Source organism: Streptomyces sp. NPDC058289 (genome assembly GCF_042880975.1).
GTDB lineage: Bacteria > Actinomycetota > Actinomycetes > Streptomycetales > Streptomycetaceae > Streptomyces > Streptomyces stoeckheimensis.
Genome location: NZ_JBHVYI010000002.1, coordinates 112,836 through 169,209, shown reverse-complemented (window position 1 = coordinate 169,209; position 56,374 = coordinate 112,836). Strand labels below are relative to the sequence as shown.

The following is a 56,374-nucleotide window of genomic DNA, read 5'->3' as shown; positions in this document are numbered from 1 at the left end:
GTCCTGGTTCGGGATGATCGATTACCAGGTGACCCACGCCCTGCGGGTGATCGGCGAAGCCCGGCGACGCCGGGCCACGGAAGCGGTCATCCGCCCGGAGAAGCACGACGGCTCCTTCCGCAGGAACCTGCGCCGCATGCGCAACACCGTGTTCCTCGACCCGAGTTGCCGGGGCACCCACAGCTACTACCTCGACGAGCACGGCGACGCGCCGGCCGTCCGCCCCGCCTCCACCTACGAAGCGGCCTGGCGGGCCCGCCACTTCGACCTGGACGACTACAGCTACGAACGATGATCCTGCGGCCGCCCGGCCGCAGGAGGAACCCATGCCTGGGAGGCAGTTGTGACGCGTTTGAGCGAGGTGCGCGGGAGGGACCGCGCACTGTGCTTCCTGTACGGGGCGTCCGCCCTGATCGGTCTGATCGTCATGGGATGGATGGCCGTCGCGTTCGTCGTGCAGAACGCCGACGCCGGTGCGCTGGGGGTCGTGGAGAACTTCCTCCGTGACTCGACGACCAATCTCGCGACCCAGTTCGTCTACATGGACCTGGTGCTCACCTGGGCGGCCGTCGGCGCATACATGATCGTGGAGAGCCGGCGGTTCGGCATTCGGCACGTGTGGGCGTACATCGTCGGGGCCCCGGCCATCGCGCTGATCGTGACCTACGGCCTGTTCATGCTCGTCCGCCAGTTGAAGATCGCGGCCCTGCGCGAAGCAGAGGGGACGCCCGCCGGAGGCGAAGGGTCCATCGCGGCCGAAGAGTTCACCGATCGGTCCGCTCTGCGGCCCCTGTCGACGACGGCCTCGCAATGAGTGACGGGATGGCCCGCAAAGTCGCCCTGGTGACCGGAGCGGCCGGCGGCATCGGTTCGGCCGTGGTGCGCCTGCTCGCCGAGCAGGGCACGGTGGTGGCCGCCGTGGACCTGGACAACGGGCAGCTCTGGGAAACGGTCGAGAAGCTGGCCGCCGAAGGCCTGCCCGTACGGGGCCACCCGGCGGACGTGACGTCGAGTGCCGACGTCGAAGCCGTGATCGAGGCGGTGGAGGAGCAACTGGGGCCCATCGACTACCTGGTGAACGCCGCAGGCGTGCTCCGCCTCGGCGAGGTCACGGACCTGAGCGACCAGGAGTGGTACCTCACCTTCGCGGTCAACGCGAACGGGGTCTTCTTCGTGTCCCGCGCGGTGGTCAGCCGCATGGTGTCGCGCCGCAGGGGTTCTATCGTCACCGTCGCGTCGAACGCCGCGGGCACCGCCCGCTCGCACATGGCCGCCTACGCCGCGTCCAAGGCGGCGGCGGTCGCCTTCACCAAGTGCATGGGCCTGGAGGTCGCCCGGTACGGCGTCCGCTGCAACGTGGTCGCCCCCGGTTCGACGGACACCCACATGCTGCACGGCATGCACGCCGACGGCAGCGCGGTCGCCGCCTCCGTGGCGGGGGACCCGGGCGCCTACCGGACCGGCATACCGCTGGGAAAGGTGGCGAGCCCGGAGGACGTCGCCCACGCCATCCGCTTCCTGCTGTCGGACGAGGCCGGGCACATCACCCTGCAGGGCCTGACCGTCGACGGCGGGGCCACCCTCGGGGTGTAGCCCGTGCAGCCGCGCCCTCCGCCGGCCCCGCCCTCCGTCGTACACGCGCTCCGCCACGGGCGCGGCCCACGCCCGCGCCCGGGTCCGCTCCGTCCACCGACCGCATCCCGAAAGGACCGATCACCGCATGGCAGGCCTACCTCCCATCGATCCCTACCCGATGCCCCTGCCCGGCGAGTTCCCTCCCGCGGCGGTCGGCTGGCGGGTGGACCCGCGGCGCGCCGTGCTGCTCGTCCACGACATGCAGGAGTACTTCCTCCGGCCGTTCGAGCGGGGAACCTCCCCCCGCGACCCCCTCGTGAGCAACGCGATCCTGCTGCGCGGGCGCTGCGCCGAACTCGGCATCCCCGTCGCCTACACGGCCCAGCCCGGCGGGATGAACCTCGTGGAGCGGGGCCTGCTCGCGGACTTCTGGGGCCCCGGGATGCGCCCGTCGCCCGAACACCGTCAGGTCGTCGCGGGGCTCGAACCGGCTGCGGACGACTGGGTGTTCACCAAATGGCGCTACAGCGCCTTCTTCAACTCGGACCTGCTGGAACGGATGCGGTCCGATGGCCGCGACCAGCTCGTCATCTGCGGGGTCTACGCGCACGTGGGGGTCCTGATGACGGCGGTGGACGCGTTCACCCGCGACATCCAGCCGTTCCTCGTGGGCGACGCCGTCGCCGACTTCTCCGCCTCCTACCACCGGCTCGCGCTGGAGTACGCGGCCGAGCGGTGCGCGGCCGTCGTCACCACGGCCTCCGTGTGCGAGGCGCTGGCCGCCGTACCGGCAGGGGAACGGCGGTGACCGGGACCGTCCGGGCCGCGGCCGGGCCGGGCGCTGCCATGGCCCCGGACCTCCTCGCCCGGGTACTGGACGGCTCCGCGGGGGCCTTCGCCCTGTTGTACCGCCCGGAGAGCACGGCCCCGGGCACCCTGGAAGTGCTGCTGGGCGACACGGCCGCCTGCGCCACCCTGGCGGACCTCCCGCTCACGGACCCCGCGGCCCCCGCGGCGGATCCCGCGGCCCCGGCCGGCGGGGGCGAGGTGCTCGCCCTGGTGCCGTACCGGCAGATCACCGAGCGCGGGTTCGCCGCCCTCGACGACGGCGAGCCGCTCATCGCGCTGACCGTCACCGAACGGCAGGACTTGCCGCTCGCCGCGGCCCTGCGCCGGCTGCCCGACGATCCCGTCAAGGTCGAATCCGAGGAGTTCGACCTCTCGGACGAGGCGTACGCGGACATCGTGCGCCGGGTGGTCGCCGACGAGATCGGCGCCGGCGAAGGCGCGAACTTCGTGATCAAGCGGACGTTCACGGCCTGGCTGCCGGACTGCTCGGTCGTCGGCGCCCTGTCCTTCTTCCGCCGCCTCCTCGAACGGGAGGCAGGGGCCTACTGGACCTTCCTCGTGCACACCGGCGACCGGATGCTCATCGGCGCCACCCCCGAGCGCCACATCAGCGTCCGGGGCGGCACCGCGGTGATGAACCCCATCAGCGGCACGTACTGCTACCCCCCGGGCGGCCCCACGCTCGACGGCGTCCTGTCCTTCCTGACGGACCGGAAGGAAGCCGACGAGCTGTACATGGTCGTCGACGAGGAGCTGAAGATGATGTCCCGCCTCTGCCGGTCCGGCGGGCGGCTCATCGGCCCCTACCTCAAGGAGATGACCCGGCTCGCGCACACCGAGTACCTCATCGAGGGCAGCACCGACCTGGACGTCCGCGACGTCCTCCGGGAGACCCTGTTCGCCCCGACGGTGACCGGCGCACCGCTGGAGAACGCCGCCCGGGTGATCAGCCGCCACGAAACCACCGGACGCGGCTACTACAGCGGCGTCGCCGCGCTCATCGGGAGGGACCCCTCGGGCGCCCGGAGCCTCGACTCCGCCATCCTGATCCGGACGGCCGACATCGCCGTGGACGGCCGACTGCGCATCGGCGTCGGTGCCACGCTGGTGCGCCACTCCGATCCCGAAGCCGAAGCGCGCGAGACCCGGGCCAAGGCCGCCGGGCTGCTCGCGGCCCTGGCCGGCCCCGCCCCCAGCCGCTTCGCCGCCCATCCCGAGGTCCGCGCAGCGCTCGCCCTGCGCAACGAGACCGTCGCCGGGTTCTGGCTGGACGACCCGGGCGGCAGGAACGGGGCCACCGCCGAACTGGCGGGACGCCGGGTCCTCGTGGTGGACGCAGAGGACACCTTCACGGCGATGCTTGCCCAGCTGATCCGTTCCCTCGGCGCGGAGGTCACCGTACGGCGGTTCGACGAGCCGTACGACACCGCGGCGCACGACCTGGTGGTCCTGGGCCCCGGACCGGGCGACCCCGGCGACCTCGCGCATCCGAAGATCGCTCACCTCAGGGCCGAAGTCTCCCGGCTGCTCGCGCGGGAGCAGCCCTTCCTCGGGGTGTGCCTGAGCCATCAGGTGCTGAGCGGGTTCCTCGGCCTCGCGCTGGTCCGCCGCGAGGCCCCGAACCAGGGGGTGCAGCGCGAGATCGACCTGCTGGGAGGGCGCGAACGGGTCGGCTTCTACAACACGTTCGCCGCCCGGGCCGAGGCCGACGTCCTCGATCATCCCGACCACGGCCGGGTGACGGTGAGCCGGGACCGGGACACCGGAGAGGTGCACGCCCTGGAGGGCCGGAACTTCGCCTCCGTGCAGTTCCACGCGGAGTCCGTCCTGACCCAGGAGGGCCGGCGGATCCTCGGCTCGCTGCTCAGCGGGATGCTGCGGCCATGAACGCCAAGGAGTGCACGATGCACGCACTGGTCGCCGGAGGGGGCATAGGCGGTCTCGCCGCGGCCCTGTCCCTGGCACGGCAGGGGTACCGGGTCACGGTCCTGGAGCGCGCCGGCGCCTTCACCGAGCTCGGCGCGGGCATCCAGCTCGCCCCGAACGCCTTCGACGCCCTGGACCGGTTGGGCGTGGGCCGAAGAGTGCGCGAGCGGGCGGTGTACATCGCCGAACTCCGGTTCATGGACGGGGTCACCGGCGAGAACGTCGCCACCGTTCCCGTCACCGAGCGCTACCGCCGCCGGTTCGCGAACCCGTACGCGGTGGTGCACCGCGTCGACCTCTACCAGCCGCTGCTCGCGGCCTGTGGTGCGGCGGACGGCATCGAGCTGGTGTCCGGCGCCACCGTGCGCTCGTACGCGCAGGACCCCTCGGGAGTCACCGTGTCCACTGCGGAAGGCCGGACCTTCTCGGGAGACCTGCTCGTCGGGGCCGACGGCATCCGGTCGGCGATCCGCGACCAGCTCGTCGGCGACGGCGACCCCCGGATCTGCGGGCACACCATCTACCGCTCGGTGATACCGCTGCGGAAGGTCCCCGAGGACCTGCGGTGGAACGCGGTGACGCTGTGGGCGGCGCCCGGGTGGCACTTCGTCCACTACGTCATCGGGGGCGGCAAGTACCTGAACCTCGCCGCGACCATCGACGACGGCGCCAGCACGGCCGTGTCGGGCCGGCCCGCGCCCCGGGACCACGTACGGGACCGTTTCGGGGAAGTGCGCGGGCCGGCCCGCAGGCTCCTCGAACTGGGCGAGGAGTGGCGCGAGTGGGTGCTGTGCGACCGCGATCCCGTGGACGTGTGGACCGACGGGCGGGTGACCCTGCTGGGCGACGCGGCCCATCCGATGCTCCAGTACGCCGCCCAGGGCGCGTGCCAGAGCTTGGAGGACGCCGTGGTGCTCGGCGAGGTCCTCGGCGGGGCTGCCTTCGGTGACGTACCCGAGCGCCTGGAGAAATACAACGCCGAACGGCGTCGGCGCACCGCACGCATCCAGCTCCTGGCCAGGGAGATGGGGGAACAGCTCTACCACCCCGCCGGGGAGGCCGCGCGCGTGCGCAACGCGATGCTGCGGTCCATGGGCGAGGACGACCTGTACCAGCACATGGCCTGGCTGCACGGTGCCCGGCCCCTCTGGGAGGAGACACCATGAACCGTCTGGATGTGAAGCCGAGGATCCGCGTTGACGTACCCGGCCTGCTGGAGCGGGGGCGCACCCTGTCCGCGCCCGTGCTGCGCAAGGCCGTCGAACGGCTCGCGGCGCCCATGGACACCATCGCCGCCTACCACTTCGGCTGGATCGACGCCGCGGGCAACCCGTCGGACGGAGACGGCGGCAAAGCCCTCCGGTCCGCCCTCGCACTGATCTCCGCCGAAGCCGCCGGCGCCCCGCCGGAAGCGGGAGTGACCGGGGCGGTCGCGGTCGAGCTCGTGCACAACTTCTCGCTGCTGCACGACGACTTCATGGACGGCGACGAGCAGCGCCGCCACCGCGACACGGTCTGGAAGGTGCACGGCCCGGCCCAGGCGATCCTGGTCGGGGACGCGCTGCTGGCGCTGGCCAGTGAGGTGCTGCTGGACCTCGGCACCGTCGAGGCGAGCCGCGCAACCCGCCGGCTGAACACCGCGACCCGCAAGCTGATCGACGGGCAGGCCCAGGACATGTCCTTCGAGCAGCGCGACCGGGCGACGGTCGCCGAATGCCTGGAGATGGAGGGCAACAAGACGGGCGCGCTGCTCGCGTGTGCCATCTCCATAGGCGCCGTGCTCAACGGCGCCGACGACGCGACCGCCGACGCCCTGGAGCGCTACGGGTACCACCTCGGCCTCGCCTTCCAGGCCGTCGACGACCTGCTCGGCATCTGGGGCACCCCGGAGCAGACCGGCAAGCAGGCGTGGAGCGACCTCAAGCAGCGCAAGAAGTCGCTGCCGGTGTGCGCGGCGCTCGAGGCCGGCGGGCCGGCCGCGGAGCGCCTCGCCGCACTGCTCGCCGCCGACGCGGGGGCCGCCGGGACCGTACGGGCGGAGGTCTTCGACGAAGCGGAGTTCGCGCTCCGGGCCGCCCTGATCGAGGAGGCCGGGGGCCGCGCGTGGACCTCTGCCGAGGCGAGGCGGCAGTACGACACGGCCCTTGCCGCCCTCGACGCGGTCCATCTGCCCGAAGAGGTCCGCGAACAGCTCACCGCCCTCGCCGACTTCGTCGTAGTGCGGCGGCACTGACGGGGCCGGCGCCGTCACATCGCGGCGCCCAGGGCCAGGAACCCGCAGATCAGCACGAAGAGGATGCCGAGCAACGGCCAGACGAAGCGCAGGTACTTGTCGTAGCCGACCTTGGCCAGCGCGACACCGCCGATGGTGACGGCGGTGGTGGGAACCCAGAGGTTCATCCAGCCGCTCGCCGACTGCCAGGCCGTCACCATCAGCGCGCGGGAGACGCCCGCGAAGTCGGCGAGCGGGGCCAGGATCGGCATGGTGAGCGTGGCGTGCCCGGAGGTGGAGGGGATCAGGAAGGCGAGCGGGAGGTTCACGAGGAAGACGATGATCGCGAAGATCCCGGACGAAGTCCCCTTCACCACGCCCTCGATGGAGTGCAGCACGGTGTCGGTGATCTTCGAGTTGTTCATGATGACCGTGACCCCGCGCGCCAGCATGATGACCAGGGCGGGCGAGATGAAGTCGGCGGCGCCCTGGATGATCGTGGAGCTGAGCTTGGCCTCGCCCATCCGGGCGACCAGACCGATCAGCACGGCCGCACAGATGAACAGGGCCGCCAACTGTGCGAAGGACCAGCCCAGTTCCCAGCCGTACGGGGTCGCGTCCGCCTTGCCGGTGAGCGCGCTCGACCAGGGCACCACCGAGAAGATCATGAAGGCGAAGACGAGGACCAGCAGGACCAGCACGGTCTTGTGCAGCCGGGTCAGCTCCGGTTCTGTGCCCTCGGGGTATTCGGCGCCGGTGGCCTTCTGCTCCCGGTCCCCGGGCAGGAAACCGCAGATCGACTTGGAGGGGTCCTTCTGGACCCGCCGCGCGTACCGGATCACGTAGAGCACGGTCACGGTGGTCAGCACGATCCACATCAGGAAGCGCAGCCCGATCCCGTCGCCGAGCGAGATGTCGGCCGCCGAGGAGGCCACACCGGTCGCGAACGGGTTCACCGTCGAGCAGAGCACGCCGACGCCCGCGCCGAGGATGCTGGCGCCGACCGCGACCAGCCGGTCGTAGCCGAGGGCCAGCATCATCGGCACCAGCAGCCCGTAGAACCCGAGGGTCTCCTCGGCGAAGCCCTCCACGGTGCCCAGGATGGAGAAGACCACCATCACGGCGGCGATCAGCAGCGCCCCGCGGTCGCGCAGCCGGTGGGCGAGGCGGGCGATGCCGCGGTCGAGGGCCCCGGTGGCGAACACGACGGTGATGAAGGCGCCGATCGCGAGCACGAAGAGGAACACGCCCGCGCTGCCGTACAGATCACCGCTGAAGGTGGGCCCGACCTCGCCGGTCTTGGGGTCCTGGAGGCCGTAGAGCCCGTTGACGGGGGAGAGGAACAGGTCGTTCAGGCGATCGGTGAAGCTCTGGGTGCCGTCGACCCGGTGGTAGGTGCCGGCGACGGGCGAGCCGCTGTCGTTGCGGTCGTACTCGCCCGCCGGGACGAGGAAGGCCAGCAGCCAGATCCCGACCGTGACGATGGCCAGGATGGTCAGCGCGCTGGGGAAGGAGAACTTCCGCGCGGGCGCCGGACCCTCGGGCGGAGCCGGCGTGGCCGGAGGCGGAGGCGGGGCCGGGGGCGGCGGGGTCGCGGTGGTCACCGGGCGCCTCCGGACGGGTCCTTGGCGGAGGCGCCCGCACGGGCCGCGCCGAAGTCCGCCGCGTACTCCCGGACGAAGGCGGCCATCGCCACCACCGTGTTGCGCACCTCGGACAGCAGCACCCGCTCGTTCGGCGCGTGCAGATTGCACATGCTGTCCTGCGCGCCGAACAGCAGCACCTCAGCGCCCGGAGCCGCCCTCGCGAGGCCGTTCACCAGCGGGATGGAGCCGCCCGTGGCCACGTACGAGGCCTCCGTGCCCCAGGCCTCCTTCAGCGCGGTCAGCGCCGCCCGGTACGCCGGCCCGCCCGTCCGCGCCTCGAAGCCGGGACCGGTGTCGCCCGGGGTGACGGTGAGCGGGATGCCGAAGGGGCGCTGCGCGCGCAGGTGCTTCACGAGCGCGGTCCGGGCCTCCTTCGCGTTCTGGAGCGGATGGAAGCGCAGGTTCAGCTTGGCCCGCGCGTACGGGACCACGGCGGAGGCGGCGCCCGCCACGTCCGGGGCGTCCAGCCCGATGACGGTGACGGCGGGCCCGCTCCAGAGCCGCTCGCCGAGCGAGCCGGTGCCGATCAGCGGCAGCCCGTCCCGGACGGAGGCCAGCTCGCGGAACTCCTTCTCGGTGTAGGTCGTTCCCTCCCAGGGATCGCGGCGCAGCCCGGGCACCGCCACGTCTCCGTGCTCGTCGTGCAGGGTGGCCAGCGCCCGGAGCAGCACCAGCAGGGCGTCGGGAGCGGCTCCGCCGAACTCCCCGCTGTGCCGCGCCTCCGCGAGGGTGCGGACCTCCACCATGACCTCACAGGCCCCGCGCAGACCGGTGGTCAGGGTCGGGGTGCCGGGCCGCAGGTTGCCGAGGTCGGCGATGACCATCGCGTCGCAGGCGAACCGCTCCGGATCGGTGGGCGGGTAGTCGTCGAAGGGGCTGCCGTACTCCTCCTGCCCCTCGATCACCAGCTTGATCCCGACGGGCGGCCGTCCGCCGTAGACGCGGAGCATGCCCAGGTGCGCGATCACGTTCGACTTGTCGTCGGCGATGCCGCGGGCCCGCAGGGCGCCGGGGACCTCGGGGACGGGGGTCGGCTCGAAGGGCGGGGAGCGCCACAGGGTCGGGTTGCCGGCGGGCTGGACGTCGTAGTGCCCGTACAGCAGGACGGTCGGGGAGTCCGGGTGCGGGGGCGGAATCTCGCCGTAGACGACCGGGGCGGTGTCGGGGAGGTCGATCCGCTCGATGAGGGGGACGCCCGCCTCGCACAGCAGGGAGACGATCAGGTCGTGCGCCTCCAGGACCGGCTCCGCCGGGTATCCGGGGAAGGCGACCGAGGGGATCGACGCGAGCCGTTCCAGGTCGGCCCGGAGGCCGTCCATCAGGGCGTCGACCTGTGCTTCGAGGGTCTGCGAGCCGTCCGCGTCCACCTGCCACCGTCCCTGTGCTCCCCGGGGCGACCCCGCTGAGCTGCGGGATCGGGTTCTCCGATCATCGGCGGGGGGAGGGGGTCGCGCCGTGACGGAGTGGGCCGGACGGGTGAACGTCGGCCGCGGGTGCAGTGGTGCGCGAGGGCGTGCCGGGGTGGTGCGCGCGGGCACGCCTGCCGGTGCGGGGGCGGTGCGGCGCCGGTGCGGGCCCGGGGTGGGCCGGGAGCCGGCCGGACCCGCCGTGGCCCGAAGTGGGCTGCCGAGGGCCGATCTTGACCTGTCTGCCGCGTATCGAAGCACCGCCGTGATCGTTTCTTCAGGCGTAGTCCTCATCCCTGCTGCGGAATCGGGAGAACGCGCGGTGACCGCTTGGCAGTACTTCGCCGGGGCCGGCCTGGTGGCGGCGCTCTGCCCGCTGCACGGTCACGTGGCGGTCGCCGGAGACGGCCACGGGCGCGGCGCCCGGGTCGACCTGTGTGTTCCCGCCGGGTCGCAGCCGAGGCCGCCCGTGCCGCCCGCGGCATCTGCGTCGGCTCCGGCTCCGGCCGTCCGGCCGTCCGCCCGTGTGCTGCTGCCCGGCCCGGCCGCGCCGACGGTGCGCCACCCGGGGCTGGGGCCGCTCGCTCCCGCGCCGGCCGGCGCGGCGGCGGAGCCCGGCCCGGGGCCGACGGCGCAGGCAAGGCCTGCGGCGGCGCAGCCGCGGGCGGCCGCGGCGGAGGAGGCCGGGGTCGCGGAGGCCGCTCCGGGCGGAGCGGTGGCTCCGCACCGGGTCGCAGCGGGGGTCGGGGCGGCGGGGCGCTTCCACGTGCGCCCGTACCACTCCGCGGCCCTGGCGCGGCGCGGCCCGGACGGCATGTCCACCCTGATGCTCATGGTCGTCGTCACGACCCCGGCGGTGCTCGCGGCCGTCGCGCTGCGGCCCCGTTCCCGGAGCCGCGGCTAGCCACGCCCCCACGTTCAGTCCGCTCATTTCGACCTACGGAGAACCCTCGTGTCCGAATGGCTGGTCCTGGCCATCGCCATGGCGCTCGTCTGCGCCCTCGTCCTCGCCTTCACCGCGATCCGGCACCGCCGGGTCGCCGACGACGAGGACACCAGCGAAACCCCCGACGTCCTCGAGTACATGGTGATGATGGTCGGCGTGGTCTACGCGATCGTGCTCGGACTGGCCATCGCGGGCGTCTGGGAGGCGCGCGGCGCCGCCGAGGACAGCGTGCGCCGCGAGGCCCAGTCCCTGTACGAGGTCACCCAGCGGGCCGACGTCTACCCGGCCGCGGTGCGCGACCGGATCCGCGGCGAGGTCAACGCGTACGTGTCCCACACCGTCAGCGTGGACTGGCCGCGGCTGACCTCCGGGGCCCCGGTGTCCACGGAGGGCGGCGAACTGCTCGGCAAACTGCGCAGCGACGTCACCCACCAGAGCCCGGGCAACGAGCTGCAGGCCCAGGCCTACCAGCCGCTGCTGGACCACATCGCGGCCGCCGACGACGCCCGCCACGAGCGGACGCAGAGCGACGAGTCCACCCTGCCGGGGGTGGTCTGGCTGGGGCTGGTCGCGGGCGGGCTGGTCACCGTCGGGCTGATCTTCACCCTGCAGATCCGGCGTTCGGGGCGGGAGCTGCTGCTCGCGGGCATGTTCAGCGCGCTGATCGTGTTCCTGCTGTTCATGGTGTGGAGCTTCGACGCGCCCTTCGGGCGGGACGGGATCGACTCGGCGGCGCCGTTCCAGGACCTGTTCCCGTCGCTGACCCTGGCCGCGGGGAGCTGATCAGCGGGAGCCGATCAGCGGCCCCGCCGCCCGGGGGCTCAGCTCCCCGACAGGGACGACTGCCGTCGGCATTCGGCCACCACCCGGGAGTTGCGCAGCGCGTGCGAGATCCGCACGAGGTCGCGGGGACCGTCGGCGGGCGGCGGGGCCCCCTCGTCGCTGGCCCCGATGACCCGCCCCTCGGGGTCGGCCGCCCGGGCGCGCACGGCGGCCGCGACCATGGCCGCGTCGGCGACGGCCCGCGCGGTCTCCTCGTCGGCGCCGGCGGCGAAGGCCCGCGCGAGGGCGTCGTCCCGGTGGGACTGGTCGAAGTACGGGCCGAGGTGCAGGAAGCCGTCGTGGATGTCCGACTCGCGCTGGATCATCCGCAGCTCCACGGCGGACCACCAGGCCATCCGTACGCTGGGGGCGCCCTTGGGGCCGCAGGCGCGCAGCTCGCGCCAGAGCGTGCCCAGCCGCCGGTACGTGGACCAGTACTGCCAGCTGTCGGACAGCCGCTGGAACACCAGGGGGAGGACGAAGCCGATGGCGCTGACGTTGGCTCCGATGGAGGCGACGGGCGGTGCCACCGAGGTGCTCAGCCAGTCCAGGTCGTGGCCGGTCCAGCGGGCGACGACGGCGGTCATCTTGGTGGCGTCGTAGCAGAGGTTGAAGACGTACCCGATGACGATGATCACGAGGCCGACGCGGAGCCAGCCGCGCACCTGTAGGGACCAGCGCCAGCACATCGCGACCATCACGATGGCGGCCACGTTGTGGGCCACCAGGTAGAGGGCGATCATCTCCCGGGTGAAGGGGGTGTTGGCGTAGTAGGTGTCGAAGTCCCGCAGCCGCTCGACCGGGCTGTCACCGAGGACGAACAGCACCATCAGCGCCACGATCACCACGGAGTAGCCGAGGATCCAGGTGCGCGAGACGCGCCGGGTCTCCTCCGGTGGGCCGCCGCGCCAGTTGACGATGAGCACGAGGCAGGCGGCGCTGAAGGCGGTGATCAGGCAGTAGACGAACGGGGCGGAGAAGTTGGGTACGCCTGTCCAGCGGTTGACCGCCGCGATCGTGGGCGGGGCGGCGAAGGTGAAGACTGCGCCGGCCAAGGTGAGCAGGGCGCAGACCGACCGTAGGAGCGGATCGCGCCAGTTTTTCCGTAGCGTCGGCAGTTTGAAGGCGAGTGCGATCGCCATCGCGGCTGCCGGCGTGTAGTAGTCCTGGCCTTTCAATGGTCGTTCCTGTGCCCCCGGTATCCGAGCGCGGCCTCGATGCGGCCGGCCAGTTGGTCCCGCTGTGCCGGTGCCCGGTGGCTGGCGGATCCGGCCAGCCAGGTCCGGCAGCGGCTGCCCAGCAGCAGACCGAAGGTTTCCGCTTCGGTCTCCTCCTGGACGTCGGCGCGGGTGCGCGCGGCGACGCGCCGCACGGTCTCGCCGATGTCGGCCTCGTCCGTCAGCAGCCGGGCGGCGACGGCGGCGCCGTCGACGTGGTGGCTGCAGTGGCCGGCCTTCATGTGCCACAGCTCGTGCCCGAGGATCACCAGTTGGTGGTCGGGTGCGGTGCGTTCCTCGATGACCACCAGATCGCGGTCCGCCATGTCGAGCCACAGACCGCTGGCCGTTCCCGGCGGGAACGAGGCCATCCGGAAATCCACCCGGCGGCCGCGGTGCTTGCTCATGCCCTCGCAGAGGGCGGCGTAGAGGTCCACGGGCTCCACGGGCGCCGTCAGGCTGATGCCTGCCACCAGCTCCCCGCACAACCGCCGCTGCTCTCTGCCTATGCTCACCGTTCTCCCCGTCGGCGCGGATCCGGATCAGGACTCAAGGATCAGACCCAGACTTTCGACTGGGTCAGGATTCGTTCGGTTTGACGCTTTCGAGGAGCATGTCCAGCCATTCGGTCACCTTGTCCCGGTGCTTGTCGCTGGGCAGTTGAGCGGCTCTCCAGGCGATGCCCCGTACGCCGTGGTTCTGGAGAAGTCTTGCCAGCGGATCGCCCGCCGAAGCGGCCGGAGCGGGTGCGGTTTCCCGGGCACGGCCCGCGAAGTCCTGGAGCAGCTGTTGCTCGGTGCGCTGGAGGGCGTCCGTGAGCGCGTCCGCGTCATGGGCGGTGAGGAATCCGGCGTGCACCCCGAAGAAGCGCTGGATCGCGTCACAGTGTTCCATGGTCGGCCGCCGGTCGCCGTTGATCAGGGCCCCGGCCTGCTGGCGCGACATGGCGGCGCCGTCGGCGATCTCCTGCTGCGTGTAGCGGCGGCCGTTGGGCTTGACGCGGGTGCGCCGCAGGAGGTCGAGGCGCTGGAGGAACCGGGTCTGGAGATCGGGCTCGCCGGCGGGCCGGCCGTCCAGCAGGCTCCGCACCACGTCGGCCGGGACGCCCGAGGCCTCGGAGAGGCGGCGCAGGTCGAAGACCTGGTTCCGGTCGCGGCCCAGCTTGCCCGCGAGTTCTGCGACCCGCGTGACGGTGGCTGCCAGGAGCGTGTTGGCCACCGCGACGGGAGCCGGGAAGCCGTCTGTCACCAGTGGTTCTCCTAGATCGCGCGAGGTCGGGGTACGGGCACGTGGTCGGCCTCTGGAATCTATCCGGTCTCGGTCCGTACGGCTAGAACGTGCCACATCTGTGGCGGGAACGAGCTGCCGAGAGGCTGGAATTGCCACAATAGTTGACACTCGAATGAAGTCGGTAGCAGGATCGCCACACGGAAATGAAGATCCAGACCGTAAGGAAGAGGGGGGAGCTCTCGGTGCCACATCTCGCAGCGGTGGGCCCGTCCGATGGCCTCACCCACATCGGTGGGGAGCGCCTCGCGGGCGAGGAGTCCGCACGCGGCGCCGTGCGGTCGGAGCGACGCAAGGAGATTTTGCGCCAGCGCCGGGAGGAACTGGGGCTGAGCCAGGAAGACCTGGCGGCGCGGCTGCGCATCAGCGTGCGCGCCTACGGGAACTGGGAACGCGGCCTGGTCAAGGAGTGGACGGACCGCAAGCTGCTCGCCCTGGCCGAAGCCCTGGAAATGAGCGAGCGGCAGTGCTTCTGGCTCTTCCGCATCATGGTCGACCGTGACCCGCCGCCCACCTGGCGCGCGGCCGAGGACAGCCGGCTGCCGGACGATCCGGCGCAGCGCGACTACCTGTGCGACTACGCGGCCCTCATGGAGGCCGTGCCCTACCCGAGTTTCCTGGTGGACCACCGCTGGGACGTGGCCCTGACCAACTCGGCGTTCGACCGGCTCTTCCAGTCGGTGCGCCCGCATCCGACCGCCCTGCCGGACGACAACTTCCTGCGCTTCGTGCTGTTCCACCCGGACGCCGCGGCCGTGCTGGAGGACCACGAACCGGCCTGGTGCGTACCGCTGCTGGCCCGGTTCGCGACCGCGCTGGCCGCCGCCCCCGACGACGAGGGGCTGCGCAGCATCCGTCAGGAGGTGGCCCGTGACCCGTTCATGGAGGCCGCCTACCGGTACGGAGTGCCGCACTGGCTGACGACCCACGGGTCCGAGGCCGCCGAACAGGACGGCGCCGTGCGCAGCGTGCGCCACCCGGACCCGGGCTGGGGCCCGGTGCGCTGCCGGATGGTGGCGGAATCCGGCCCGATGCTCGACGGCATGGGACTGACCCGGATGACGCTGGTCCTCTCCACGCCGCAGGGCCTGGCGGCGGGTCCGCTGCCGGGCGGCCCGGGCGCGCAGCAGCACCGGCCGCCGCGGCTGAGGGCCGTGCCGTCGCCGCTGGACTGATCCGGCGGGGGAGACTGGTGCCACGACACCCTGGCACCGGAGCACTGCGAAAGGCGGTAAGGGCGTGCGGCTGACGATCCTCGGCGGAGGCGGATTCCGGGTACCGCTCGTCTACGGTGCCCTGCTCGGCGATCACGCCGAGGGCAGGGTGTCGCACGTGACCCTGTACGACGAGGACTCCGGCCGGCTCCGTGCCATGGCACGGGTCCTTGCGGACCAGGCCGCCGGGATCGCGGATGCCCCGGCCGTCACGGCCACCACCGATCTCGACGATGCCCTGCGCGGCGCCGACTTCGTGTTTTCGGCCATTCGCGTCGGAGGGCTGGAGGGGCGGGCCGCCGACGAGCGGATCGCCCTGGCCGAGGGAGTGCTGGGCCAGGAGACGGTGGGCGCGGGCGGAATCGCCTACGGCCTGCGGACGGTGCCGGTGGCCCGCGAGATCGCGCGCAGGGTGGCCCGTACCGCCCCCGGGGCCTGGGTGATCAACTTCACCAATCCTGCCGGGGTGGTCACGGAGGCCATGGCCGAGGAACTCGGGGACCGGGTCATCGGCATCTGCGATTCGCCGGTCGGCCTCGGGCGGCGGATCGCCCGGCTGCTCGGTGCCCGGCCGGAGGAGGCCTGGATCGACTACGTCGGCCTCAACCACCTGGGCTGGGTGCGCGGGCTGCGGATCGGCGGGCGTGACGAGCTTCCGCGGCTGCTGGCCGACGCGCAGGCGCTGGAGTCCTTCGAGGAGGGCCGGCTGTTCGGCGCCGAGTGGCTGCGCTCGCTCGGCGCGATCCCGAACGAGTACCTGCACTACTACTACTTCAACCGTGACACGGTACGGGCCTACCAGGAGGCCAAGCAGACGCGCGGGGCGTTCCTGCGCGACCAGCAGCGCGGGTTCTACGCCGAGGCGGGGCGGCCGGATCCGGCGCCCGGGGCGGCGCTGGCCGCCTGGGACCGGACCAGGGCCGAGCGCGAAGCCACGTACATGGCCGAGAACCGCGAGGTCGCGGGGGTCGGCGAGCGCGAGGAGAGCGACCTGGAGTCGGGCGGGTACGAGAAGGTGGCCCTCGCCCTGATGCGCGCCATCGCCCGGGACGAGCGCGCCACCCTGATCCTGAACGTCCGCAACCGCGGGACCCTGTCGGTGCTCGACGCCGAGGCCGTCATCGAGGTGCCCTGCCTGGTCGACGCCAACGGGGCCCACCCGGTCGCCGTCGATCCGCTGCCGCTGCACGCGGTGGGCCTGGTGACCTCGGTCAAGGCTGCCGAGCGGGAGGTCCTCGCCGCGGCGGCGAGCGGATCGCGGGCGGACGCGGTCAAGGCCTTCGCGCTGCATCCGCTGGTGGACTCGGTCGGGGTGGCGCGGCGGCTGGTGACCGGGTACGCGGCGGAGCATCCGGGGTTGGGCTACCTGCGCTGACACCCCGTTCACCTGCACCGACGGCCCTCGCGCCCCGCCCGGCGCCCGGGTCGGCGGCACCTCCCCGGATGGGCTAGCGCCGCATGCGGCCGGGCGGGGGCGCTGTGAGAGTGCGAGGTGTGACCACAGCCGAAGGTGCAGCCCCCGCCCCGTCCGCCGCGGCACCGCCCGTCCTCGACCGGCGCTCGCGCAACATCGTGTTCGGCACGATCATGCTCGGCGTGCTGCTGGCGGCCCTGGACCAGACCATCGTGGGCACGGCGCTGCCGACGATCGTGGCGGACCTCGGCGGCGGGGACCACATGTCCTGGGTCGTGACCTCGTACCTGCTCACCGAGACGGTCGCGACCGTGCTCGTCGGCAAGTTCGGCGACCTCTTCGGCCGGAAACTGGTCTTCCAGGTCTCCGCCATCGTCTTCATCACCGGCTCGTTCCTGTGCGGCCTCGCGAGCAACATGACCCTGCTCATCGTGTGGCGCGGCATCCAGGGCATCGGCGCCGGCGGGCTGATGGTCACCGCGATGGCACTCATCGCCGATGTGGTCCCCCTGCGCGAACGCGGGAAGTACCAGGGCGCGATCGGCGCCGTCTTCGGCGTCGCGACGGTGATCGGGCCACTGCTCGGCGGACTCTTCACCGACCACCTGACCTGGCGCTGGGCGTTCTACGTCAACGTGCCGATCGCGATCCTGGTCGTGGTGGCGGCCGCGAAGACGATCCCCTCCGTACGCGCCGTCGGCAAGCCGGTCATCGACTACCTGGGCATCGCGATGGTCGCGATCGGCGCGAGCGCGCTGATCCTGGCCACGAGCCTGGGCGGGAACGAGTACGCCTGGAGCTCGCCGCTCATCGTCGGGCTCTTCGTCGGCGGTGTCGTGGCACTGGCGCTGTTCTGCCTGGTGGAGGTGCGCGCCGCACAGCCGATGCTGCCGATGCGGCTGTTCCGCAACCCCGTCTTCTCGGTCTGCTCCGTCCTCAGTTTCGTCGTCGGCTTCGCGATGCTCGGCGCGATGACCTTCCTGCCCACGTACCTGCAGTACGTGGACGGGAACTCGGCCACCGTCTCGGGCGTACGGACGCTGCCGCTGGTCATCGGCCTGCTGATCGCGTCGGTCTTCAGCGGGAACGTCACGAGCAAGACCGGGCACTACCGGATCTTCCCGATCGTCGGCAGCGCCGTGATGGGCCTCGGGCTCTACCTGCTGTCGCGGATGGGACCGGAGTCCGGCGCCTGGTTGGAATCCCTGTACATGTTCGTCCTCGGCACCGGCATCGGCCTGTGCATGCAGGTGCTGACCATCGCCGTGCAGAACACCGTGGACTACGCCGACCTCGGCACCGCGACCTCGGGCGTCACCTTCTTCCGTACGCTCGGCAGCGCCTTCGGGACCGCCGTCTTCGGCACGATCTACGCCAACACCCTGAAGCCCGCGCTGGCGAAGGGGGTGGAGGAGGCCGCGCGCGCCACCGGACAGGACCCGCAGCAGCTGGGCGTCGCGGCGCAGAGCCCGCAGGGCGTGCACGGCCTGGATCCGGCGGCGGCCGGGCCGGTCATCAACGCGTACGCGGACACCCTGCACACGGTGTTCCTGTGGACCGTGCCGGTGGCGGTGGTCGGATTCGTCGTCGCGCTGTTCCTCAAGCAGGTCAAACTGCGCGACAGCGCACGGGCGGGTTCCACGGACATGGGCGACGGCTTCGGCTCGCCCGCCACGGCCTCCGGCGACTCGGCGAAGCTGCTGGAACTGGCGGTCGGCAAGCTGGTGCGGAGCATGGGGCCGGAGACGGCGCGCGGGATCGTGAACTCCTCGGACACCCGGCTGGACATGGCGGGCGCGTGGGCGGTGATGCAGGTGGACCTGATGACCCGCACCGTCGGTTACGCGAGCCTGGGACTCATCGCCTCGCGCCGGCACCTGCCCCCGGAGGTACTGCTGCCGGTCTTCGAACGGATGGTGGACGAGGGCTACATGACGCGCCAGAACGGCTTCTACACGCAGACCCCGGCGGGGGAGCGGGAAGCGGGCGTCATCTCGGACGCGTGGGCCACGTGGCTCGGCGACCAGCTGGAGAAGGACCGGGGCCGACCGCGCAGCGCGGAGCTGCGGGCCGCGGCGGACGCGATCGCCAAGCGCCTGCTGGCGGAGGACCTCGGGGACGGGAACTTCGCCCCGCGCGCGATGGCGAGGCGGCTGTAGCGCGGACCGGGGAACTCCCCGGCGGGCGTGGACGTCTGGTGGGGAAACGGGTTCTACGGGTTCTACGGGTGTGGGGGTGCCGGGATGCGGATCACGCTGGCTGAAGAGATCATGCTGCTGTCGCTGGACGACGAGTCCGGGTCGGTCAAGCAGCGGCAGTCGGTGGGATGGGCCGTGGCGGGCGCCCTTCTGCTCGAACTGGTGCTCGCGGAGCGGGTGCGGGTCTCGGGCAAGTATCTGGAGCTGGTGGACGCCCCGCCCACGGGGGAGGAACTGCTCGACGGCCGGATCGAGTCGATACGGGCCTGGATGCGCGGCCGGAGCAAGCGCCGGGTCGGCGAGTGGCTGACGAAGGACCAGGCCAAGGCCGTCGGCGCGGTCGTGGAGCGGCTGAGCGGGCGCGGGGTGGTCGTGGAGGAGCGGCGCAAGGCGCTCGGGGTGTTCCCGGTGCGGCGCTACCCGGAGGCCGACGGCACGATCGAGCGCGAACTGCGCGAGCGGCTCGCCGCCGCGGTCTCCAAGGGCGCGGAAGCGGACGAGCGCACCGCGAGCCTCATCACGGTGATCCACGCCGCCGGCCTGCACGGCCTGGCCTTCCCGGGAGCCCCGCGCAAGGAGATCACCGCACGCACGGCGGCGATAGCCGACGGGCAGTGGGCGGCCGAGAGCATCCGCACCGCGATCCGTGACATGCAGATGGCGATGGCCGTGATCTCCGTGGCCACGGTGGTGAGCGTGAGCTGACGCCGGCCGCCGCGCCGGGCCGGACGGCCGGGATACCTACGGAATCAGGCCCGAATCGGACCCGAATCCACCCCGTACGGGGTGGACAGCGGGTACTTGTAGTACGTGTGCGATCGCCCGGGCGCGTCCCCGGGCGTACCGATGGGCAGGTCGCCGAAGGCGGCCCTGTACCGCTGGGCCACGGCGCGGCGCCGGTCGGTCCAGCCGACTGCCGGAATGATCGCCGGAGAGTTCCACGCGCGCCGCGTGCTCGGCCGAACGAGGAGTTGATCAACTGGACATCACACCGCCGCTGATCCGTTCGAAGCGTACGCGCCGTCGACGCCGACGGGATGTGGACACCGGTGCGCGGTCGGCCGTCAGCGGGGCCCCGGATCGTCCGCCGGGCCCGATGCGGCGGTGGTCGGATAGTCGTACGACGGTACGTGCGGCAGGTGCGGCGTCAGGTCGGGCCGCCAGGCGCGCAGGGCCGCCGCGGACGGGGCGTAGAGGGCCGCCGGGAACTCGGCCGGGGCGAACCAGGACCAGCGGGCGATCTTGTGGGGCTCGGTGACCGTGGCGGTGCCCTCGGCCGCCGAGGTGACGGCCGCGGCCGTCAGCCGGGTCATGTCGGAGTCGGCGTCGAGCAGGATGGAAACGATCCGGATCCCCTCGGGGGCGGCCCGCAGCGCGGTCTCCTCGGCCAGTTCACGGGCGGCCGCCTGCTCGAAGCCCTCCCCGGGGTCGACCTTGCCGCCGGGCAGTTCCCAGCGCCCGTCGTGCGCCTGGCCGAGCAGCACCCGGCCGTCGGGGGCGACCACGACCACGCCGACTCCGACGACGGCATGGGGGCGGGGGACGGCGCGTGCGGTGGGTTCGCCGGGTTCCGTGCTCATGGGCGTCCTTCGGTGGATCGGTGGATCGATGGCTCGGTGGGCCGGGGCGGCGCGCGGAGCGGCCCGGCTGTGACCTTACGTCCCGGCCGGCCGTGCGGGTTTCGGCCGGGCGCCGCCCGCGCAGGCTTCTCGCGGTCCGATCGTCGTACGGCGCATCGGTTCGTCGACTCACCGGTCGACCGCTTCATCGGTCCGATCGGATCAAGGGGGCTCCATGGCACACGTGCTGGTCGTCGGCGGGGGCACTGCGGTGAGGCCGGCTTCGAGGAGGGTGCTGCCGACCCGGTGGCAGGAGCGGTCGGGGCGCCGTCGCCGACCCCGGCTCCGCGGGAGGTGAAGACCTCGCTGCCACAGCCGCTGAGCGTCGCCACGGCGAGTTCACTCCGGTGCACGGCTCCCGCTCCGCCCGGCCGCGCAACGGGCCTCAGGTCGTCTTCGGGCTCAGGACCTCCGCGAGGTCGTAGCCGACGACCTCCTCCAACTGGGCGTACGTACAGCTCCGCGGCTCCCGGTCCGGCCGCATGCGGCGGAACTGCGCGGTGTGCCGGAACCGGTCGCCCTCCATGTGGTCGTAGGCCACCTCGCAGACCCACTCGGGGCGCAGCGGTACCCAGGACAGGTCCTTCTTCCCGGTCCAGCGGCTCTGCGCTCCGGGCAACCGGGCACTCTCGTGGGCGGACTCCTCGGCCCATGCGGCCCACGGGTGCCCCGTGGGGTCGGGCATCCGGAGCGGTTCGAGCTCGTCGATCAGCTCGGCGCGGCGCTTCATCGGGAAGGCGGCGCAGACGCCCACGTGCTGGAGCGTGCCGTGGGCGTCGTACAGCCCCAGAAGCAGCGATCCGACAATCGGACCGCTCTTGTGGAAACGGAAACCCGCGATGACGACATCGGCCGTACGCTCGTGCTTGATCTTGAACATGAGGCGGGCGTCGGGCCGGTAGGGGAGATCGAGGGGTTTGGCGACGACCCCGTCGAGCCCGGCGCCCTCGAACCGATCGAACCACTCCCGTGCGAGCGCGGGGTCGGTGGTCGCGGGCGCGAGGTGTACGGGGGGCCGGGCGGTGGAGAGCATGCGGGTCAGGGCGGCGCGGCGGTCGGCGAGCGGCGTGTCGAGGAGGGCCTCGTCGCCCAGCGCGAGCAGGTCGAAGGCCACGAACGAGGCCGGGGTCGTCTCGGCGAGCAGTTTCACCCGGGAGGCGGCGGGATGGATCCGCTCACTGAGCCGGTCGAAATCGAGGCGCGCGCCCTGGATGACGACGATCTCGCCGTCGACGACGCAGCGGTCGGGCAGATTCGCCTTCAGAGCCGCCACCAGTTCGGGAAAGTACCTGGTCAGGCTCTTGCCGGTGCGGCTGCCGAGCTCGATCTCGTCCCCGTCCCGGTGGACGATCGCGCGGAAGCCGTCCCACTTGGCCTCGTACTGCATGCCCGGGGGGATCGTGGACACGGATTTGGCGAGCATCGGCTTCACGGGTGGCATGACCGGCAGATCCATGTCTCCGATTCTGGGGCGGTACGCCCGGACCCGCTCGGTGTGCGGGGCCGGGCGGGTCCGCCTACCGTGGCGCACATGGGTGCAGCGGGCAAAGCGATCGAGCTGGAGGTGGGCGGCCGGGCCGTCCGGCTGTCCAGCCCGGACAAGGTGTACTTTCCCGAGCGCGGCCTCACCAAGGGGGACGTGGCCGCCTACTACCTCGCGGTCGCGGACGGGATCACCCGCGCCCTGCGCAACCGGCCCACGACCCTGGAGCGGTTCCCGGACGGGGTGGAGGGCGAGTCCTTCTTCCAGAAGCGGGCCCCGAAGAACCTGCCCGACTGGATCCCCACCGCCCACATCGCCTTCCCGAGCGGACGCACCGCCGACGAGATCTGCCCGACCGAGCCGGCCGCCGTCCTGTGGGCCGCCAACCTGGGTTGTCTCACCTTCCACCCCTGGCCGGTCCGTCGGGACGACACCGACCGTCCCGACGAGCTGCGCATCGACCTGGACCCGCAGCCGGGCACCGACTATCACCACGCGGTCGCCGTCGCCCATGAACTGCGCGTACTGCTGGAGGAGTTGGGCCTGCGCGGCTGGCCCAAGACCTCGGGTGGCCGCGGCCTGCACGTGTTCGTGCCGATCGCACCGCGCTGGACCTTCACGGAGGTCCGCAGGTGCGCCATCGCGATCGGCCGGGACCTGGAGCGCCGGATGCCGGGCAAGGTCACCACCGCCTGGTGGAAGGAAGAGCGCGGCGAGCGGATCTTCGTCGACTACAACCAGACGGCGCGCGACCGCACCATCGCCTCCGCGTACTCCATTCGTCCGCGCCCGCACGCCCCCGTCTCCGCGCCGCTGCGCTGGGACGAGCTGGACGAGGCGGAGCCGCGCGATTTCGACATCGTGACGATGCCGGCCCGTTTCGCGGAACTGGGAGACCTGCACGCGGACATGGACGAGCACGCCTTCGCCCTGGACGCCGCGCTGGAACTGGCCGACCGCCACGAACGCGACCACGGCCTCGGTGACATGCCGTACCCCCCGGACTACCCGAAGATGCCGGGCGAGCCCAAGCGCGTCCAGCCGAGCCGCGCGAAGCACGAGGACTGAACCGAGTTCCACGGAACCCCGAGAGCGCTCCTCAACCTTCTGTACTGGTCCCGGTTTCCTTCCCGGTCAGTCAGACTCTGGACTGCGCATGACGCAGCCGGGACTCAGGGGAGGTAGACCGTGGAGGCGATACGCAGGGCTGTCACGCGAGATCACCTGGCAGGCGTCGCGCGTGCGGCTCTGGGCACCGGGCGTCGCCTCGTGGGCGTCTCGCGGCTCCGGGGTGGAAGCAAGAAGGGCGTGTACCGCCTCGCCCTCGACGACGACTCGACCGCCATCGTCTACATCTGGGACGACGCCGAGAACTACTGGCCCACCGCACAGGCCGACGGGGCCGAGCATCACGCGGACCTGTTCTCTCCGGCCTCCGGCATCGAGCTGTTCGAGGCCGCCCACCGGCAGCTGGACGCCCTGGGGATCCGCACGCCCCGGATTCGCCTGGCCGACCGCACCAGGAGCCACTACCCGGCGGACGTCGCCGTGGTCGAGGACGTGCCCGGGGAGAATCTGGAAACGCTGCTCCGCCAAGACCCTCGCAGCGCGGGAACGACCATGGCGCGACTCGCCGAGGCACTCGGGGCGATGCAGCGGCACCAGGGTCCACGTTTCGGAAAGGTCGCCCTGATCGACAAGGGCGGCACGTCCGAGGGCAGCTCGTGCGAGCAGGTCGTCCTCGACCGTGCACTCGAGGACCTCGTCGAAGCCGCTTCGCGCGACATGCGGATCACACGCTCCCGCGACCGCCTGGAGAACGTGCTGCGCACACTGGCCACCGCCGTGCGCCCGCGCGCACGGCACGGGCTCACTCACGGGGAACTCGGGCCGGACCACGTGCTCGTGGACCGGGACGGGCATCCGGTCCTCATCGACATCGAGGGACTGATGTTCTTCGACATCGAGTGGGAGCACGTGTTCCTGCGACTGCGCTTCGGCGAGCACTACCACTGGTTGGACCGCGGCGACCTCGACGAACAGCGCCTGACGTTCTACATGCTGGCGATGCGCCTGTCCCTCGTTGCCGGTCCGCTGCGGCTCCTCGACGGTGACTTCCCCGACCGTGACTTCATGATCGGCATCGTGGAGCACAATCTTCGAGAGGCGCTCGCCTTCCTGCCTTCGGAGTCGGTTTAGGTCCGTGGAAGGCGGCGCAGGGCGGCGGTGAAGGCGGAGTCGCGGTGTGCGTCGAACTCCTCCTGCGTGAAGACCGGGGTGGTGACGTCGACCGGGATGCCCGGACCGTCGAAGGTCTTCCCGGTACGGGTGAGGAACTGCTCGTTGGGCAGGCCGAGTTCCCAGCCGTTGGGGAGGGTGCGGCCGAGCACGTCGGAGAAGACCCCCTGGGTCGGCTCGCCGATGCGCACCGTCCGGCCGGGGCGCTCCAGGAGGGCCTGGGTGAAGGTCTCGCCCGCGCTCACGGTGGAGCCGCCGGTGAGCACGGCGACCGGTCCGGTGTAGCGGGGGCCCCGCGCGGGCTGGACGTACAGGGGTTGCGGGCGGGTGAACCGGGTCGCGTCGTCGGGGTCGTTGCGCACGCGCTTGGCGTAGGCGAAGTACGGGCGGTCCGTGAGCCGGGCGGCCAGGCGCAGGCCGAGCTCGTCGGAGCCGCCGCCGTTGATGCGCAGGTCGATGACCAGGCCGCGCAGGCGGGCGGTGCGCTCGGCGGTGAAGACGCTCTCCAGGACACGATCGAGCTCGGCGCTCTCGGAGGCGAAGTCACCGCTCTCGGTGTAGCCGCCGAAGCCGGAGAGGCGCAGGTAGCCGCGGCCGTCGGGCAGGTCGGCGTAGGAGATGCGTCCCTGGGCGAACTCCTGCGGGGCTCGTCCGTTGAGGTCCACCTCCTGGATGTACGCCTTGACGCGGGTCTCGAGTTCGAGGGTCGGCATCACGGTGCCCGGGCGCACCTCGCCGAAGAACCGGTCGTCGCCGCCGAAGAGGTGGACGTGTGCGTCGTGCAGCGGGGCGAGCATCTCCTTGAAGACGGCGAAGAGTTCGTCCTCGGTGGTGCCGGCGTGTACGCGAGGGCGGTGGCTCTCGCGCACTGCGTTCCAGTCGACGCCCTTGGCGGCGAAGAAGGGGTAGTTCTCCGCGAAGGTCTGCCAGAACACGTCGAAGGTGGCGACCGGGTCCGCGGCGGGGCCGGGCTCCTGGGCCCCGCGGCACCGCTCGGGCAGGGAGGCGAGGCGGCGGGCCGCGCGGTCGCCGACCGAGCCCTCGACGTGCACCGATCCGGGGCGCACGGTCAGCACCTCGCCGTCCTCGGTGGCGTAGCGGAAGGCTGCGGAGCTCCCGCTGTCCGGTACCCGCCGCGCGCTCGAGCCGGGCAGACAGCTGATCCCGGTGACCTGGTACTCCTGGAGCCGTCCGGACTCCACGCGGAGCACGGTGCCGTAGCCGTCGAGCCGCCAGATCCCGACCGGCCCGACCGGCCCGGCGGGTGAGCGGCCCGCGGTGGCGGTGGCGGCCGCGGCGGGACCGGCTGTGGCGACCACGAGGGCGAGGAGCAGCGCCGCCGCGGCCGCGCGCCGGTGAGTGCCCGTGCGCGTACCTGTCCCCGTGCCGGTCCGTGTGTCTGTGCCCGTGCGTGTGCGTGTGCGTGTGCCGGTCATCGTGCTGTCCCCGTTCGCCGCCGAAGTCCCTTGACCCGTCACAGGATCCGCGCCGGCCGTGGGGCGGGGACATCCGGCCGCCCACCCGATCCGGGGTGGGGCTACCCCCCGAATCCGGTCGGCCGACCGGCGAGGGTGGGTCATCAAAGTCCTTGATGGCGACCGCAGTTCGCCTGGTCGGTGGATCAACGTGGACTACCTTCGGTGGCGAGGGCAGCCGCACAGGAAGAGGGTTCGCGTGATCCACTCATAACAACACGAACGATCGTGCTAATATCTCTTCACCACCCTGACCCGCCAGCGCCGTCTGGCCACTCTGAGGAGATCCGGAGAACCGGGCATGCACCCCATGGCTTCACTCCTGAGCACCACCCTCAACATCACCGCCCGGGTCGCCCCGGGCCCCGTCGGGCGGGTGGCGTTCGCGCTGTTCGTGCGGCCGCTCGGCCGGCCGAAGGTGAAGCCGGGCGAAGCCGAGGTCATGGCCCGGGCCGTGACCGGGCGGCTCGTCGTGGACGGGATACCCGTGACCACGTACCGCTGGGGCGACGGCGACCGGCCGGTTCTCATCGTGCACGGCTGGACCTCGCGCGCCTCGCGCTTCGCCGGGTTCGTCGAGGCGCTGCTGGCCGAGGGCCGGACCGTGGTCTCCTTCGACGCACCCGGTCACGGCACGTCCGGCGGCCGGGCCACCACCATCCTCCGGCAGCGCGAGATCATCCGCCGACTGCGGGCGCAGTACGGGGAGTTCTCGGCCGTCCTGGCCCACTCCTTCGGGGTGGTGTCCACCTTCTTCGCCCTGCGGGACGGGATCCGCGCCGACCGGATCGTCGGTATCGGCGCCATCGCCGACTTCGACTTCCTCGCCGCGCGGTTCCGCGCGATGCTGGGCGTGAACCAGGCCGTCGAGGACGCCATGCGGCGTCACATCCAGCGCCGGCTCTTCCCGGCCGAGCCCGACGTCTGGCCCCGCTTCGACGCGTGCCACCGCCCCGAGGAGGTCCCCTCGGAGATCCTGCTCGTGCACGACGCGGACGACGACACCGCGGCCCCCACCCAGTCCCGCGCCATCGCGGCGGCCTACGGGGAGCGGGCCCGCCTGATCGAGACGAGCGGACTCGGCCACCGCCGCATCCTCCTCGACCCGGAAGTCATCGCCGCCGCCGTCGAGTTCCTGAACGCACCCCCGTCGCAGACCCGTGCGGCGAGCCCGGCCGAGACCGCAGGAGCCACCCGATGACCTCCACCCGTCCCGAATCCGGCGCGCCCGCGTCCGTCGCCGCGTCGGGCTCCGCGACGGGATCCGCGCAAGCGTCCGTCGCCGCGCCCGGCTCCGCTCCCGTGCCTGCCCCTGCATCCGCGTCCGCCTCCGGGCAACCCGCCGGGGCCGGGGGCGGCCCCGGGGGCGGGCAGGTGCTTGCGCTGGCCAGTGCCGTCACCTTCCTGGCCTTCCTCGACGCCACCGTCGTCAACGTCGCCTTCCCCGACCTGCGCCGGGCCTTCCCCGAGGTGTCGCTGGCCCGCCTGACCTGGGTCGTCAGCGCCTACGCCGTCCTGTTCGCCGCCCTGCTCGCCGCGGCCGGCCGGCTCGCGGACACCCTGGGCCGCCGCGCCCTCTTCCTCGGCTCGACCCTCGCCTTCACCCTGACCTCGCTCGCCGCCAGCGCGGCCCCCACCGCCGAACTGCTCATCCTGGCCCGCGCCCTCCAGGGGGCTGCCGCAGCCGGGATGATCCCCGCCGCGCTGGGCCTCGTACTCGCGCACACGCCGCCCGCCCGCCGGGCCGCCGCCCTCGGCGCCTGGTCCGCGGCGGGCGGACTGGCCGCCGCCGTCGGCCCGAGCATCGGCGGGCTGCTCGTCGAGTGGTGGGACTGGCGCGCGATCTTCCTCATCAACGTCCCGCTCGGCCTGGCCGTCGGCTGGGCCGCGGCCCGCATCCTCCCCGAGGAGCCGCGCACCGGACGCCGGTTCCCCGACCCCGTCGGTACGACGGCCCTCGCCCTCGGCATCGGGGGAGTGGTGGCCGGGCTCTCCCAGGGCACGGAGTGGGGCTGGACCGATCCCAAGGTGCTCGTCCTGGTCATCGGCGGGACCCTGGCGGGCACCCTCGCGCTGCGCCGCTCGCGCAGTCATCCCGCCCCGGCCGTCGACCGGGACCTGTGGCGCGACCCGCTGTTCGCCCGCGCCAACATCGGTGCCCTGCTCTTCGGCGTCGCCATGTACGCGTGGCTGCTGATGGCCCCGTCCTACCTCGTCGAGCGCTGGGACTACTCGGTCCTGCAAGCCGGCTTCGGCGTCACACCGGGCGCCGTCCTCGCCATGGCCGGCGCGCTCTTCGTCGGCCGCCGGGTCCCCGCCCGCTTCCAATGGGCCGCCGTCACCGTCGGATCGCTGCTCTTCGCCGCCAACGCCCTGCTGCTGTGGGGCTGGGTCGGGGAGTCCACCTCGTACGGCCAGATCTTCCTGCCCGCCGCACTCCTCGGCGGTCTCGGCATCGGAGCCGTGCTGACCGCGCTCTCGACCACGGCCTCGGCCGGACTCCCGCCGCAGCGCTTCGCGGCCGGTACCGGCCTGCTGATGACGGCCCGCCAGCTCGGCGGGGCGCTCGGAGTCGCCGGTACGGCTGCCCTGCTCACCGGGGGCGGCCCCGGCGACCACTGGCGCGGGATCTTCCTGCTGATCGCGCTCTCCGCGCTCGCCGCGGCGGTCGCGGGCGCCGCGATGCGGCTCAGCGCCCGGTCGCGGCCGGCGCGGTCGCGGCCGGGAGGCTGACGGCCGGAGCGTCGCCGGCGGAGAAACCGGCGACCGGGAACGCGAGTACGGGCGGCCGCTCCGGGAGTTCCCCCGGGGCGGCCGTCGCCGCGCGCAGTCGGGCGAGGATGCCCCGCGCGGCCCGGTCGTAGGCCGTGGTGTCCTCGTGCAGCACGGAATGCGCGTTGGCCAGCTCCATCATCGCCATGATCTCGAAGGCGAGCTGCTCGACGGCCTCGACGTCGGCCCCGGCCGACTCGCGGAACCCGCCCGCCAGCCGAGCCTCGTCGAGCAGCCGCTCGATGTACCGCGTCCAGTCTCCGTTGATCTTGGCGATCTCGTCGTGGACGGGCCCGGGGCGCGAGTCGAACTCGGCGGCGGCGGAGTAGAAGAAGCAGCCGCCGGGGAAGACCCGGCGGCCGGAGTAGTCCAGCCAGCTCTCGCACAGCCGCCACACCTTGGCGAGTCCGGCGGGCTCGTCCCGTACGGGCTGTACGACCTGCTCGACGAAGACGGCCCGGGCGGCCTGCACGGTGGCGAGCTGCAGCTCCTCCTTGGACCCGAAAAGGGCGAACACGCCGCTCTTGCTCAGCCCCAGATCCGTGGCGATCTTCCCCAGGGACAGCCCTTCCAGGCCGTCCACCGAGGCGATGCTCATCGTCCGTTCCAGGACGGTCCGCCGGGTCTGGTTCCCACGCTCCACGCGTCCGTCTGCCATGTCGCCATGGTACCGAAGTCATCGCACGCACGGTCGTTCACTCTGTGCTGTTGATCAGGCGTTGATCGGACGTCCATCACCGGCGGACAGGCTCTGCGGCATGTCGATGAACACCACCGCTACCGATGCCGCCACCGCCGCCCCGGCCTGGTACGAGCTCGCGCTCTGCGCCCAGACGGGCCCGGGCTTCTTCTTCCCGGAACCCGGCTCCTCGCTGCGCGACGCGAAGCGGCTGTGCGGGGCCTGCGAGGGCCGCAAGGCCTGCCTGGACTACGCCCTGACCAACGACGAACGCTTCGGCGTCTGGGGCGGCCTGTCCGAATCCGAGCGCCAGGCCCTGCGCCGCCGGCCCTGACCCGGACGCCGGGCCCTGCGCCGCCGGCCCCGACCCGGACGACGGGCCGCAGCCGCACGCTCCCCGAAGGGCGGTGGCGTCACCCCAGCAGTTCCAGGATCCGCGAGGTCCCGGCGCCGCCCGGCGGCCCCGGCGGCCGGGGCCTGGGATCGGTGAAGGCGATCGTGTGCGCGACCGCCTCCAGGATGGCGGTGTACGCATCGGCGTGCTCGGTGGCCGCGCTGGTGAGGTCGAGCAGGAAAAGGTGACGTCCCTCCGGATGCGCCGTGACGGCCCTGGCCTGGAACAGTCCCCGGTCGGTGTCGGCACCGGCACCGGAGGCGGGGAAGACCCCGCAGACCAGGGCGCACGGGAGGCCCGATGCCAGGTCGACGAACCTGCGCGTCGAGCCGCTCCCGGGGGCCGACCGGGCGAGGGCCAGGGCCGTACGCGCCACACCGGCCCCGGCGCCGGCTCCGGACCCGGCCTCGTCGGCGGGCCGGACGGAGAGGGAGAACAGCGAGGTGGAGACGGCATCCGGGCCCTCGGGGTGGAGACCGACCGCGGTGTGGACCAGGTGCAGGCCGGGCTGACCGGCGAGTTCGTCGAGGTGGTCCATCAGCCGGGCGAGCTGCGACCCCGCACCGGTTCCGGCAGCCCGACCGGCATCCGCATCCGTGCCGTTGCCTAAGCCGCCCAGGGCCCCCAGGGCTTCGGCGATCTCTTCCAGGGCGCCCCGGTCCTCGGGGCCGATGTCGTGGAACCCGGGAGGCAGCCGGAACCAGACGGGCGGGACGGCGCAGTTCGTCACGGCTGCACCAGCGTCCAGAGGCGGGCCGACTTCGCGACCGTGGACGGACCGTCCTCCACGACGAGACGGGTGCCGTCCACGGCGGTGGAACCGCGGTCCACGGCGGTGTCGTCACCGGTGTAGTCGGCTGCGGCCGTGGCCGCTCCGGTGGTGGCCACGGCCACCCCCACCCGTTCCCTGACCTCGGGTGTCGACGACCGCAGCGCCCACGCGGCGAGCGGGCTCTCCACCTTCCGCAGCTCGTCCGCGGTGTTCCACGTCGTGCGGGCGAAGGCGCCCGCGCCCGGCGAGACACCCGCCAGGGCGCCGGCCTCCGGGACCGCCATGGCCGCGCGGGCCGCGACCGTACCGGCCCTCGCGCCCGAGGCGACCGCGGCCACGCCCGGAACGGCGCCGAGGCCGTCGCCGAGCAGGGTCACGCCGTTCTTCCAGAACGCGGCGTCGAACTTGCCCCGGGTGAAACCCTCGGTCAGCGGCTTGCGGAAGCCGGGGTCCGCGAGGTGCGCGGTCAGGGCGGCCAGCGAGAGGCCGCCCGCGACCAGCATGACCGCCATCCCGGCCGGCGGGAAGAAGAGGGCGATGCCCGCACCGGCGGCTCCCAGAATGGCCGCGGCGTTCGAGAGGGCGTCGGCCGGGTCGTCGACGATCTTGTTCCAGACCGACTCCAGCATTCCGGGCTCCTTCGGCGCCAGCCGCTCCGCCGTCGCGGTCAGCGTGTGCGCCACCCTGCGGGCCGCCGCCGAGTGCTCCGAGGCCAGTTCGCGAGCCAGGCGGCGGGCGTCGGTGAGGGCCTCCTCGGTGGTGGCCGCGGCGGCCAGGGAGGCGTAGCGCGAGGCCAGGGTGCGGTGGGCGGCCAGGGTGTCGTGCCAGCCGGTCAGCCTGCGCGCCGCCTCCGCCAGGGAGGTGTGGGCCGCATGGAGGTGGCGGGGGAGCTCCCGCGACAGCGAGGCGCGGAAGGCGGTGGCGGCCTCGCCCTGCCAGGCCGAGCTGTGGGAGACCAGGGCGTCGACGACGCGGGAGGTCTCCGCGAGGCAGTCCGCCGAGGAGCGGAGCTTCTTCGCCAGGGCCCGTACCGCGTCGGGGCTCCCCGGGGCCGGGTCGAAGCCGAGCGCGGAGAAATCGGCCGCGGGGGAGCCGGCCGAGCGGGAGCCGGGCACGGGAGCGTCAGTCACGGGCGGACGCCGCCTGCCGGAAGGCCGCGCGGATGGCCTCGTCGAGCTCCGCGTACTCGGCGGCGCTGCGGCGCACGCCCTCGCGTACGGCCTTGATCCGCCCGGCGAGCTCCTTGGTGCCGTGGCCCCATCTTTCCTGGAAGCCGTCGCACGCCGCGTCGAGGTCCGCCGTGCCCAGCTGGTCGGCCCGTACGTGGTCCAGCTCCCGCCGGGCCTCGCGCAGCGCGGCCAGCGAGGTGTCCAGGGCGTTGGTGAGGCGGGCCAGCTGGTCGATCTCGACCTGGAGCGGCGTCATGGCGGTCATGACGCGAAACCCTGGCAGAGCGGGGCTCTGCCAGGGCAATCGTCGTCACCCGCCCGAGCGAGCGGAAACCGGTCAGGTCGGCAGGCGCGGGGCGATCGGGCGGCGCGCCCGGGCCGTGCGCCCGGTCGGCGCGATCAGGCGGTGGGCTCTGGCGGTGCGATCTGGTGTCGGCTCGGGCGGTGCGTTCAGCCGGTGCGATCAGGCCTTGCGGGCCGCGATGCGCGCCGCGCGGGCGGCCAGCCGCTCGTCGAACTTGCGGGCCTCGGAGTCCAGGCCGTCCATGAAGAGACCCAGCTCCTCCTGGGCCTTCTGCCCGTCGGGGCCGAGGCCGTCGATGTCCATGATCTTCAGGAAGCGGATCACGGGGCTCAGCACGTCGTCGTGGTGGATCCGCAGGTTGTAGACCCCGCCGATCGCCATCTGCGCGGCCATTCGCTCGAAGCCGGGCATCCCGTGTCCGGGCATCCGGAAGTCGACCACGACGTCCCGTACGGCCTTCATCGTGAGGTCGGGGGCGAGCTCGAAGGCCGCGCCCAGCAGGTTGCGGTAGAAGATCATGTGCAGGTTCTCGTCCTGCGCGATGCGGGCCAGCATGCGGTCGCAGACCGGGTCACCGGACTGGTGGCCGGTGTTGCGGTGCGAGATGCGGGTCGCGAGCTCCTGGAAGGCCACGTACGCCACGGAGTGGAGCATCGAGTGGCGGTTGTCGGACTCGAAGCCCTCCGACATGTGCTGCATCCGGAATGCTTCGAGCTTGTCCGGGTCCACGGCGCGCGAGGCCAGCAGGTAGTCGCGCATGACGATGCCGTGACGGCCCTCCTCGGCGGTCCAGCGGTGCACCCAGGTGCCCCAGGCGCCGTTGCGGCCGAAAAGCGAGGCGATCTCGTGGTGGTAGCTGGGGAGGTTGTCCTCGGTCAGCAGGTTCACGACGAGCGCGATCTTGCCGATCTCGGTGACCTTGGACTGCTGCGGGTCCCAGGCTTCGCCATCCTCGAAGAAACCGGGGAAGTTCCGGCCGTCGCTCCACGGGACGTACTCGTGGGGCATCCAGTCCTTGGTGACCTTCAGATGGCGGTTGAGTTCCTGCTCGACCACCTCTTCCAGCGCGAACAGCAGCTTGGCGTCCGTCCACGCCTCCGAGCTGCCGAGGTGGGGAGAGGTGATCGTCACGGGTACTCCTGAGTGCAAAGAGACTTACCTACGGTTCCGTAGCCTACGGAGTCGTAGGTTAAGCGCGACATCAAGACCAGCCAAGCCCCAGAGGGACCTCTGTCCGGTTACATCCCGTTATCTGTGCAGTTTGAGGGGGGTATGGAGTGGCCTGAAGGGACTAAGGTCACGCCAGAAGGTGGTCCGCGGCTCCCGCCTTGACGGCCGAGATCAGCGCGCGCAGCGCATCGATCGAGTCGGTGACGTAGGCGGCGGAGTCGGTGGTTCCGATGTACGCCTTCCCCTCGGCGTCCCGCCCGAAGCGGAAACAGTTCGCCCCCTCGCTGCAGAATGCCTCGTCCCAGGCGATGCCGGCCGTCGCCGACGGGGTCGCTGCGGTGGTCGCGGTCGTGGTCGTCGTGCCCATGTCGTTCTCTCGTCTCCTCGTCGGATCCGGTCAGGTGGTCAGTCGGCCGGTCGGCCGGTCGGCCCGGTCAGAGGGTCTGCGCGATGGTGCGGATGAAATCGCGGGAGTCGCGGGCCGGCAGCGCCAGGGAGCGCAGCCGCTCCAGCAGGCCCCGGTAGCGGAGCAGCTTCATCTGCGAATCCAGCAACATCGAGCCGTGCGAACTGTCCAGCTGCACGGTGTCCAGCTCGCTGATCGTGGCGGCCGCGTACGTGAAGGACTGGCCGGCGCCGGGGAACCCACCGGCGGTGAACGGAATCACGCGCACGGTCGTACGCGCCCGCTCCGACTGCTCCAGTATGTGTTCGAGCTGCGCCCGGGCCACCTTCGGGCCGCCGAACTGCATGCGCAGCGCGGCCTCGTGCACCACGGCCTCGTACAACGGCGGTGCCTCGCGGGCGAACACCTGCTGGCGGTGCATCCGCAGGGCGAGCCGCGCCTGCAGGTCGGGCTCGGGCAGCGGCGGGTCGGCGGTGTCGAAAACGGCCCGCGCGTGCGCCTCGGTCTGCAGCAGCCCGGGTATGTGCGTGGTCACGGCGGTGTGCAACTCGACGGAGTGGTGCTCCAGTTCGCAGATGTCCAGGAGCGCGGGCGGCAGCATCCCCCGGTGCTGCTCCCACCATCCCTTCTCGCGCTCCTGGGCCATGGAGGCGAGCAGGTCGACCAGCCCCGTGTCGGGGCAGTCGTAGTTGAAGGCGAGGGTGCGGACACGCTCGGCGCCGATGGCGATCCGGCCGGATTCGATGTTGGGGATCCTGGTGCGGTCCACCCCCATGAGCGCCGCGGCCTGCTGCACCGTCATGCCCGACTGCTCGCGGAGTTTGCGCAGCTCGGAGCCCAGGCGCTGCTGGCGCGCGGTCGGTGTACTCCTCGGTGGCACGGGTCCCCTCTCCTCCGGCCGGGGGCATGCGGGAGCATCCTCACGAGTCCGGAAATGCCCTGAGAAAACATCAAGTGGTCGTACAAGTAGTAGCACTGTGCACCACGTTGCGCTACGGTCGGTAGCGCAAGTCTCACACGGGGCGACCTTCAGCTCTTGTATGACCACACGGCCATCAGTGCATTCAGCACCTCAGAACCTTGGAGCAGCACGATGACGGGCACCCTCCGTGGCCTGCGGTCGGTCCACGAGTTCCGGCACGCCCCGCCAGGGGCGGAGAAACTGAGCTACTCCATAGGCCTGCCGGGCGGCGCCCACTGCGCGGGCAGCGCCCGAGGTGCCCTGCGGTCCCTGCTCGACCGGCACGGACTGCCCGACCTGTGCGACAACGCGGCCCTGGCCGCCTCCGAACTCGTGGCCTGCGCCTACCGGTTCACGCCCGACAAGGAGATGGTGCTCAAGGTCCGCTGGCAGTTCGACGCGCTGCGGATCGTCGTCTTCGACCAGCACCCGGCGCACTCCTCGCCCGAGGCGAGCGAGGAGTGCCGGCGCCGGCGCAGCCGCGGGATGTGGCTGCTGTCGGCGGTGGTCGAGGCCTGCGGCGGGGACTGGGGGCTCACCCCGGTGCTCACCCCGATGGGCGGCACCAAGTCCTGGGCCTTACTGCCCTTGCCGCGTTAGCGCAGGTGCCCGCTGGTGCAGGTACCGGCCGGTGCAGATACCCCCTGGCTCGGACAACCCCTGGCGCAGGTCACCCGTGCCACAGCGACCGGTGGACCTCCTCGGCCGTCGTCGGCCGCAGCCCGTCGTCGAGCAGCAGCCACCGCGTGATGCCGATCGACTCCAGGAACGGCACGTCATGGCTCGCGACCACGAGCGCCCCTTCGTAGGAATCCAGGGCATCGGTCAACTGCCGTACGCTCGCCAGGTCCAGGTTGTTCGTCGGCTCGTCCAACATGAGCAGCTGCGGGGCCGGCTCCGCGAGCAGCAGCGCCGCCAGCGTCGCCCGGAACCGTTCGCCGCCCGACAGGGTGCCGGCCGGCCGGTCCGCCCGCGCACCCCGGAACAGGAAGTGCGCGAGCCGCGCCCGGATCAGGTTGTTCGTCGCGTGCGGGGCGAACCGCGCCACGTTCTCCACGACCGAGCGCTCGTCGTCCAGTACGTCGAGCCGCTGCGGCAGGAACCGGGCCGGGACATGGGTCACCGACTCGCCCGACAGCGGGGCCAGTTCCCCGGCGATCGTCCGCAACAGCGTGGTCTTGCCCGAGCCGTTGGCCCCCACCAGCGCGATCCGCTCCGGACCGCGCAGCTCCCACTCGCCCGCGACCGCGGCGCCGTGGACCGGGTGCAGCGCGCTCAGGGTGAGCACGCGGCGGCCCGGCGGGACCTGGGTGGCGGGCAGTTTGATCCGGATCTCGGCGTCGTCGCGCACCGCCAGCTCCGCCTGGTCGAGGCGTTCCTCGGCCTCCGCCAGCTTCTCGGTGTGCATGATGCGGTGCTTGCCCGCCGACTCCTGTGCCGCGCGCTTGCGGGCACCCATGACGATCTTCGGCTCGCGCTTGGTGTCGTACATCTTCTGGCCGTACCGCTTGCGCCGGGCCAGTTTGGCGTGCGCCTGCGCCAGTTCGCGCTTCTGTCGCTGTACGTCGCCCTCCGCGACCCGGACCAGCCGCTCGGCCGCCTCCTGCTCGGCCGCGAGCATCTCCTCGTAGTCCGTGAAGTTGCCGCCGTACCAGCGGATTTCGCCTTCGCGCAGGTCGGCGATCTGGTCGACCCGGTCCAGCAGTTCCCGGTCGTGGCTGACCAGGACCAGCACTCCGGACCAGGACTCGACGGCCGCGTACAGCCGGCGCCGGGCCCGCAGATCGAGGTTGTTGGTGGGCTCGTCCAGCAGCAGGACGTCCGGACGGCTCAGCAGCAGGGCGGCCAGCCGGAGCAGCACGCACTCCCCGCCCGAGAGTTCGCCGGTGGTGCGGTCCAGTCCGATCCGGCCGAGCCCGAGCTGGTCGAGCGTGGCGAGGGCCCGCTCTTCCACGTCCCAGTCGTCGCCGACGGCCGCGAAGTTTGCCTCGGTCGCCTCGCCCGCCTCGATGGCGTGCAGGGCGGCCCGGGCGGTGTGGACGCCGAGCGCCTCGTCCACCCGCAGGGAGGTGTCGAAGGTGACGGTCTGCGGAAGCTGGCCGACGGTGCCGGCCACGGCCAACTGGCCGTCACTCGGGGTCAGTTCCCCGGCGATGAGCTTCAGCAGCGTGGACTTCCCGCAGCCGTTGCGCCCGATCAGGCCGGTACGGCCGGGGCCGACGGCCAGCTGGAACCCGTCGAAGACGGGGGTTCCGTCGGGCCAGTCGAAGGACAGGTCGGAGCAGGTGATGAACGTGGGAGCAGGACTCATGGAGGCCTCCAGGTTGCGTGAGTGGTGAGTGCAACGCGGGGGAGACACAGCGGACCGCAGCTAGGGGCGGTGGGTCGGTGTCTCGGACCTCAGAGGAACAATGTCCTGCTCCGTTTCGACGGCGATGGGGCGTCTACGAAGCTACGGTGCGGCCGGAGCCGCGGGCAAACGAATTAAGCGAGGGGTCAGCAGGAGTCGCGCATCAGCTCGGCGAGGCTCTGGTCCATGTCGAGGTACAGGTGCTCCAGGCCGGGCGGGACGATCGTCGAGGCCCGCTCCAGGAAGCGGTGCAGCTCGGCCGTCACCATCAGCACGATCGCGACCCCCTCGGGGGCGTGGAACTCCACGGTGGTCCGGTCGGCGTCGTACGGGCGCACGCGCACGTCCCCGCAGCCGGACGGGCGATCCAGCCCGTACTCCAGCAGCTCCCGCGAGAACGTCCACGAGACCTCGACGCCCTCCAGGGTCGCGGGCGCGGGAAAGGCCATCCGGACGGCGAAGGGATCCGACCGGTCGTAGCAGAGCGTGACGGGTACGGTGTCGACCTTCGGCGCGGTGGCGACCAGTCGGGCCTGCACGGCCTGCTCGATGACAGTGATCAAGGCTCGCTCCCTTGCGGCGGATCTCATTGCCGGACCGCGGGGTGCGGGGCCCGGCAACGGGATAGACGCGTGAAGCGGCGAATCCGTGCACGCGACCTGGAGTGAGCTGTGTCACCGAGTGGCCTGAACGCGCCTGTGTGATCGCACAGGGTGACGGTGGCACGGGCATCCGGGGCCTGTCCGCAGGACCCGGAGCGGCCGCAGTACGGCTGGTTCCCGCTCACTCCACAGGCCCAAGGCAGGCTCCGGACCGCCCGGCGCGGACCATCCGGAGCCCCGGAGCCCCACCCCTAGACCACCGGGCTCTCCCGCACCGTCGCCAGGTCCGCCGAGGTCTTCGTCGCGAGGAACTCGGTGATGCGGTACGTGCAGACGCCCGCCACCGTGAAGGGGTCCCCGGCCGCGATCCTCTCGATCTCCGCGCGGGACACCCCGCCGGCCAGGATCATGCCCCCGTCGCGCGGGACCTTGCGGCCCGAGGCGAGGAAGATGCCGGCGGCGTAGTAGCCGTCCAGCCAGGCGATGTGCGCGTCCATCTCTTCTTCGACGGCTTCGACGGGCGCAGTGTAGGTGAGCTCCATGACGAACATGATCGCCAGGCTACTCTCGCACCACTATGACGAGTGCGAAGATCCCCGCCGACGAGGCCGGAGCCAAGGCGATACAGGACGAACTGCGCGGCCGGGTCGTCCTGACCGAAACCGGACCCCCGCCCGGCGAAGGGCTGATCGCGGGGGTGGACGTGGCCTACGACGACGAGCGCGACCTGGTGGCCGCCGCGGCCGTCGTCCTCGACGCCGCCACCCTGCGGGTCGTCGAGGAGGCCACCTCCGTCGGCCGCGTCAGCTTCCCCTACGTACCCGGGCTGCTCGCCTTCCGCGAGCTGCCGACCGTGCTCGCCGCGCTGGAGGCGCTGACCGTCACGCCCGGTCTGGTCGTCTGCGACGGCTACGGGCTGGCCCACCCGCGCCGCTTCGGGCTCGCCTGCCACCTCGGCGTGGTCACCGGGCTGCCCGCCATCGGCGTCGCGAAGAACCCATTCACCTTCACCTACGAGGAACCGGGCGCCCGGCGCGGGGACCTCTCCCCGCTCCGCGCGCCCGACGGCGAGGTCGTCGGGCGGGCGCTGCGCACGCAGGACGGGATCAAGCCCGTGTACGTCTCGGTGGGCCACCGGGTGTCCCTGGACAACGCCTGCGCGCACGCCCTTGCGCTGAGCCCCCGCTTCCGGATCCCGGAGACCACCCGGCACGCCGACTCGCTGTGCCGGCGGGCCCTGCGCGAAGCCACCGCCTAGGGCGGGCCGTCCGCGCGACGCCTCAGTCGGAGGCCGCCACCCGGAAGCGGATGCCCGCCTTCTGGAGCCGGTCCAGCAGGGCGTCGCCCATCGCCACGGCGGTGGTCAGCTGGCCGGACAGCTCGGGCAGGGCGTCGTAGGCGAGGCAGAGCGCGGACTCCGCGAACATCTTCGCGGTCTCCCCGTACCCCGGGTCGCCGCCCGAGACCTCGGTGAAGACCCGACGGCCGCCGCCCTCGCCCACGAACCGCACGCTGAACCAGCTGCGCGCCCGCCGCTCCGCGTCCGGACCCTGGCCCGGCTCCCAGCGGTCCGCCAGCCACTTCCGCACCGGCGGGATCTGCGCGAGGGCGGCCACCCCGCCGACCGCCGCCGTACCGCCCACGGCGACGGGCAGGTGGCGTACGGAGGCGTAGTGCCGGTAGCGGAAGTCCGGGCCGTACCGCTCCAGCGCGGCCGCCGACCGGGCCACGACCTGGACGTCCAGGACGGGCATGGGCAGGGCCCAAGTACCGGTCTCCCGGCTGAAGCGCGGTGCACCCACGGGCACGCGTACCCGCCGGCCCAGCAGCCGGGGCTCGTGCATCCGGCGCGCACGGGCGGCGGCCAGGTTCTGCGGTCCGCGGCCCAGCGCAGTGAGCACGGTGGTGAAGGTGCCGCCCGAGAACAGGGCGTTGGAGCGCACGAACGCGTCCACGGTCAGCGGGACCCCGACCGGCAGTTGTCCGACCGTGAAGTACGCCCCGAGATCCGCCGGGACGGAGTCGAAGCCGCAGGCGTGCACGATCCGGGCGCCGCTCTCGCGGGCCCGCGCGTCGTGCTCGACGTACATCCGGTCCACGAACTCCGGCTCGCCGGTCAGATCCAGGTAGTCGGTGCCCGCCGCCGCGCAGGCGGCCACGAGCGGGGCCCCGTACCAGACGTACGGCCCCACGGTCGTGGCCAGCACCCGGGTGGAGGCCGCCAGTTCGCGCGTCGCCACGGCGTCCTGGGCATCCGCGCGCAGCAGCGGCAGGTCCGCACAGCGCGGGTCGAGGGCGGTCAGCCGCTCGCGCAGCCGCTCCAGCTTCGCGAGGTCGCGCCCCGCGAGGGCCCAGCGGCAGTCCGCGGGGGCGTGCGCCGCGAGGTACTCGGCGGTCAGAGCGCCCACGAACCCGGTCGCGCCGAAGAGCACGAGGTCGTACTCCCGTTCCGCGGTGCGCGGTTCGTGCCGGACAGCTGCGTTCATCGGGAGCCTCCCAGACGGTGTCGGTGGTGGCTGAGGCTAGCGCGTGGCCGTCGTGCGGCGGACAGCGCCCCGGGTGCGGCCTGCGACGGCCGTTCCCGGGGCGCTGTACGGGCGGCCGGGCGGGTGCTCGGCCTCTGGGGTCAGTCCTCCTGGTACAGGCCGAAGACGTCGAGGATGAGGTCGATGTCCCCGTCGCTCTGGTTCCAGAAGTCGACGACGCCGGTCTCGCCGGTGCTCGTCTGGACCAGGTTCGGGACGGTCTTGCCGGGCGTCCAGTTCAGGGTCGAGGAGGTGGGCGCCACGGGCTCGCCCGTGCTCGGGTCCGGTCCGACCGCGAGGAATCCCGCGTCCTTGGTGTTGGTCACCGTGGCGTTCAGTACGAAGCCCGTGACGCCTTGACCCGGTGCGGACAGCGGCGCGTAGATGTAGGCGCGGCCGGCCAGGGGGCCGTACGCATCGTCATCGGGGTCGCGGGTGTCGACGAAACGCCCGGGCTCTTCGAAGGGCAGGTACGAGCCCTTGCTCTGCGGGCTGTAGTAGCCGACGACGTCGACGATGACGTCGGCCGATTTCCAGCCGCCGTTGCGGATGCTGATCCTGCCGTCGGGGCCGACCGGGACGATCACCGAGTTGGCGATGGTCTGGCCCGTCGTGAAGTTCACGTTGGACGCGGTCGGCACCTGCTGCCCGCTCGGGAAGACGGTCAGGTGGCCGTCGCTCATCGGGTTGGTGACCGTGACGTTCAGGGCCACGGCGGTGACCCCGGAGGCGGGAACCTTGCCGAGGCCGGTGATCTGGGTGCTGAAGATCCCGTAGCCGGGGACCTGGCCCTTGGGGGCGCCGAGGGCGATGCGGCTGTCGACGAAGCGGGCCGGGGCCAGCGGGGTGTAACCGCTGGAGGCGGACCGGGTGAAGTAGCCGGTGACGTCGGCGATCAGGTCGACCGATTCCCAGCCGCCGTTGTAGAGGTTGACGTAGCCGTCGGCACCGACGGGCACGATGACCAGGTTCGGGACGGTCTGGCCGGGCGCGAAGTTGACGTTCGACGTGGTCGGACGCGTGGTGCCGTTGGCGAAGGCGGTGATGTGGCCGCCGCTCGTGGTGTTCGTGACGGTGACGTTGAGGACCACGGCGGTCACGCCGGCGGGAATGGTGCCGTTGCCGCCGATCTTCACCCGCGCGGAGGTGTACCGGGCGACCTTGCTCGCGACCGCACCGGTGCCGTTACGGGTGTCCAGCAGGCGGGTCGGGCCGTACGGGGTGTAGTCCGAGCCCTCGGTCGTGACGGACAGCTGGTTGGAGGCCACCACGTTGTTGGCGCTGTCCGTCACGGTCACCTTGACCGTGTACGTGCCGAGCTCCGTGTAGGTGTGCTGCTCGGTCAGGGTTTGGCTGCCAGAGGCCTGGCTGACCGTCGAGTGCGTGTCGCCGTAGTCGACGACGACGGTGAGCGGCGTGGCCGCGCTGGTGATCTCGCTCTTGAGCTCGATCGCGTGCGCGCTGAGGGGGGTCGCGGTCAGTCCCACCTCGAGGCCCTGGTTGCCATCGGCGGTCGCGGACAGCGCCGTGGCCGTCGGCGCGCTCTTGGTTGCCGGGGCGGTCCGCAGGGTCGACTGCCCGGCGGGGCTCGTGGACTTGGGCGCGTCCTCCAGGCCGTTCTGGGCCAGGTCCGGAGTGCTGATGCCCTGGGCACCGCCGGTGGCCGGCCCGGCCGCCTGCGCCATGCCCGGTATGAGGGAAATACCCGCTGCGAAAACGGCTGCGGATGCAGCGAGTCGGCGGTATGACACCGAGCCTCCGAAATGTCAGTGAGCCCCTGATCGGGGCTGAAAGCGCGCTCAGGCTACAGAGCCCGCCGACCGGCCTGACATGGGGGTCTTTCCGTTGCCGCCCCGTTGCCGTGCTGTTGCCTTCCCCTGGCCGTCCACTGCCGGGAGGGCGACGGAAAGCGCCCCGGGAGCGGCTGGACGGCCGTTCCCGGGGCGCTGCCGTACGGTCGGTGTCGGCCGCGTTCACTGCTCGGTGGGGATCAGAAGTCGTCGTAGACGCCGAAGACGTCGACGATGACGTCGATGTTGCGGTCGCTCTCGTTGAAGACGTCGACGATGCCGTTGTTGCCGGTGCTCGCCTGGACCAGGTTCGGGACGGTCTTGCCGGGCGTGAAGTTCAGCGTCGACGAGCTGGGAGATCCGGGCGCGGTCGCCCAGCCCCCGTCGTAGGCCTCCTTCGAGTTCGGGTCCGGCGCGACCGCGAGGAAGCCGGTGTCCTTGGGATTGGTCACCGTGGTGTTCATGACGAAGGCCTTGACGCTCGGGTACGCCGTGCTGAGCTTCATGTAGATGTACCAGCGGCCCTGCAGGGGGCCGTACTTCCAGAGGTTGGGGTCGCGGGTGTCGATCCGGCGGTACGGCTGGAACGGCACGTACGCGGCCTGGCTGGTGGGGCTGTAGTAGCCGACGACGTCGATGATGACGTCGGTGCCCTTCCAGCTGCCGTTGCGGATCTTGATCTTGCCGTCGGCGCCGATGGGGACGATCACCGAGTTGGCGATGGTCTGGCCGCCGCTGAAGTTCAGGTTGGAAGCGGTGGGCGCGGCCTTGCCGCTCGGGTAGACGGTCAGGTGGCCGGCGTCCTTCGGGTTGGTCACCGTCACGTTGAGCGCGACCGCGGTGGCCCCGAAGGGGACGTAACCGGCGCCCGAGATCGTGGCGCTGAAGGTGCCGTAGCCGGCGATCTGGCCCTTGCGGACGCCGAGACCCGTGCGGGTGTCCACGTGGCGCGAGGGATCGATCGCCGTGTAGCCGCTGGCGGCGGACCGGGTGAAGTAGCCGGTGACGTCGGCGATCAGGTCGACCGACTCCCAGCCACCGTTGTAGAGCTCGACGTAGCCGTCGGCGCCGACCGGCACGATGACCAGGTTGGGGACCGTCTGGCCGGGCTCGTAGTTGAGGTTCGAGGTCGTCGGGCGGGTGGTGCCCGCGGCGAAGGCGGTGACGTGGCCACCGCTGTTGGTGTTGGTGACGGTGACGTTGAGGGCCACCGCGGTCACACCGGCGGGGATGGTGCCGAAGCCGCCGACCTTGACCCGCGCGGACTTGTACGGGGCGACCTTGGCGGCCTTGGGCGCGCCCGTGCCGTCACGGGTGTCCAGCAGCCGGGTCGGGTTGTACGGGGTGAACTCGGAGCCGTCCGTCGTGACCGTGACCGTGTTCTTGTCGGAGGTGCCGGTGGCGGTGTCCTCGACGTTGACGGTGACGACGTACGTGCCCACCTCGGCGTAGATGTGCTCCCTCTTGTCCACCCCGGAACCGGTCGAGCCGTAGCTCTCCGTCATCCCCTGGTCGCCCCAGTCGATGGTGACGGTGAGGGACTGGCCGGGCTCGCCCGTGACCTCGGACGTCAGGGCGACCCCGTGGGCCGTGGTGGTCTCGGCCTTCAGCCCGACCTTGTAGGCCGGATCGGCGGCGACCTGCGCCTGGGCGGAGCCGGCGGCCTTGGCCGTACGGGCCGACTTGGTGCGGTCGGCGGGGCTGGAGAAGGTCTTGGAGCCCCTCGCCTCGGCCAGGTCCTGCTCCACGTCGGGCGCTTCGAGCCCGTGGCCCTTGCTCGGCGCGGGGTCGGCCGCGTGGGCCAGACCCGGGATGAGCGACATGCCTGCCGCGAGGATGGTCGCGGATGCTACGAGTCGGCGATGAGACACCGAGCCCCCCCAATGTCGTGTGTCTGCCGGCCCTCGAGCGGGGCCGGAGAACCCGCCGGGCCTCCCTGGCCCGCGGGTGGCCGTACGGGGCCCTCCCTGGCCCGGTGTACGGCGGGTGGTGCGCCGGGGGGAGCGGCCTGGACGGCCGCGCCCACCCCCGGGGCACCGTGATCCACTGTGGTGCACGGGGTGCGGCCGTGTCGGGCCGCCTCCGGTGCCTACGGGTGGATCAGTTGTCCATGTAGATGCCGAAGATGTCGACGATGAGGTCGATGTTGGCGTCGCTCCAGTTGAAGAAGTCGATGACGCCGGTGTTGCCGCGGCCCGCCTGCACCAGGTTCGGGACGGTCTTGTTCGCGGTGAAGTTCAGGTTCGACGAGGTCGGGATCGGCACCTCGACGTTGGTCCCGTTGTCGTAGTCCGCGATGGTGTTCGGGTCCGGGGCGACCGCAAGGAACCCGGCACCCTTGGTGTTGGTCACCGTGGTGTTCAGCACGAAGCCCGTGGTGTTCGGGTAGCCGTCGCCGAGTCCGAGCGCGCTGTAGTAGCGGCCGGGCAGCGGCTTCTTGTTCTCGCGGGTGTCCTTCACGCGCTCCGGCTCGAAGGGGAGGTAAGCGCTGACGCTGTCGGGGCTGTAGTAGCCGACGACGTCGACGATCACGTCGGCCGGGTTCCAGCCGCCGTTGCGGATGCTGATCTTGCCGTCGGTGCCGACCGGGACGATCACCGAGTTGGCGATGGTCTGGCCCGTGGTGAAGTTCAGGTTGGACGCGTTCGGCGCGGCCTTCCCGGCGGGGAAGACGGTCAGGTGGCCGTCGCTCCGCGGGTTGGTGACCGTCACGTTGAGCGCCACGGCCTTGGCCCCGGCGGGGACGCCGCGGTTGCCCGCGATCTTGGTGGTGATGGTCCCGTAGCCGGGGACCTGGCCCTTGCGGGTGCCGAGACCGTCCCGGGTGTCGACGTGGCGCTCCGGGGTCAGCGCGGTGTAGCCGCTGGAGGCGGACTGGGTGAAGTAGCCGGTGATGTCGGCGATCAGGTCGACTCCCAGCCAGCCGCCGTTGTAGAGCTCGACGTAGCCGTCGGCGCCGACCGGGACGATGACCAGGTTGGGGACCGTCTGGCCGGGCTCGAAGTTGAGGTTCGAGGTGGTCGGACGCTCGGTGCCCGAGGCGAAGGCGGTGATGTGGCCGCCGCTGAAGGTGGTGGTGACGGTGACGTTGAGGGCCACCGCGGTCACACCGGCGGGGATGGTGCCGTAGCCGCCGACCTTGACCCGCGTGGACTTGTACGGGAGGACCCTGTCCGAGCCCTTACGGGTGTCCAGCAGGCGGGTCGGGGTGTACGGGGTGAAGTCCGAGCCCTCGGTGGTGATGGCGACGGAGTTCTCGGCGGAGACGCCGTTGACGGCGTCGGTCACCTTGACCTTGACCGTGTACGTGCCGACCTCGCGGTACACGTGCTCCACGTGCGCCGCTTGGGTGCCGTGGGCGCTCGCCGTGCCGGAGGTGCCGTCGCCCCAGTCGATGGTGAGCTCGACGTCGACGTCCGCGCTCGTGACGCCCATGCTCAGTTCGAGCGAGTGCGCGTTGAACGTGGTGCCGTGCAGGGCCACCGCGAGGTCCGGGTTGCCCTCGGAGCCCGCCAGCGTGCCGGCCGCCTTGCTCTTGCCGGCGGCCGGGACCTTGACCGAGCGGTCGGCCGGGCTGTCGAACTTGGTGGTCTTGGCCTCGATGGCGGAGTCAAGATCGGGCTTGGATACCCCCTGCACCTTGCCCGGCTCGGAGTCGGCGGCGTTCGCCAGCCCCGGTATAAGAGAAATGCCTGCCGCGAGGATGGTCGCGGATGCTACGAGTCGGCGATGAGACACCGAGCCCCCCCAAATGTCTGTGCGCCCTGGAACAGGGCTGAAAGCCCGCTCAGACTACCTAACAGCCGGCCCGTGGATCACCCGGGTTTATCTGTTTGCGTTTGCACTGATTGGGGCCTGTGGTCCGATTCCTCCGGCATCCTCGCGGCCGACCGGTCTAGCGTGAGGAAAGACGTAAGGAAAGAACGGTCCGTGCGAGCGGGTGAGGCCCGCGGTGAGTGGAGGTCCGCGTGAAGGCTGGGGTACGCAAGTGGGAAGCGGTACGGGAGTTCGCCCTGGGGCTGCCCCAGGCTCGCGAGGAGTTCCCGTGGGGTCCTGAGGACTGCGTCGTGAAGGTCAACAAGAAGATCTTCGTCTTCCTGGGGAACACCGACGGCCCGTCGCCCGGGATCTCCGTGAAGCTCAAGGACGAGGCGCTGCACGGCCACGCCATGACCGCGCCGGGCGCGGAGCCGACCGGATACGGGCTGGGGAAGGCCGGCTGGGTCTCCGTGCCGCTGGGGGAGAAGGGGGCGCCCTCCGCCGAGGTGCTGTGCGAGTGGGTGGAGGAGAGCTACCGGACCGTCGCGCTCAAGCGGGATCTCAAGGAGCTCGACGCGCGCACCGCCGGACCCGGAGTCGGGGGAAACACCGCAACCGGCTAAGCGCTTGCTCTTGTGCTCAGTGGAACAGGTTCCTAGCATCACTGGTGTTACATCGGTTGTGTCACACAGTGGCGGCAGTGGTGCCACCGGATGCTGGGGGCTCGATGGCAGTGACAGGGAACGCGGCGGGGAACGTGCCGGGGAGCGGCGGGGGCCCGCTCGCGGGCGTGCGCGTCGTCGAGCTGGCGGGCATCGGGCCGGGCCCGTTCGCCGCCATGCTCCTCGCCGACCTGGGAGCCGACGTGGTGCGGGTGGACCGGCCCGGCGGCGGCGGGCTGGCCGTGAACCCGGCCTACGACATCACCAACCGCAACAAGCGTTCCGTCCTCGTCGACCTGAAGTCCGCCGACGGCCCGGCCCGCGTCCTGGACCTGGTCGAGCGCGCCGACGTGCTCATCGAGGGCTTCCGCCCCGGGGTCGCCGAACGGCTCGGCGTGGGCCCGGCCGACTGCCACGCCCGCAACCCCCGGCTCGTGTACGGCCGGATGACCGGCTGGGGCCAGGACGGCCCGCTCGCCCACACCGCCGGGCACGACATCGCGTACATCGCCGTCACCGGCGCCCTCGGCATGATCGGCAACCCGGGCGAACCCCCGGCCGTCCCCGCCAACCTGGTCGGTGACTACGCGGGCGGCTCGCTCTACCTCGTCATCGGCGTCCTCGCCGCCCTCCAGCACGCCCGCACCCCCGGCGGTACGGGCCAGGTCGTCGACGCGGCCATCGTCGACGGGACCGCGCACCTCACCGCCATGATCCACGGGATGATGGCGGCCGGCGGCTGGCAGGACCGGCGCGGGGCCAACCTCCTCGACGGCGGCTGCCCCTTCTACGGCAGCTACGAGACCTCCGACGGCGGCTACATGGCCGTCGGCGCGCTGGAGCAGCAGTTCTACGACACCTTCGTGGAGCTCCTCGGCATCAAGGACGAGGCCCCCGCCCGCAAGGACCTGGCCCGCTGGGGCGAGCTCCGCGAGGCCGTCGCCGCGCGCTTCAAGTCCCGTACCCGCGAGGAGTGGACGGCCGTCTTCGGGGGCACCGACGCCTGCGTGGCGCCCGTGCTCTCGCTGCGCGAGGCCCCGCACCACCCGCACCTGGCCGCCCGCGGCACCTTCGTCGAGGCCGCCGGCATCACCCAGCCGGCCCCCGCGCCCCGCTTCTCCGCGACCCCGGCCACCGCGGTGGGGGGACCCGCGCTGCCGGGCGCGCACACGGAGTCGGTGGCGGCCGACTGGGGCGTACCGGGGCTGATGGAGAAGGACGCCTGATGGAACTCTCGATGATGCTGGACTACGCCGCGGACCCGCGCCGCGCCGCCGACGCGGCCGCGGAGCTGGAGGCGGCCGGGCTCGACGCGGTGTGGGTGGCCGAGGCCTGGGGCTTCGACGCCCCGACGATCATGGGATACCTGGCCGCCCGGACCGAGCGGATGAAGATCGGCTCGGCCATCCTCAACGTCTACTCGCGGACCCCCGCCCTCATCGCCCAGACCGCGGCGGGCCTGGACGCGATGTCCGGCGGCCGGGCGATGCTCGGCCTCGGGGCGTCGGGCCCGCAGGTGGTCGAGGGCTGGCACGGAAAGCCGTACGACAAGCCCATCGGCCGGACCCGCGAGACGGTCGAGCTGTGCCGGCGCATCTGGCGCCGCGAGACCATCGACCACCACGGCATCACCGACATGCCGCTGCCGCCGGAGAAGGGCGGCCGGCACGGCAAGCCGCTGAAGATGCTGACCCGGCCGGTCCGCCCGGACATTCCGGTCTACGTGGCCTCGCTGGGACCGGCCAACGTGCGGATGACGGCCGAGATCGCAGACGGCTGGCTGCCCACCCTCTTCGTGCCGGAGAAGGCCGACGCGGTGTGGGGGAGCGCCCTCGCCGAAGGCGCGGCCCTGCGCGCGCCCGAGCTCGGCCCGCTCCAGGTCGCGGCGGGCGGACTGCTCGCCATCGGCGAGGACGCCGCGGTCGTACGGGACCTCGCGCGGCCGCAGATCGCCCTGTACGTCGGCGGCATGGGCGCGGTCGGCAAGAACTTCTACAACGACCTGGCCGTCGCCTACGGGTACGAGGAGGAGGCCCGGAAGATCCAGGAGCTCTACCTCTCCGGGCACAAGCGCGACGCCGCGGCCGCCGTACCGGACGAGCTGTGCGAGCTCACCACGCTGTGCGGGCCCGAGGGTTACGTGCGCGAGCGCGTCGAGGCCTTCCGGGCTGCCGGGGTGACCATGCTCAACGTCACGCCCGTGGGTCCCGAGCCTGCCCGGCTCATCGAAACCGTGAAGAACTGGCTGTAAGGAGCCGTCTGATGAAGCGCCAGCTCTTCGACGCCGACCACGAGGCGTTCCGCGAGACCGTCCGCACCTTCCTCACCAAGGAGGTGCTGCCGCACTACGAGCAGTGGGAGAAGGACGGGATCGTCAGCCGCGAGGCCTGGCGGGCCGCCGGCCGGCAGGGGCTGCTCGGCCTGGCCGTCCCCGAGGAGTACGGGGGCGGCGGGAACACCGACTTCCGCTACGCGGCGGTGATCGCCGAGGAGTTCACCCGGGCGGGCGCCGCCGGGCTCGCCATCGGCCTGCACAACGACATCATCGGGCCGTACCTGACCTCGCTGGCCACCGAGGAGCAGAAGCGCCGCTGGCTGCCCGGCTTCTGCTCCGGCGAGATCATCACCGCCATCGCGATGACCGAGCCGGGCGCGGGCTCCGACCTCCAGGGCATCCGGACCACCGCCGAGGACGCCGGCGACCACTGGGTGCTCAACGGCTCCAAGACCTTCATCTCCAACGGCATCCTCGCCGACCTGGTGATCGTGGTCGCGAAGACCACCCCCGAGGGCGGGGCGCACGGGATGTCGCTGCTGGTCGTGGAGCGCGGCACGGAGGGCTTCGAGCGCGGCCGCAACCTCGACAAGATCGGCCAGAAGGCGCAGGACACCGCCGAGCTGTTCTTCAACGACGTGCGCGTCCCCAAGGAGAACCTGCTCGGCGAGCTGAACGGCGCCTTCGTCCACCTGATGACCAACCTCGCGCAGGAGCGGATGGGCATCGCGATGGCCGGCATCGCCGCCGCCGAGTACCTGCTGGAGATCACCACGCAGTACGTGAAGGAGCGCGAGGCCTTCGGCCGGCCGCTCTCCAAGCTCCAGCACGTCCGCTTCGAGATCGCGGAGATGGCCACCGAGTGCGCGGTCACCCGTACCTTCCTCGACCGCTGTATCACCGACCACTCCAACGGGGAGCTGGACCACGTCCACGCCTCGATGGCGAAGTGGTGGGCCACCGAACTCCAGAAGCGGGTCGCCGACCGCTGTCTGCAGTTGCACGGCGGATACGGATACATGACCGAGTACCGGGTCGCGCGGGCCTTCACCGACGGCCGCATCCAGACCATCTACGGCGGCACGACCGAGATCATGAAGGAGATCATCGGGCGTTCCCTGCTGGCCTGACCTCCTCTTGATTCCTTTGCCCCTCCCCACGCCTCCGCACCCCCGAAAGGCTTGACCAGTGAGCACCGAAGCGTACGTATACGACGCGATCCGCACGCCGCGCGGCCGAGGCAAGGCCAATGGCTCCCTGCACGGAACCAAGCCGATCGACCTGGTCGTCGGCCTCATCCACGCCCTGCGCGAGCGCAACCCCGGCCTGGACCCCGGCACCATCGACGACATCGTGCTCGGCGTCGTCAGCCCGGTCGGCGACCAGGGCTCCGACATCGCCCGGATCGCGGCGATCGCCGCCGGGCTGCCGGACACCGTCGCCGGAGTCCAGGAGAACCGCTTCTGCGCCTCGGGCCTCGAAGCCGTCAACATGGCTGCGGCGAAGGTCCGTTCCGGCTGGGAGGACCTCGTCCTCGCGGGCGGCGTGGAGTCGATGTCCCGCGTCCCGATGGCCTCGGACGGCGGAGCCTGGTTCAACGACCCGATGACGGGCTGGGACACCGACTTCGTCCCGCAGGGCATCGGCGCCGACCTGATCGCCACGATCGAGGGGTTCTCCCGCCGTGACGTGGACGAGTACGCCTCCCTGTCCCAGGAGCGGGCCGCCGCCGCCATCAAGGACGGCCGCTTCGCCAAGTCGATCGTCCCGGTCACCGACCGCAACGGCCTGGTGGTCCTGGACCACGACGAGTTCGTCCGCCCCGGCACCACCGCCGACACCCTCGCCCGGCTGAAGCCCTCCTTCGCGGACATCGGCGAACTCGGCGGCTTCGACGCCGTCGCCCTGCAGAAGTACCACTGGGTCGAGAAGATCGACCACGTCCACCACGCGGGCAACTCCTCCGGCATCGTCGACGGCGCCTCCCTCGTCGCGATCGGCTCCCGCGAGGCGGGAGAGCGCAACGGACTCACCCCGCGCGCCCGGATCGTCTCGGCCGCCGTCTCCGGCTCCGAGCCCACCATCATGCTCACCGGCCCCGCCCCGGCCACCCGCAAGGCCCTCGCCAAGGCCGGCCTGACCATCGACGACATCGACCTGATCGAGATCAACGAGGCCTTCGCCGGCGTCGTGCTGCGCTTCGTCAAGGACATGGGCGTCTCCCTGGACAAGGTCAACGTCAACGGCGGCGCCATCGCGCTCGGCCACCCGCTCGGCGCCACCGGCGCGATGATCCTCGGCACCGTCGTCGACGAACTGGAGCGCCAGGACAAGCGCTACGGCCTCGTCACCCTCTGCGTCGGCGGCGGCATGGGCGTCGCCACCATCGTCGAACGCCTCTGACTCGTCCTGATCCCAGATCCCCGATCCCTGATCCCACCCCTGACACGGAAGTTGCGAACATGAGCGAGTCCACCACGATCCGCTGGGAACAGGACGAGACCGGCGTCGTCACCCTGGTCCTCGACGACCCCAACCAGTCCGCCAACACGATGAACCAGGCCTTCAAGGACTCCATCGCCGCGATCGCGGAGCGCGCCGAGGCCGAGAAGGAGTCCATCCGCGGCATCATCTTCACCTCCGCCAAGAAGACCTTCTTCGCGGGCGGTGACCTCAAGGACATGATCCGGCTCCGCCCCGAGCACGCACAGCTGGCCTTCGACACCGGAACCGCCATCAAGGCCTCGCTGCGGCGCATCGAGACCCTCGGCAAGCCCGTCGTCGCCGCCATCAACGGCGCCGCCCTCGGCGGTGGTTACGAGATCTGCCTGGCCTCCCACCACCGGGTGGCCCTCGACGCGCCCGGCTCCAAGATCGGCCTGCCCGAGGTCACCCTCGGCCTGCTCCCGGCCGGTGGCGGCGTCACCCGGACCGTCCGCCTGATGGGCATCGCCGACGCGCTCCTCAAGGTGCTGCTGCAGGGGACCCAGTACAGCCCCCAGCGCGCCCTGGACAACGGCCTGGTGCACGAACTCGCCGCCACGCCCGAGGAGATGCTCGCCAAGGCGCACGCCTTCATCGATGCGAACCCGGAGTCGAAGCAGCCGTGGGACGTCCCCGGCTACAAGATCCCTGGCGGTACGCCGTCCAACCCGCGGTTCGCCGCCAACCTCCCGGCCTTCCCGGCCAACTTGAAGAAGCAGCTGAACGGAGCCCCGTACCCGGCTCCGCGCAACATCCTGGCCTGCGCCGTCGAAGGCGCCCAGGTGGACTTCGAGACCGCGCTGACCATCGAGGCCCGCTACTTCACCGAGCTGGTCACCGGGCAGATCGCCAAGAACATGATCCAGGCGTTCTTCTTCGACCTCCAGGCCGTCAACGCCGGCCGTAGCCGTCCGCAGGGCGTGGCGCCCCGCAAGGTCGCCAAGGTGGCCGTGCTCGGCGCCGGCATGATGGGCGCCGGCATCGCCTACTCCTGCGCCCGCGCGGGCATCGAGGTGGTGCTGAAGGACGTCACCCCCGAGGCCGCCGCCAAGGGCAAGGCGTACTCCGAGAAGCTGCTCGACAAGGCCCTGTCCCGGGGCCGCACCACCGAGGCCAAGCGCGCCGAGCTGCTCGCCCGGATCACCCCGACCGCCGATCCCGCCGACGTCGCGGGCTGCGACGCCGTCATCGAGGCCGTCTTCGAGGACACCGCCCTCAAGCACAAGGTGTTCCAGGAGATCCAGGAGTTCCTGACCCCCGACGCGCTGCTCTGCTCCAACACCTCCACGCTGCCCATCACGGGCCTCGCGGAAGGGGTTTCGCGGCCGGCCGACTTCATCGGACTGCACTTCTTCTCGCCCGTGGACAAGATGCCGCTGGTGGAGATCATCAAGGGCGAGCGCACCGGCGACGAGGCCATCGCCCGCGCCTTCGACCTCGTACGGCAGATCAACAAGACCCCGATCGTGGTCAACGACTCGCGCGGGTTCTTCACCTCGCGGGTCATCGGCCAGTTCATCAACGAGGGTGTCGCCATGGTCGGCGAGGGCATCGAGCCCGCCTCCATCGAACAGGCCGCGGCCCAGGCAGGGTACCCGGCCAAGGTGCTCTCCCTCATGGACGAGCTGACCCTCACGCTGCCCCGCAAGATCCGCAACGAGACCCGCAAGGCCTTCGAGGCCGAGGGCCGGGCCTGGCCGGAGCACCCGGCCGACACCGTCATCGACCGGATGGTCGACGAGTTCGGGCGCCCCGGGCGCAGCGGTGGCGGCGGGTTCTACGCGTACGACGAGGCGGGCAAGCGCGCCGGGATCTGGCCGGGACTGCGGGAGCACTTCACCAAGGAGGGGTACCAGATCCCCTTCGAGGACATGAAGGAGCGGATGCTCTTCTCCGAGGCGCTGGACACCGTCCGCTGCTTCGACGAGGGGGTCCTGACCTCGTACGCCGACGCCAACATCGGCTCCATCATGGGCATCGGCTTCCCGGCCTGGACCGGCGGCGTGATCCAGTACGTCAACGGCTACGAGGGCGGCCCGGCCGGGTTCGTCGCCCGTGCCCGCGAGCTGGCCGAGAAGTACGGCGAGCGATTCACCCCGCCCGCCTCCCTGGTGGAGAAGGCCGAGCGGGGGGAGACGTACGCCGACTGACGGCGACTGAGAGGCAGGATCAGGAGGCGGTGTGACCGGCGGTGCGCAGCTCTGCGAACGGGCCCCGGTACGCCGCCCCGTCCAGCGTGGTCCAGCCGGCGGTGAGCCGGCCGACGGCCCCCACGGCCCCGGGGGCGTCGGCCGGCTCGTCGGTCCCGGGCCGCAGGATGCGCGTCAGGCAGAGCGTCAGGTCGGGCGTCAGGCCGAGCTTCGTGCCGGGCGTCGTGCCGGATTCCGGGGCGCCCGGCAGGCGCACGTCCGTGCCCCGCGCGGTGTCGGTGACTTCCGGCCACCCCTGGAGGGCCGCCGGCAGCCCGGGTCCCTCGTACCACGCGGTGACCGAGGGATCGCTCACCCCGCTGTCGCACTGGTCCTGTGCCACGGCGCGGCCCTGGATCAGTGCGAGCAACTGGCCCACGAGCACCGGGTCGTGGGCGCCGTCGTAGATCCAGCGGGTGCCGAGCACCCCGTGCTCGGAGGTGCCCACCAGAGCGGCTCCGGCTCCGTCGAGCGCGGCGCCGCGGTAGGTCAGCGGCACGAGGTAGGAAGTTTCCCGGCCGCCCGAGTGGTCGGTGAGCACCATGAACTCGATGCCGACCTCACCTTCCGGGTCGTCGAGCCGGAACCCGCCCGAGCGGTCGAGCTCGGGGGCGTGGCCCGTGGACGCGTACCACGGCCGGGTCGGAAGCCAGGCAGTCAGAAGCTCCGTCTTACCGGGCTTCATGGTGGTCTTGTAGATCATCGCCATGGCCTGAACCTACCGGCTCCGAGACGAAGGCAGCCCGCAATTCCTCCTTCAGCGAGCGCTGGAACGCGGTCACCAGGGCCTGCACCACCATCGGCTGCATGTGCGCGGAGAGCGCCTTCATCGACTCCACCCGCTCCGGATCGCTCTCGCCCTCCGTGAACGGCCCCCACACCTCGTCCCGGAACAGAGCGGTCAGCTGGTGCGCCGCCGTCCGCGCGTGCCCGAGGAGCACCTCGCGCGCGACCAGGATCGTCTCGTGGGCGATCGGTACGTCGAGCAGCGCCACCCCGAGCCGCAGCAGCCCCACGTCCACCCGGAAGCCCTCCGGGGTCGGCGTCAGCACGTTCATGGCCGTCAGCCGCCGGATGTCGGTCTCCGTCAGCGTGCGCCCGGCCCGCTTCTCCAGTTCCGCGCGCGAGGAGTCCAGCGCTGCGTCCGGGGCCCAGGTCGCGACCAGCGCGCGGTGGATGGCCAGATCGTGCGCGCTCAGGTCGTCGGGCAGGGCGTCGAGGTAGCGCTCGATGGCGGAGAGGGTCATGCCCTGGTGCTGCAACTCCTCGATGAGCGCGAGGCGGGACAGGTGCTCCGGGCCGTACTGGCCCACCCGACGGGGTCCGATCACGGGAGGGGGCAAAAGCCCGCGGGTGCTGTAGAACCGTACGGTGCGGACGGTCACACCCGCCCTGGCCGCCAGTTCGTCGACGGTCAGCGACGCCGGCTCCGGTGCCTGGGTGGTCATGGGCTCTCCGCCTTGCTCTCTGATCAGCGCGTCGACTCGGTTCGTGTTCAACAGTATTGCTGTCGCACCAACGATGTGAAACGGCAAGGAGCTGCTCATGCCCACGAAACTGCGACTGCCCGCACCTCCCGACGAGCTCACCCTGCCCGCCCTGCTGGCGCGCAATGCCGCAGAGCACGGCGACCTGCCCGCCCTCTCGTGGCGCGAGGGCCCCGACGGCACGGCCTGGACCACCCTCAGCTGGTCGGACGTCCGCCGCAAGGTGGCCGTCCTCGCCGCCGGCTACGCCTCCCTGGGCGTCGAACGCGGCGAGCACGTCCTGCTGATGATGGGCAACCGGCCCGAGCACTGGCTCACCGACCTCGCCCTGGTCCACCTCGGCGCCGTCCCCGTCACCGTGTACGGGACCTCCGCGCCCGAGCAGATCGCCCACATAGCCCGCCACAGCCGGGCCCGGCTCGCCGTGGTCGAGGGCGCCCGGGAGCTGGCCCGGTGGGAGCCGCTGCTGAGCGACCCCGGCACCCCGCTGGAACGGCTCGTCGTGGCCGAGGCCCCCGAAGCCGGCCCGCACTCGACCTACGGGTCGGTGTACGCCGGCGGCGCCCGGCTGCACCGCTCCGAGGCCTTCGAGAAGGCCTGGCGGGAGTCCCGCTCCGAGGACCCGCTGACCGTCGTGTACACCTCGGGCACCACCGGCGACCCCAAGGGGGTGCGCCTGACCCACCGCAACATCGTGCTCCAGTCCGTCCGCCTCGACGGGCACATCGAGCTGCCCGAGCACGCCGAGCACCTCTGCTACCTGCCCTTCGCGCACATAGCCGAGCGGATCCTCGGCATCTACCTCCCGCTCCTGCGGGCCGCCCACGTCCGGCTGTGCGCCGATCCGGCCGCCGTATCGGTCGCGGTGCGCGAGCTGCACCCGGTGCAGTTCTTCGGGGTGCCCCGGGTGTGGGAGAAGCTGGCCGCCTCCGTACGGGCTGTGCTCGGGCGGCTGCCCGAGGAGCAGCGCAGCGCCATCGAAGCCGCCAACGACCTGGCGCGGGAACGGGCGGGCCACCGGGAGCGCGGCGAGGAGGTCCCGGCCGGGCTCGAAGCCTCGTACGCCGCGGCCAAGGAACGGGTGCTGGATCCGCTGCTGACGCTGGCCGGGCTGGACCGCCTGGTCTGGACGGCCAGCGCCACCGCGCCGATGCCGATCGACGTGGTCCGCTTCTGGGCGGGCTGGGGGATCACCATCATGGACGCGTGGGGGCTGACCGAGACCTCCGGCGTGTGCACCGTCAACAGCCCGGACGGCTTCCGGCTGGGCTCCGTGGGCCGCCCGATCCAGGGGCTGGAGCTGCGGATCGCCGAGGACGGGGAGATCTTCACGCGCGGGGAGACGGTCTTCGGCGGGTACCTCCTCCCGGACGGTTCGGTGGAGAGCGCCTCCGACGCGGAGGGCTGGTTCCCGACGGGGGACATCGGGCGGCTCGACGAGGCGGGGTTCCTCTGGCTGACCGACCGCAAGAAGGAACTGATCATCACCTCGAACGGGAAGAACGTCTCGCCCGCCCTCGTGGAGAACACCGTCAAGGAACACCCGCTGATCGGGCAGGCCCTGGTGCACGGCGACGGCCGCTCCTACCTGGTCGCCCTCCTCGTCCTGGACCCCGAACTCGGCCCGGCCTGGGCGCAGGCCCGCGGCATCGAGGCCGCCACGCCCGCGGAGCTCGCCGCGCACCCGGCCGTACGGGAGGAGATCGCCCGGGCCGTCGCAGCCGCCAACGCCCGGCTCAACCGCACCGAGCAGATCAAGCGCTACCGGCTGCTGACCGGGGAGTGGGGTCCGGAGTCGGGGGAGCTGACCCCGTCCCTGAAATTGCGCCGCCGGGTGGTCCGGGAGAAGTACGCGGAGCTGATCGAGGGGCTGTACACGGAGCCGTACGACGCTTCGTAGGAACATACGTCACACGAACGGCCCTGCCCGGTGAGCGGATGGACGCTCACCGGGCAAGGGTGAGGAAATGTGTATATGCCCTGAACTCGCCACGCCGCCCGGCAAGGGCGGCTGACCGCCCATGGGTGTGCTGCAAGACCACCCCGAACTCGCGCTGTTCCTCTGCCTCGCGGCCGGCTACCTCCTCGGCAAGGTCC

52 protein-coding genes (2 of these 52 only partly in view) are annotated in these 56,374 nt (G+C 71.8%); 28 read left to right on the top strand and 24 right to left on the bottom strand.

From position 1 onward, the window contains the following. The 7 genes from ACFVX6_RS01655 to ACFVX6_RS01625 form a co-directional block, all read left to right on the top strand. Positions 1-295, top strand: partial view of a flavin-containing monooxygenase gene (locus ACFVX6_RS01655; protein ID WP_389686840.1) — the 3' portion only. The gene continues 1,190 nt to the left of window position 1, outside the view; 295 of the gene's 1,485 nt are visible here — the last part of the coding sequence; its start codon lies off the left edge, out of view; its stop codon occupies positions 293-295. Between the two features lie 48 nt (positions 296-343). Then, positions 344-814, top strand: coding sequence for a DUF2834 domain-containing protein (locus ACFVX6_RS01650; protein WP_389686838.1), 471 nt, complete (start codon positions 344-346; stop codon positions 812-814). Between the two features lie 8 nt (positions 815-822). Beyond that, positions 823-1,593 (top strand): 2,3-dihydro-2,3-dihydroxybenzoate dehydrogenase, encoded by a 771-nt coding sequence (locus ACFVX6_RS01645; protein WP_389686836.1) that lies wholly within the window; start codon positions 823-825, stop codon positions 1,591-1,593. A gap of 127 nt (positions 1,594-1,720) precedes the next feature. Further along, entirely contained in the window at positions 1,721-2,383 is a 663-nt protein-coding gene (locus ACFVX6_RS01640) for an isochorismatase family protein (RefSeq protein ID WP_389686834.1), read from the top strand. Between the two features lie 38 nt (positions 2,384-2,421). Beyond that, positions 2,422-4,311, top strand: a complete 1,890-nt coding sequence (locus tag ACFVX6_RS01635) for an anthranilate synthase family protein (RefSeq protein ID WP_389686919.1) — start codon at positions 2,422-2,424, stop codon at positions 4,309-4,311. Then, the gene (locus ACFVX6_RS01630; protein ID WP_389686832.1) at positions 4,308-5,516 is read left to right on the top strand and encodes a 3-hydroxybenzoate 6-monooxygenase; all 1,209 of its coding nucleotides are present in this window, start codon (positions 4,308-4,310) and stop codon (positions 5,514-5,516) included. The genes ACFVX6_RS01635 and ACFVX6_RS01630 overlap by 4 nt, the downstream gene beginning before the upstream one ends. Then, positions 5,513-6,583 (top strand): polyprenyl synthetase family protein, encoded by a 1,071-nt coding sequence (locus ACFVX6_RS01625; RefSeq protein WP_389686830.1) that lies wholly within the window; start codon positions 5,513-5,515, stop codon positions 6,581-6,583. The genes ACFVX6_RS01630 and ACFVX6_RS01625 overlap by 4 nt, the downstream gene beginning before the upstream one ends. A 14-nt stretch (positions 6,584-6,597) precedes the next feature. Here ACFVX6_RS01625 and ACFVX6_RS01620 read toward each other — a convergent pair whose 3' ends face one another. Both ACFVX6_RS01620 and ACFVX6_RS01615 read right to left on the bottom strand, forming a co-directional pair. Next, on the bottom strand, positions 6,598-8,166 hold the full coding sequence (locus tag ACFVX6_RS01620) for a YfcC family protein (RefSeq protein ID WP_389686828.1): 1,569 nt from the start codon (positions 8,164-8,166) through the stop codon (positions 6,598-6,600). Continuing rightward, positions 8,163-9,527, bottom strand: a complete 1,365-nt coding sequence (locus ACFVX6_RS01615; RefSeq protein WP_389686917.1) for a M20/M25/M40 family metallo-hydrolase — start codon at positions 9,525-9,527, stop codon at positions 8,163-8,165. The genes ACFVX6_RS01620 and ACFVX6_RS01615 overlap by 4 nt, the downstream gene beginning before the upstream one ends. A gap of 409 nt (positions 9,528-9,936) precedes the next feature. On the opposite strand from ACFVX6_RS01615, the gene ACFVX6_RS01610 reads away from it, so the two are divergent. Together ACFVX6_RS01610 and ACFVX6_RS01605 are read left to right on the top strand one after the other, a co-directional pair. Next, positions 9,937-10,518 (top strand): hypothetical protein, encoded by a 582-nt coding sequence (locus tag ACFVX6_RS01610; RefSeq protein WP_389686827.1) that lies wholly within the window; start codon positions 9,937-9,939, stop codon positions 10,516-10,518. Between the two features lie 48 nt (positions 10,519-10,566). After that, positions 10,567-11,343 carry a hypothetical protein gene (locus tag ACFVX6_RS01605; protein WP_389686825.1) on the top strand — a complete coding sequence of 259 codons (777 nt, stop codon included), beginning with the start codon at positions 10,567-10,569 and terminating at the stop codon, positions 11,341-11,343. Between the two features lie 38 nt (positions 11,344-11,381). Here the strand turns inward: ACFVX6_RS01605 and ACFVX6_RS01600 are convergent, their stop codons facing one another. The 3 genes from ACFVX6_RS01600 to ACFVX6_RS01590 form a co-directional block, all read right to left on the bottom strand. Beyond that, positions 11,382-12,560 (bottom strand): MAB_1171c family putative transporter, encoded by a 1,179-nt coding sequence (locus ACFVX6_RS01600; protein ID WP_389686823.1) that lies wholly within the window; start codon positions 12,558-12,560, stop codon positions 11,382-11,384. Beyond that, the gene (locus ACFVX6_RS01595; RefSeq protein WP_382973132.1) at positions 12,557-13,114 is read right to left on the bottom strand and encodes a toxin-antitoxin system, toxin component; all 558 of its coding nucleotides are present in this window, start codon (positions 13,112-13,114) and stop codon (positions 12,557-12,559) included. The genes ACFVX6_RS01600 and ACFVX6_RS01595 overlap by 4 nt, the downstream gene beginning before the upstream one ends. Before the next feature lie 64 nt (positions 13,115-13,178). After that, positions 13,179-13,847: a helix-turn-helix transcriptional regulator gene (locus ACFVX6_RS01590; RefSeq protein ID WP_274550379.1), complete on the bottom strand. Its 669-nt coding sequence runs from the start codon at positions 13,845-13,847 to the stop codon at positions 13,179-13,181. A 224-nt stretch (positions 13,848-14,071) separates the two neighbouring features. Between ACFVX6_RS01590 and ACFVX6_RS01585 the strand changes: the two genes are divergently transcribed. From ACFVX6_RS01585 to ACFVX6_RS01570, 4 genes are all read left to right on the top strand, one after another. Then, complete coding sequence (locus ACFVX6_RS01585) at positions 14,072-15,061, top strand: helix-turn-helix domain-containing protein (RefSeq protein WP_389686821.1); 990 nt, start codon at positions 14,072-14,074, stop codon at positions 15,059-15,061. Positions 15,062-15,125: 64 nt separating this feature from the next. After that, positions 15,126-16,475, top strand: coding sequence for a 6-phospho-beta-glucosidase (locus tag ACFVX6_RS01580; protein WP_389686819.1), 1,350 nt, complete (start codon positions 15,126-15,128; stop codon positions 16,473-16,475). Positions 16,476-16,594: 119 nt separating this feature from the next. After that, positions 16,595-18,673, top strand: coding sequence for an MDR family MFS transporter (locus ACFVX6_RS01575; protein ID WP_389686817.1), 2,079 nt, complete (start codon positions 16,595-16,597; stop codon positions 18,671-18,673). Positions 18,674-18,757: 84 nt separating this feature from the next. Beyond that, positions 18,758-19,417 carry a GPP34 family phosphoprotein gene (locus ACFVX6_RS01570; RefSeq protein ID WP_389686815.1) on the top strand — a complete coding sequence of 220 codons (660 nt, stop codon included), beginning with the start codon at positions 18,758-18,760 and terminating at the stop codon, positions 19,415-19,417. Between the two features lie 359 nt (positions 19,418-19,776). On the opposite strand, the gene ACFVX6_RS01565 is transcribed toward ACFVX6_RS01570, so the two are convergent. Together ACFVX6_RS01565 and ACFVX6_RS01560 are read right to left on the bottom strand one after the other, a co-directional pair. Next, positions 19,777-20,292: an NUDIX hydrolase gene (locus ACFVX6_RS01565; protein ID WP_389686813.1), complete on the bottom strand. Its 516-nt coding sequence runs from the start codon at positions 20,290-20,292 to the stop codon at positions 19,777-19,779. Positions 20,293-20,716: 424 nt separating this feature from the next. Further along, a complete protein-coding gene (locus ACFVX6_RS01560; RefSeq protein ID WP_389686811.1) occupies positions 20,717-21,787 on the bottom strand; it encodes an ATP-dependent DNA ligase in 1,071 nt (356 codons plus the stop codon). A 75-nt stretch (positions 21,788-21,862) separates the two neighbouring features. On the opposite strand from ACFVX6_RS01560, the gene ligD reads away from it, so the two are divergent. Both ligD and ACFVX6_RS01550 read left to right on the top strand, forming a co-directional pair. Continuing rightward, a complete protein-coding gene (ligD, locus tag ACFVX6_RS01555; RefSeq protein WP_389686809.1) occupies positions 21,863-22,882 on the top strand; it encodes a non-homologous end-joining DNA ligase in 1,020 nt (339 codons plus the stop codon). Between the two features lie 129 nt (positions 22,883-23,011). Continuing rightward, the gene (locus ACFVX6_RS01550; protein ID WP_389686916.1) at positions 23,012-24,013 is read left to right on the top strand and encodes a phosphotransferase family protein; all 1,002 of its coding nucleotides are present in this window, start codon (positions 23,012-23,014) and stop codon (positions 24,011-24,013) included. On the opposite strand, the gene ACFVX6_RS01545 is transcribed toward ACFVX6_RS01550, so the two are convergent. Next, a complete protein-coding gene (locus ACFVX6_RS01545; RefSeq protein ID WP_389686807.1) occupies positions 24,010-25,371 on the bottom strand; it encodes a S41 family peptidase in 1,362 nt (453 codons plus the stop codon). The genes ACFVX6_RS01550 and ACFVX6_RS01545 overlap by 4 nt on opposite strands. Positions 25,372-25,837: 466 nt before the next feature. On the opposite strand from ACFVX6_RS01545, the gene ACFVX6_RS01540 reads away from it, so the two are divergent. Both ACFVX6_RS01540 and ACFVX6_RS01535 read left to right on the top strand, forming a co-directional pair. Beyond that, positions 25,838-26,728 (top strand): alpha/beta hydrolase, encoded by an 891-nt coding sequence (locus tag ACFVX6_RS01540; protein WP_389686805.1) that lies wholly within the window; start codon positions 25,838-25,840, stop codon positions 26,726-26,728. After that, positions 26,725-28,260 (top strand): DHA2 family efflux MFS transporter permease subunit, encoded by a 1,536-nt coding sequence (locus ACFVX6_RS01535; RefSeq protein ID WP_389686803.1) that lies wholly within the window; start codon positions 26,725-26,727, stop codon positions 28,258-28,260. The genes ACFVX6_RS01540 and ACFVX6_RS01535 overlap by 4 nt, the downstream gene beginning before the upstream one ends. Here the strand turns inward: ACFVX6_RS01535 and ACFVX6_RS01530 are convergent. Then, positions 28,217-28,957: a TetR/AcrR family transcriptional regulator gene (locus ACFVX6_RS01530; protein ID WP_389686801.1), complete on the bottom strand. Its 741-nt coding sequence runs from the start codon at positions 28,955-28,957 to the stop codon at positions 28,217-28,219. The genes ACFVX6_RS01535 and ACFVX6_RS01530 overlap by 44 nt on opposite strands. A 100-nt stretch (positions 28,958-29,057) precedes the next feature. Here ACFVX6_RS01530 and ACFVX6_RS01525 point away from each other — a divergent pair, with 100 nt between their 5' ends. Continuing rightward, on the top strand, positions 29,058-29,312 hold the full coding sequence (locus ACFVX6_RS01525; protein ID WP_389686799.1) for a WhiB family transcriptional regulator: 255 nt from the start codon (positions 29,058-29,060) through the stop codon (positions 29,310-29,312). A gap of 79 nt (positions 29,313-29,391) precedes the next feature. On the opposite strand, the gene ACFVX6_RS01520 is transcribed toward ACFVX6_RS01525, so the two are convergent. The 6 genes from ACFVX6_RS01520 to ACFVX6_RS01495 form a co-directional block, all read right to left on the bottom strand. Then, complete coding sequence (locus tag ACFVX6_RS01520; RefSeq protein ID WP_389686797.1) at positions 29,392-30,102, bottom strand: hypothetical protein; 711 nt, start codon at positions 30,100-30,102, stop codon at positions 29,392-29,394. Then, positions 30,099-31,274, bottom strand: a complete 1,176-nt coding sequence (locus ACFVX6_RS01515) for a hypothetical protein (RefSeq protein ID WP_389686795.1) — start codon at positions 31,272-31,274, stop codon at positions 30,099-30,101. The genes ACFVX6_RS01520 and ACFVX6_RS01515 overlap by 4 nt, the downstream gene beginning before the upstream one ends. Further along, positions 31,267-31,578 carry a hypothetical protein gene (locus tag ACFVX6_RS01510; RefSeq protein ID WP_382973098.1) on the bottom strand — a complete coding sequence of 104 codons (312 nt, stop codon included), beginning with the start codon at positions 31,576-31,578 and terminating at the stop codon, positions 31,267-31,269. The genes ACFVX6_RS01515 and ACFVX6_RS01510 overlap by 8 nt, the downstream gene beginning before the upstream one ends. 198 nt (positions 31,579-31,776) lie before the next feature. Continuing rightward, entirely contained in the window at positions 31,777-32,748 is a 972-nt protein-coding gene (locus ACFVX6_RS01505; RefSeq protein WP_389686793.1) for an acyl-ACP desaturase, read from the bottom strand. A gap of 166 nt (positions 32,749-32,914) precedes the next feature. Next, positions 32,915-33,154 carry a hypothetical protein gene (locus tag ACFVX6_RS01500; RefSeq protein WP_389686791.1) on the bottom strand — a complete coding sequence of 80 codons (240 nt, stop codon included), beginning with the start codon at positions 33,152-33,154 and terminating at the stop codon, positions 32,915-32,917. 67 nt (positions 33,155-33,221) lie between these two features. Further along, a complete protein-coding gene (locus ACFVX6_RS01495) occupies positions 33,222-34,073 on the bottom strand; it encodes a helix-turn-helix domain-containing protein (protein ID WP_389686789.1) in 852 nt (283 codons plus the stop codon). 213 nt (positions 34,074-34,286) lie between these two features. On the opposite strand from ACFVX6_RS01495, the gene ACFVX6_RS01490 reads away from it, so the two are divergent. Further along, positions 34,287-34,754, top strand: a complete 468-nt coding sequence (locus ACFVX6_RS01490; protein WP_389686787.1) for an ATP-binding protein — start codon at positions 34,287-34,289, stop codon at positions 34,752-34,754. A gap of 70 nt (positions 34,755-34,824) precedes the next feature. Here ACFVX6_RS01490 and ACFVX6_RS01485 read toward each other — a convergent pair whose 3' ends face one another. The 3 genes from ACFVX6_RS01485 to ACFVX6_RS01475 form a co-directional block, all read right to left on the bottom strand. Next, the gene (locus ACFVX6_RS01485; RefSeq protein ID WP_389686785.1) at positions 34,825-36,465 is read right to left on the bottom strand and encodes an ABC-F family ATP-binding cassette domain-containing protein; all 1,641 of its coding nucleotides are present in this window, start codon (positions 36,463-36,465) and stop codon (positions 34,825-34,827) included. A gap of 185 nt (positions 36,466-36,650) precedes the next feature. Next, positions 36,651-37,067: an SsgA family sporulation/cell division regulator gene (locus ACFVX6_RS01480; protein ID WP_250740819.1), complete on the bottom strand. Its 417-nt coding sequence runs from the start codon at positions 37,065-37,067 to the stop codon at positions 36,651-36,653. 290 nt (positions 37,068-37,357) lie between these two features. Continuing rightward, complete coding sequence (locus tag ACFVX6_RS01475) at positions 37,358-37,657, bottom strand: YciI family protein (RefSeq protein WP_389686783.1); 300 nt, start codon at positions 37,655-37,657, stop codon at positions 37,358-37,360. 26 nt (positions 37,658-37,683) lie between these two features. Here ACFVX6_RS01475 and ACFVX6_RS01470 point away from each other — a divergent pair, with 26 nt between their 5' ends. After that, the gene (locus tag ACFVX6_RS01470; RefSeq protein WP_389686781.1) at positions 37,684-38,364 is read left to right on the top strand and encodes an endonuclease V; all 681 of its coding nucleotides are present in this window, start codon (positions 37,684-37,686) and stop codon (positions 38,362-38,364) included. Positions 38,365-38,386: 22 nt separating this feature from the next. Here ACFVX6_RS01470 and ACFVX6_RS01465 read toward each other — a convergent pair whose 3' ends face one another. The 4 genes from ACFVX6_RS01465 to ACFVX6_RS01450 form a co-directional block, all read right to left on the bottom strand. Next, positions 38,387-39,592 (bottom strand): saccharopine dehydrogenase family protein, encoded by a 1,206-nt coding sequence (locus ACFVX6_RS01465; protein WP_389686779.1) that lies wholly within the window; start codon positions 39,590-39,592, stop codon positions 38,387-38,389. Positions 39,593-39,732: 140 nt separating this feature from the next. After that, a complete protein-coding gene (locus ACFVX6_RS01460; protein WP_389686777.1) occupies positions 39,733-41,316 on the bottom strand; it encodes a hypothetical protein in 1,584 nt (527 codons plus the stop codon). A gap of 305 nt (positions 41,317-41,621) precedes the next feature. Continuing rightward, positions 41,622-43,244, bottom strand: coding sequence for a hypothetical protein (locus tag ACFVX6_RS01455; RefSeq protein ID WP_389686775.1), 1,623 nt, complete (start codon positions 43,242-43,244; stop codon positions 41,622-41,624). 277 nt (positions 43,245-43,521) lie between these two features. After that, a complete protein-coding gene (locus ACFVX6_RS01450; RefSeq protein ID WP_389686773.1) occupies positions 43,522-45,159 on the bottom strand; it encodes a PKD domain-containing protein in 1,638 nt (545 codons plus the stop codon). A 218-nt stretch (positions 45,160-45,377) separates the two neighbouring features. On the opposite strand from ACFVX6_RS01450, the gene ACFVX6_RS01445 reads away from it, so the two are divergent. The 6 genes from ACFVX6_RS01445 to ACFVX6_RS01420 all read left to right on the top strand — a co-directional run bounded on the left by ACFVX6_RS01445 (position 45,378) and on the right by ACFVX6_RS01420 (position 52,751). Continuing rightward, positions 45,378-45,803 carry an MmcQ/YjbR family DNA-binding protein gene (locus tag ACFVX6_RS01445; protein WP_389686771.1) on the top strand — a complete coding sequence of 142 codons (426 nt, stop codon included), beginning with the start codon at positions 45,378-45,380 and terminating at the stop codon, positions 45,801-45,803. 104 nt (positions 45,804-45,907) lie between these two features. Beyond that, positions 45,908-47,068 carry a CaiB/BaiF CoA transferase family protein gene (locus ACFVX6_RS01440; RefSeq protein ID WP_389686769.1) on the top strand — a complete coding sequence of 387 codons (1,161 nt, stop codon included), beginning with the start codon at positions 45,908-45,910 and terminating at the stop codon, positions 47,066-47,068. Continuing rightward, positions 47,068-48,093, top strand: coding sequence for an LLM class F420-dependent oxidoreductase (locus ACFVX6_RS01435; protein ID WP_389686767.1), 1,026 nt, complete (start codon positions 47,068-47,070; stop codon positions 48,091-48,093). Before ACFVX6_RS01440 ends, ACFVX6_RS01435 begins: the two co-directional genes overlap by 1 nt. Positions 48,094-48,104: 11 nt before the next feature. After that, positions 48,105-49,247 (top strand): acyl-CoA dehydrogenase family protein, encoded by a 1,143-nt coding sequence (locus ACFVX6_RS01430; RefSeq protein WP_266903184.1) that lies wholly within the window; start codon positions 48,105-48,107, stop codon positions 49,245-49,247. A 58-nt stretch (positions 49,248-49,305) separates the two neighbouring features. After that, a complete protein-coding gene (locus tag ACFVX6_RS01425; RefSeq protein ID WP_274550410.1) occupies positions 49,306-50,520 on the top strand; it encodes an acetyl-CoA C-acetyltransferase in 1,215 nt (404 codons plus the stop codon). Between the two features lie 59 nt (positions 50,521-50,579). Then, complete coding sequence (locus ACFVX6_RS01420) at positions 50,580-52,751, top strand: 3-hydroxyacyl-CoA dehydrogenase NAD-binding domain-containing protein (protein WP_389686764.1); 2,172 nt, start codon at positions 50,580-50,582, stop codon at positions 52,749-52,751. A gap of 19 nt (positions 52,752-52,770) precedes the next feature. On the opposite strand, the gene ACFVX6_RS01415 is transcribed toward ACFVX6_RS01420, so the two are convergent. Continuing rightward, on the bottom strand, positions 52,771-53,499 hold the full coding sequence (locus tag ACFVX6_RS01415) for a 1,4-alpha-glucan branching protein (protein WP_389686762.1): 729 nt from the start codon (positions 53,497-53,499) through the stop codon (positions 52,771-52,773). After that, positions 53,462-54,238: a MerR family transcriptional regulator gene (locus ACFVX6_RS01410; protein ID WP_389686760.1), complete on the bottom strand. Its 777-nt coding sequence runs from the start codon at positions 54,236-54,238 to the stop codon at positions 53,462-53,464. The genes ACFVX6_RS01415 and ACFVX6_RS01410 overlap by 38 nt, the downstream gene beginning before the upstream one ends. Before the next feature lie 97 nt (positions 54,239-54,335). Here ACFVX6_RS01410 and ACFVX6_RS01405 point away from each other — a divergent pair, with 97 nt between their 5' ends. Together ACFVX6_RS01405 and aspT are read left to right on the top strand one after the other, a co-directional pair. After that, positions 54,336-56,177, top strand: a complete 1,842-nt coding sequence (locus ACFVX6_RS01405) for an AMP-dependent synthetase/ligase (RefSeq protein ID WP_389686758.1) — start codon at positions 54,336-54,338, stop codon at positions 56,175-56,177. Between the two features lie 121 nt (positions 56,178-56,298). Further along, on the top strand, positions 56,299-56,374 hold the 5' portion of the coding sequence (gene aspT, locus ACFVX6_RS01400) for an aspartate-alanine antiporter (protein WP_389686756.1). 1,604 nt of this gene lie beyond the right edge of the window; 76 of the gene's 1,680 nt are visible here — the first part of the coding sequence; the start codon lies at positions 56,299-56,301; its stop codon lies beyond the right edge, outside the window.

Coding starts and splice junctions, on each gene's coding strand:
- ACFVX6_RS01645 (WP_389686836.1), top strand. CDS start 823: ATGGCCCGCAAAGTCGCCCTGGTGACCGGAGCGGCCGGCGGCATCGGT.
- ACFVX6_RS01640 (WP_389686834.1), top strand. CDS start 1,721: ATGGCAGGCCTACCTCCCATCGATCCCTACCCGATGCCCCTGCCCGGC.
- ACFVX6_RS01635 (WP_389686919.1), top strand. CDS start 2,422: ATGGCCCCGGACCTCCTCGCCCGGGTACTGGACGGCTCCGCGGGGGCC.
- ACFVX6_RS01630 (WP_389686832.1), top strand. CDS start 4,308: ATGAACGCCAAGGAGTGCACGATGCACGCACTGGTCGCCGGAGGGGGC.
- ACFVX6_RS01625 (WP_389686830.1), top strand. CDS start 5,513: ATGAACCGTCTGGATGTGAAGCCGAGGATCCGCGTTGACGTACCCGGC.
- ACFVX6_RS01615 (WP_389686917.1), bottom strand. CDS start 9,527: ATGGACGGCCTCCGGGCCGACCTGGAACGGCTCGCGTCGATCCCCTCG.
- ACFVX6_RS01570 (WP_389686815.1), top strand. CDS start 18,758: ATGCGGATCACGCTGGCTGAAGAGATCATGCTGCTGTCGCTGGACGAC.
- ACFVX6_RS01565 (WP_389686813.1), bottom strand. CDS start 20,292: ATGAGCACGGAACCCGGCGAACCCACCGCACGCGCCGTCCCCCGCCCC.
- ACFVX6_RS01560 (WP_389686811.1), bottom strand. CDS start 21,787: ATGGATCTGCCGGTCATGCCACCCGTGAAGCCGATGCTCGCCAAATCC.
- ligD (WP_389686809.1), top strand. CDS start 21,863: ATGGGTGCAGCGGGCAAAGCGATCGAGCTGGAGGTGGGCGGCCGGGCC.
- ACFVX6_RS01540 (WP_389686805.1), top strand. CDS start 25,838: ATGGCTTCACTCCTGAGCACCACCCTCAACATCACCGCCCGGGTCGCC.
- ACFVX6_RS01535 (WP_389686803.1), top strand. CDS start 26,725: ATGACCTCCACCCGTCCCGAATCCGGCGCGCCCGCGTCCGTCGCCGCG.
- ACFVX6_RS01530 (WP_389686801.1), bottom strand. CDS start 28,957: ATGGCAGACGGACGCGTGGAGCGTGGGAACCAGACCCGGCGGACCGTC.
- ACFVX6_RS01525 (WP_389686799.1), top strand. CDS start 29,058: ATGTCGATGAACACCACCGCTACCGATGCCGCCACCGCCGCCCCGGCC.
- ACFVX6_RS01510 (WP_382973098.1), bottom strand. CDS start 31,578: ATGACCGCCATGACGCCGCTCCAGGTCGAGATCGACCAGCTGGCCCGC.
- ACFVX6_RS01500 (WP_389686791.1), bottom strand. CDS start 33,154: ATGGGCACGACGACCACGACCGCGACCACCGCAGCGACCCCGTCGGCG.
- ACFVX6_RS01490 (WP_389686787.1), top strand. CDS start 34,287: ATGACGGGCACCCTCCGTGGCCTGCGGTCGGTCCACGAGTTCCGGCAC.
- ACFVX6_RS01485 (WP_389686785.1), bottom strand. CDS start 36,465: ATGAGTCCTGCTCCCACGTTCATCACCTGCTCCGACCTGTCCTTCGAC.
- ACFVX6_RS01475 (WP_389686783.1), bottom strand. CDS start 37,657: ATGTTCGTCATGGAGCTCACCTACACTGCGCCCGTCGAAGCCGTCGAA.
- ACFVX6_RS01470 (WP_389686781.1), top strand. CDS start 37,684: ATGACGAGTGCGAAGATCCCCGCCGACGAGGCCGGAGCCAAGGCGATA.
- ACFVX6_RS01465 (WP_389686779.1), bottom strand. CDS start 39,592: ATGAACGCAGCTGTCCGGCACGAACCGCGCACCGCGGAACGGGAGTAC.
- ACFVX6_RS01460 (WP_389686777.1), bottom strand. CDS start 41,316: ATGGCGCAGGCGGCCGGGCCGGCCACCGGCGGTGCCCAGGGCATCAGC.
- ACFVX6_RS01455 (WP_389686775.1), bottom strand. CDS start 43,244: ATGTCGCTCATCCCGGGTCTGGCCCACGCGGCCGACCCCGCGCCGAGC.
- ACFVX6_RS01440 (WP_389686769.1), top strand. CDS start 45,908: ATGGCAGTGACAGGGAACGCGGCGGGGAACGTGCCGGGGAGCGGCGGG.
- ACFVX6_RS01435 (WP_389686767.1), top strand. CDS start 47,068: ATGGAACTCTCGATGATGCTGGACTACGCCGCGGACCCGCGCCGCGCC.
- ACFVX6_RS01430 (WP_266903184.1), top strand. CDS start 48,105: ATGAAGCGCCAGCTCTTCGACGCCGACCACGAGGCGTTCCGCGAGACC.
- ACFVX6_RS01420 (WP_389686764.1), top strand. CDS start 50,580: ATGAGCGAGTCCACCACGATCCGCTGGGAACAGGACGAGACCGGCGTC.
- ACFVX6_RS01415 (WP_389686762.1), bottom strand. CDS start 53,499: ATGGCGATGATCTACAAGACCACCATGAAGCCCGGTAAGACGGAGCTT.
- ACFVX6_RS01410 (WP_389686760.1), bottom strand. CDS start 54,238: ATGACCACCCAGGCACCGGAGCCGGCGTCGCTGACCGTCGACGAACTG.
- ACFVX6_RS01405 (WP_389686758.1), top strand. CDS start 54,336: ATGCCCACGAAACTGCGACTGCCCGCACCTCCCGACGAGCTCACCCTG.